This window comes from Exiguobacterium sp. AB2, from assembly GCF_000696055.1.
GTDB lineage: Bacteria > Bacillota > Bacilli > Exiguobacteriales > Exiguobacteriaceae > Exiguobacterium > Exiguobacterium alkaliphilum.
This window is the reverse complement of the sequence record NZ_JNAA01000018.1, coordinates 57672-115342: the sequence shown is the minus strand read 5'-3', so window position 1 is coordinate 115342 and position 57671 is coordinate 57672. Positions and strand designations below refer to the sequence as shown.

Here is a 57671-nt window from a genome sequence, read left to right as displayed (position 1 = left end):
GTCGCTGGAAAGACAACGTCCGTCAAGTCGAGGACACGCTCATGAAAAAGTTCCCGCGTGAGGAGTGGTCGCAGCTGCATCATCAGTTCATCTTCTTTGGACGGTATCACTGTAAGGCGCAACGCCCGGCTTGTGAGACGTGCCCGCTCCTGCACATGTGCCGGGAAGGGAAAAAGCGGATGAAGTCGATAAAAGCGACGTAAAAACTGCCCCGTAGCTAACGCTACGAGGCAGTTTTTTAGTGGTTCCACGGATGGTCGCTCCATTCGCGGCGCTTTTTCGTGATCGGGACTTTTTTGAAGCCCCAGTTTCGGAAGTCTTGGTCTGGACTTTCTTTACGGATGTAAATCTTGTCCTTGATTGCTTTAAAGATGCGATTCTCATCCCCATAATGGACGAACCGCGGTTTGACTTCGATGACCCCGCGGCGGACGCGCGAGAGCGGCAGACAGACGAGGTCTGCGATTTCGAGCCCGGACTGATAAATCGTGTTTTGTTTCTCGGAGAAGATGAAGCCTTTGATTTTTTGTCGACTCTTTTCGACATCGAGGTGGACCGTCCCTGAGTTGAAAATGTCAAAAAACGCCTTTTGAATGAGTAGATTCTGGTAATCGTCACGCGATTCGAGCACGACGCGGGCACTGACCGCTTCGGTCTCTTCAAGAAATGCGTAAAACGACTTCATCAAATGCGCGAACGCGACGACGTAAGGGTCTTTCGGTGTCGAGTAGAAGTCTTGTAACTTCTGTTTATCGACTTCGACGCTGACGATTGTACAGTCGATGTCACGCAAGAAGTCCGGTAACTTGTTCCAAAAGTCACGGAGCATATCGATCGTGATCCCATCCTCTTTTCCGTAAGGATGCTCGGCCTTTAAAATCTCTTTTAGGTGAAGCGGGATGTTTTCCGTTTTGAACACGTCTCGCTTGAACGCGTGAAGACGACGTTTCAGCTCGCACGGTATTCCGGCCTCGTCGGCGTCAATCGCATACTTGTATTCCATGAGGACACCCGTCAAATTAAATTGCGTATTTCCCTTCGGTGTACCCGTCTCATCGACGAACATCACGTACTTCTTTCCGTTATCCATCGTACCCCTCCAACACAGCTTTATCTCTTTCATCTCAAGCGCCTCTATTTTTTTAAAAGTTTCATCAATCTCGTTTATCGGATTGATGAAAGGGTTAACTAGTAGAAGACTTATTGTAGAAAAGTATTTAGTAGCATGATAACAAGCTTGTGTCAATTTGACTACACAATACACTACATACTAGTTTAACATACAAGAGTTTGGTACGATATGCATTGCGGAAAATCCACGAGACAGTCGAGCGACAGAACTCGACAATCAGACCTTAGACGGAAGGAACGAGTGGGCCAAGCTGCTAAAATGAGTTGTAGGGGTGACGACATGTTCCACTATCCGAACGGAAAGAAAGCAACGACGAACAGTCAGGCACCGATTCGATCCGAGCGTCCAACGTATTCGAACCGAGGCATGAACTTAGAGACGCTGCTCAACGAGACGAACGAGTATTATCGAATCCACGGCAAGGCGGTCATCCATAAGAAACCGACACCGCTTCAAATCGTCAAAGTCGACTATCCGAAACGGAGCGCCGCGAAAGTGACGGAAGCGTATTTCAAACAAGCGTCGACGACCGACTATAACGGGGTGTATCGCGGCAAATATATCGATTTCGAAGCGAAAGAGACGAACAATAAGACGTCGTTCCCACTCGGTAACTTTCATGACCATCAAATCACACACATGCGTGATTGTATGAAACATGGAGGGATTTGCTTTGTCATCATCCGGTTTAGCCGCTATAATACGCAATATGTGCTGTCAGCAGACCAGTTGTTAGACTGGTGGGCACAACGTGAGACGGGACGAAAATCAATCCCGCTCAGCTTCATTGAACAACATGCAATCGAAGTTCCAACCCGGGCGATGCCGGCCGTCGATTATTTGGCGGCACTGGAAGCATGGCTCGATTGAAATAGAAGGAGTGAATCGTGAATGGAACGAAGTCGAGTGGCACGTCGGCAAGACACGACGACCAATAAACGTAAACAGACGACGAAACAGTCAAAACCGAAAACGAAGAAGCCGATCTGGCGCCGTATTCTTTTACTCGCAACATTACTATTCATTATCGGCGTTGTCGCGGCGGGCGCGTATACCGCCTATGCAATCGCGACCGCACCACCGCTCGACGAAGAGAAGTTGGTGAAGACGTATCCGATTCAACTGATCTCATCGAACGGGGAACCGCTCGAAAGCGGCCAAGTTCGCGAATACGTGTCAATCAATGATATCTCTGAAGTGATGCAACAAGCGGTCGTCTCGATTGAAGACCGTCGTTTCTACGAACATAACGGAATCGACATCCGCCGAATCGGCGGGGCGGTCCTCGCCAACTTGACGAGCGGGTTCGGGTCCGAGGGTGGCTCGACGATCACGCAACAACTGATCAAACAATCGATGCTCACGAGTGAGAAGAGTATGAAGCGGAAGATTCAAGAGCAATGGCTCGCCATCAAACTCGAACGTGAATATTCAAAAGAGCAGATTCTCGAAATGTACTTGAACATCAACTATTACGGTTCAGGCGGATACGGGGTACAGTCGGCTTCAAAGGCTTACTTCAACAAGCCTGTATCGGAAGTGAACTATCAGGAAGCGGCAATCCTCGCCGGTCTGCCACAGCGTCCGAGCGCATATGACCCAATCAGTGGTGACCAAGAACTGACGCGTTATCGTCAAGAGCAAGTGCTCGCCGCGATGAAGCGTGACGGTCATATCACGGAAGAGCAATACAATGAAGCGCTCAACGTCGAGATCGCGGACGTCATCTCGCCGGCACCACAGACGGACGGCGAGTCGTACACGCGTGCGATTTATGCGCGCGTCCAAGCCGAGCTCGAGGAAGACTATGGCCTCGAACAGGCAGACATTTATGGCACAGGGCTCAAAGTGTATACGTCAATCGATAAAGACTTGCATACGAAGTTCAACAACGACATCAAATCGAACAACGTCGATTTCATGAACGTCGAAAACGTCTTCCCGGAAGACCTACGGATGGGGGCGACCGTCCTCAACACGAAGACAGGTGAAATCGTCGCCTTGATTGACAGCCAACAGGCGGAGCAAGGCGATAAGAACTATCGTGACTTCTCACGCGAAAAGCGCCAAATCGGGTCGACGGCGAAACCGTTCTTCGACTACGGCCCTGGGATTGAGAACGGCCAATGGTCGACGGGGAAAGTACTCCGTGACGCCGCATTTGAAGAAGGCGAATGGAACCCTGGGAACTATTATCAAGGATTCCGTGGCAACAACACGATGCGTTATTTCTTGACAATCTCAGCGAACACACCGGCCGTCCGCGCCTTTTATGAAGTACGGGACGAGTTCGGTCAAGATGCAATCAAATCGTTCGTCGAAAACGTCGGAATCGAACCGTCGATGTCTGGCGACGAGATGAACGCCTCGAACGCACTCGGTACGGCCGAGGCGAACACGACGCAGATGGCGGCCGCCTACGCCGCACTCGGGACGAACGGGATGTATACGAAGCCGCACTTGATTCAAAAAATCGAGTTCAATGACGGCTCGACGATCAACTCGCCGGTGAAAGCGAAACAGGCGATGGAAGACTATACGGCGTACATGCTCACAGACATGCTCCGTGACGTCGTCAGCACCTCAATCGGGACGTATGAACCAGGTGCCTTCCCGTATGACGTCGCCGGTAAGACCGGTACGACGAACAAAGATATGGATAAATGGTTCGCCGGCTATACGACCGACTACTCGATTGCCGTCTGGACTGGTCGTTCAAATGGAACACCGGCAACACTCATGAGACCGAACTACGCGCAGTACTACTTCGAGTATATGATGCAAGAAGTGACGAACGCGAACGGTCGTCCGGCAGCGTTCCAGCAACCGGAGTCGGTATTGTCGCTCGGGAACGAGCTGTACGTCAAAGGGACGAAACCGAAAGACCTCGAGCCGGACAAGCTTCCGGCACCGACCGGCGCGTCGATCAATTACGATATCCCGGCGGATCGCGGCACGTTGACATGGTCGTATAATACGGAAGCGGTGCAAGCGGACGGGTATCAAAACCTTTCGTTCACCGTGACGGAGAAACGACCGGACGGAAGTGAGCGCGTCGTCGCCACGACGTCAGACACGAGTGTCGACATCTCTGGTCTGACGAACGGGACGACCACGTTTACGATTGTCGCGACGGCGACGAATCCGCTCGTCGGCGAGCAACAGTCGAGCCCGCTTCAAACCCAGTATACGGTTCAACGTAATCAAGAACCGGCTGAAGAAGAAGAGGAACCGGAAACGGAACAGCCGGCTGAAGAGCCGACCGAAGAGGAACAGTCGAACGACAATAACGGGAACGGTAACAACGGCAATAATAACGGCAACAATGGCAATAACGGCAACAACAGCGACTCGGGAGAGACGACGGAAGAACCGGCAACGGAGGAAGAACCGGCAACGGAGGAAGAACCTCCAGCGGAAGAAGAGTCGGGAACAGACCTTGAACGGCAGTCCAACTCAGAATCGTCTGACTCAAACGAGAACCGCGGCAATGGGAACGGTGGACGTGAGAACGGAAACAGTGACCGCAACAATGAATAACACGCACAGGGCGATTGAAATCGCCCTGTTTTTCTGTTCCGTTTGCTATAATGAAAAGAAAGCGAATAGGATGGTGACAAATGGTACAACTCTCTCTTAAACGTAAGATGAAAGTGTTATTTGTAATCGATCGACTGCAAGAGGATGACGAAGGTCTCCCGCTTCACGGTGTCAACGGTTTGAAGATGGGACGCCTCCTCCTCGGGGAGTCCATCCCGTTTGGACGTTTGTTGGATGATCGAGACGTCGCGCTCGCGGCGGGCCATTCGCATTTAAAACGAATCGGGATCGAGACGATGTTTCTCGGTGACGAACGATTTTATCCTGAACTATTGCGCGGAAAACGTCGTGCGCTCGTGGCGCACGATGACTACTATAAAGCGGTGCAACGCTACACGAAACATTTACAGGCGGTCCATTCGAAATGCACGAAGCTACATACCATCGTCCTGTTCGGCCGATCGACGCATCTGTTATATGACGATGCGATCAAGCGCCTCGAGGAAGAGAACGAACATGTGGCGGCCGCATTCAACACGATGGAAGTGCTCCGGTTGCCGGCCGTTCATCGCCTCGTTCGCGACGAGCGGATCGGGCAAGTGAAAGACATCGTGGAGCGTCTTGCACCTTCGAATTCTTGATAGGAGAAGGTGAGTTTATGCGAAAGAAGCGTTCCGTCGAAGAGATGATTGAAACGCTCAAGACCGACCCGGGCTTCAATAGTCATGTCACGAACTGGCATACGGTCGACGCCCGTCCCGCAAAGTTCGCGGACATTCCGGCAAGCGTTCCACGCGACCTCGTGCGCGTCTTGAACGAGCGCGGCATCGACAAGTTGTACACACACCAAGCCGAAGCGATTAAACAGACGGCACGCGGCCATTCCACGGTCGTCGTCACCCCGACCGCTTCGGGGAAAACGCTCTGTTACAATTTGCCGGTGCTCTCAAAAATGATTGAGAAGCCGACGGCCCGGGCGCTTTATTTATATCCGACCAAAGCGCTCGCTCAAGATCAAAACACCGACCTCATGTCGATGGTCGAGGCGCTCGAAGGCGACTTGCGCTGCTTCACCTATGACGGGGATACGGCACCGGCAGCTCGGACGAAAGTACGTGATGCCGGTAACATTGTCATCACAAATCCAGACATGCTCCATTCGGGCATCTTGCCGCACCATACGAAGTGGATTCGCTTGTTCGAGAACTTGGAGTATATCGTCGTCGATGAGCTTCATACGTACCGCGGCGTATTCGGCAGTCACGTCGCGAACGTCTTCCGACGGCTGAAGCGGATTTGCGCCTATTACGGGAGCCATCCGAAGTGGATCATGACGTCGGCGACGATTGCGAACCCGGTCGAGTTGGCCGAACGGTTGACCGAGGAAGATGTCGTCCTCGTCGACCAAAACGGTGCGCCACAAGGAAAGAAGCATTTAATTTTCTATAACCCGCCTGTCGTCAATGAGGCGCTCGGCATCCGCCGTAGCGCCACGCTCGAGACGAAGCGGATCGCGTCAAAGCTCGTCGAGGCCGACATTCAAACGATCGTTTTCGCCCGCTCCCGCGTCCGCGTCGAGGTGCTGTTGACGTATCTCCAAGAGTTGACACGGCGTGAGCTCGGACCGAAGTCGATTGTCGGATATCGCGGCGGCTATTTGCCGTCCGAACGCCGTGAAATCGAACGCCGGCTCCGCGACGGGGAGATTCGAGCGGTCGTCTCGACGAACGCGCTCGAACTCGGCGTCGATATCGGGCAATTGGAAGCGTGTGTCTTGAACGGGTATCCCGGTACCGTCGCCTCGCTTTGGCAACAAGCCGGACGGGCCGGCCGACGCCATTCGGAGTCGCTCGTCATCTTCGTCGCCTCGTCGTCCTCGCTCGACCAGCTCGTCGTCGAGCAACCCGATTTGATTTTGGATCGTTCACCGGAGGCGGCGCGACTCGACCCGAACAATCTCATCATCCTCGTCGATCATTTGAAGTGTGCGGCGTTCGAGTTGCCGTTCCATAAAGGAGAACGGTTCGGGACGGTCGACACGGAAGACATCCTCGATTTCTTGACGGACGCCCAAGTCCTCCATGAGCGGGCCGATAAGTACTACTGGATGACGGATTCGTTCCCGGCCCACGAGATTTCACTCCGTACGTCGGATCAGGAAAACGTCGTCATCGTCGACCAGACGGCCAAACACGCCGTCATCGGCGAGATGGATACGTTCAGCGCGATGACGTTGTTGCATGACGAAGCCATTTATTTGCATGGTGCCGAACAATATCAAGTCGAAAAGCTCGACTTCGAAGAGAAGAAGGCGTACGTGCGGCAAGTCGATGTCGATTATTACACCGACGCGAACTTGGCTGTCGAACTGAAAGTGCTAGAAGAGAACAAATCGGACGGAGTGAAGACGTTTGGCGAGGTTTCGGTCATCGCGATGGCCACGTTGTTCAAAAAAATCAAGTTCGGGACGCATGAGAATATCGGATCTGGCCCGATTCATCTGCCGGAACGCGAGCTACACACGACGGCGACTTGGTTCACGCTCGATGAGCGCTACGCATACTCGGAAGCTGATATGGAAGACCAGCTCGAGGCGGTGAGTGACTTGTTACGCCGTCTCGCCCCGTTATATCTCATGTGTGACAGCCATGACTTGTTCACGACGCTTCAAATGAAGGCGACCCATACGTCGAAACCGACCGTCTTCCTGTATGACCGTTATCCGGGCGGAATCGGGTTGAGCGAGGCGCTCTATCGTGACGCCGACGCTGTCCTTGAGGCGGCAGTGCGCACCGTCGAGGATTGCCCTTGTGCGAGCGGCTGTCCGAGTTGTGTCGGGATGGTCGGCTACGGGGACTTCAAACAGCAGGTCGTCAATCAGTTGCATGCCTTGAAAGGAACGATATGAAAGCAAAATTAGCACGTTTGATTAAAACGACAGAACCGAAACAACAAATCGAAACGCCTGATGATGTCGAACAAGCGAAATGGAAGGCGCTCGGTGGGGAGATTTTGACGTTCGAAAAAGAATGGTGCGTCCGCTTGAAAGAGATGTATCCGCTCGAGTCGATGTATCACGACTTCACATATGGAGAAGCCCGACGAGCCGTCCGTGAGGCGACGCATCCGTTTTTTGCGGTGGACGTCCCGACCGATCGCGTGCTGTTCATGGATACGGAGACGACCGGGCTACGAGGGTCGGGGACGTCCATCTTTTTAATCGGGTTTGCCCGCATCCATGAAGGGCATCTCGAGATGGTGCAGTATGTGTTGCCCCACCCGGCGTTTGAGACGGCGTTTTATTATCATTTCTTGAACGATATCGGTGATGAGGTCCGCTTCGTCACCTATAACGGAAAGTCGTTTGACTGGCCGCAAATCAAGACACGCCATACGTTCGTGAAGTCGAAAGTGAAGGAACTCCCAGCAGTCGGACACGTCGATTTGTTGCACGCATCGAGACGGCTGTTAAAACCGACGCTCGAATCTGTTTCGTTGAAGGCGGTCGAAGCCCACTTCGGGCATGAACGCGTTGACGACTTACCGGGCTTTTTGGCCCCGATGCATTATTTTCAATACGTGAAAGAACGAGAACCGGACATTTTACGTCCGGTCATCGAACACCATCATGCCGACTGTTTGAGCCTCGTTTCGCTCTACACCCGCCTCACGCATCTCGTCGAAGGCGATGGGTTAATGTTCGGGGAAGAGCGGGCGCACTGGTTGAGCGACCTCGGAAATGAGGATGCGGCCTTGAAGACGTACGCGCAACTCGATAACCCGTCGAAACTGGCGAAAATGCGTCAGGCGATGCTTTTAAAGCGCACCGGTAAAATCGACGAGGCGTTGCCGTTGTTTGAACAAGTCGGTTCCATCGAATCGCTAACGGAACTCGCCAAGCATGCTGAGCATCAGACAAAAGACATCGACCGCGCCATCGTCTATACGAATCGTGCCCTCGAACTCGTCGAAGCAAGGCGGACGGTGTTGAAGCAGACGGCATTCCGTGCCCAACGTGAATTACAACACCGGCTCGCCCGGTTAGAAAGGAAGCGCTTATGAAAGTCGTCGCGATTACCGGTTATCGCCCGCATGAGCTAGGAATCTTCAAAGCCGACCATCCAGGGATCGAAATCATTCAGGAGGCGTATCGCCGCAAAATCGTAGAGGCGATTGAGCTTGGTGGGGAATGGTTCATCTTTAGTGGGACAAACGGTTGTGAATTGTGGGCTGGACAAGTATTGTTAGAGTTAAGAAAAACGTATCCAATCAAGATTGCCGTATTTCCTCCATTTTTGGAAATGGAGGAGCGGTATAAGCCGTATGAGCAGGAGCTGTTCATCCAACTTCAGCTCGAAGCGGATTTCTTTGAGCCGTTGACCCAACGTCCGTATGAGGACCCGAGCCAACTTCGGGCAAAAACTGCATTCTTTTTGGATAAAGCAGCAGGACTCATCAGCTTGTTTGACGAAGAGACGGGGGGAAGCCCTCGATTTCTCGTCGAAGGGGCAAAACGGAAACAGCATATGGAGCTATTCTTGATTACACCTGAGGACTTACGGGTCATTGAAGAAGAAAAACAATGGGAACAACAATGGGAGTGAAGACGATGCAAACGGAATTAACAGCAGAAGCGATTTATAAACAAGAATTCAAGACAGCCCTCCGTGGGTATTCGCAAGAAGAGGTCGACCAATTTCTCGACGTCGTCATCCGTGACTATGAGAAGATGGCGAAAGAAATCGAACGCTTACGTCAAGAGAATGAGTCGCTCCGCCGCGGATCGAGCGATCAAGCCGAACCGGTGAAAGCGTCACAACCGGTCGCCTCGAACTATGATATGCTGCGACGTATTTCAAACTTGGAAAAAGCCGTCTTCGGCAAGCAAGTCGGACCGAGCGAATAAGGAAAGGAGGTGGATGCGATGTTGCACGTGTTGACGGCCGCACCGAAAGAACCGGAAAAACGACAGACGAAAGGATTGTTCCGCACGAAAGTGGAAGTGATTGAACCGGCTAAATCGTACACTGAGGAGCTTGTCGAGATTTTACGGCAAACGTGCCGGTTTGATTGGATGATGATTGAGCATGTCGAGATGGATGCAACGTTGTTCGACTACGTCCTCGTCGGGCCAAAAGGTGTGTTTTTGGTTCAAGTCAATCGGACGACTTCGGCCGTTCACATGTCGAATCGGGAATGCCGTCACGAGACGTCGCTCGGTTGGAAGACCATCCACCCACATCCGATTCAAGAGCTCGATGGTATCACGAAACAAATCCGTGGTCGTTTGAAAAGACAGTGCGGACAAGCCGTGCCGGTCACGTCGTTCCTGATTTTCCCCGAGACGAGCCGACTGAAGGTCGAACGACTTCGCGCGAACTGCGCATCGTCGTTCGAAATCGTCGACGACGTCATCTCTAAGACGAAGCTCGAACTGTTGACGGAGCCGACCATCAAACAAATCGCGTACTATTGTTCAGAGCGACAAGTACATAAATAAACACCCTATCGCAACCGGGCCTCTTGAGCCCGCTGCGATAGGGTGTTGTTTTATTTGAGCAATTTCCGCGCCGCGGCCTCATCTTTTCGATGTACGAAAAGCGCGACCCGGTCGTCTAAGTTTTTAGCGAGCGGTCGAAACAACCGTCCCGTCGGCAAGCCTTGTTCGACCCGACACTCGATGCCTTTCTCGGTCAAGTACGCATAATCCTCGAGCAATGCCTCGCCTTGTTTCCCGAACGCCTCGCCAAAACGGACCCAACGTATGTTCCGAATCGTGCGAACCGCTACGAGAATGACAAATAACGTACCGAGCACGACAATCATTAAAGTCCTAACATCAGTCCAAACCATATCCACAGCTTCCACCCCTTCTTTACAATAGTTTATCGAGGTCGACGGTTGAAAGCAACCGACTTTCCCCGGTATACTCAAAGAAGAAGAGGGGGATTTTGTGAAAACGTCTATTCAATCACGCCGCGAGGCGGTTCAACTGCTCGAGAAGGAACATGTGCTCTATATCCGAATCCATAACGGTCAGACCGGGATGATCAAGTCGACGGCGGAAGGGATTATCGTCGCCATCCCAAACAGCGAGACGAATAAGGTCGATTTCCGAAAACTTGAAGACATCGAGGCGTTCGAGGCGTTTTATGATTTGACGCTCTCTGCCCCGGGCATCTTGTATTACAACAAAGAAACGCTCGACTCCAATTGAGAGTCGAGCGTTTCTGCGTCATGCGAACGGGAGCCAGTCGCTCATCTTCTCTTGGAGCGGAGCGAGACGTAAATGCCGTTGCTTATGGAGGAGATAGCCGTCCGGGCGGATGACGAGGACGCCTCGTCGCATGAAGAACGACTTGGCGAGTTCGTTGCCCTGGTCGAAGAAGGGACGGCTCGTCTTCGACAGCGTGATGATTTGGAAAAAGGATTGATGCTCATTCAAATAGTCGTACAGTGCTGCCGAATCGCGGGACCCATCATCGAGGACGAGTACTTGGAACCGTCCGTCCGCGACTTCTGAAATCTTCTGGCGCATCCCGTCATCCGTTCGAATCATTTCGATTTCAGGGAAGATTTTCCCTTCCGCGACTCGTTGAAACGGGATTCGGGAGTGGGACGGATACGAGAGATGGAGCTGGGCAATTCGTTCCGTGATCTTTTGGTTGATTAAGTTGACGCGGGTGAAGACGTCCGCAACGAGCGCTTGAAACGGCAAAAGCATCGGTAACGTCGTCTGCAACACTTCGGTCGCGACGTTCGTCGTCTGCAGGACGTTCCGCGCGACGTGTTCCCGTTCGTCCCGATACGTCGAAACGACACCAAAAGAGGCACCGGCCTTCAGGTGGAGCCATAGTCTCCAACCGAGGTTGAACGAGTCGGCAATCCCGGTGTTCATCCCTTGCCCGCCGACAGGTGAGTTGATGTGTGCCGCATCCCCCATCAAGATGACCCGGTTATGAATGAACGCGTCCACCATCCGGTTGTGAACCCGGAACAAGGAGAACCATTCGACTTCATCGATTTCGACGGGCATATGGCTCCGTTGTTCGACCAATTCACGTAATTTTGACTCGTCGAACGATTCGTCGTTTGCGAGGTTCCCGGTGATTCGAATCGTATCGTCTGTCAACGGGAACACTTCTAGCACCCCACGGTTTGAAAAGAAGATATGCACTTCCTCACGTGAGATATTCCATCTCGCCTTCATGTCCGCGAGCACCCAAGACTCTTTGAACGATTTGCCGCTGAACGGCAAGGCGAGCATCCGACGAATCGAGCTGTTCGCACCGTCGGCCGCGACGACGTACTTCGCTTCAATCGTCCGCGGGGTGTCGCCCTCGAGATGGGCGAGTACACGTGACGGATAATGGGTGAGCGAGATGAGCGACTCACCTCGTCGCACGAAGTGGCCGTGACGATTGAGCGCTTGTTCAAGAATCGCTTCCGTTTCATTCTGACGAAGCAGCGTCACGAACGGGTAAGGGGTGACAAGCCTTGAAAACTCTAGCTTGGCCGTCCACTGCCCGGAAAAGTAAAGGTTTCCTTTCTCGATCGTGCGAGCGCGATCGAGCACCTCTTTAGCGACGTCGAGCCGTGAGAACACCTCAATCGTCCGCGGTTGAATCCCGATTGCCCGCGAATTGTTCGACGGGGTCGTCTTGCGGTCGATAATCTCGAACGAGATCCCATAACGAGCAAGGGTCAAAGCGAGGGTGAGGCCGGTCGGGCCCGCACCGACAATCAATACGTCTACTTGTTGGTCCACATCTACCATCTCCTATCGTTAATATTGATATTTCCGACATTGGGCACGTTTAAACGAGGAGACAACGGTGGAAGTGTAGAAAACATAAGGAGTGAGGAGACTCGGAATGAAGGATTCGTCAATTAATGAAACTCAGCTGCGTGACAGCTTCTCAATGGAAGAGAATTATGAACAGACGGCGGCGGTCTTAATTCCGTTAACCGAAGTCGATGGGGTGTGGCACGTCGTCTTTGAAGTCCGTGCTCATACGATGCGGCGACAACCAGGAGAAATCGCGTTCCCGGGCGGGCGGTTGGACCAAGGGGAGACGCCGCTTGAAGCCGCCATCCGTGAAACGAGCGAAGAGTTGACGCTCCCGCAGGCAGACATCGAAGTCATCGGCCGTCTGCAACCGCTTGCGACGCCGCATCGTCAATTGATTTATCCGTTCGTCGGGATCATCCCTGTCGTGCCGGACGTCAAGCTGACAGATGAAGTCGACCATCTCTTCACGGTCCCGGTCGAAACGTTGCTTTACATCGACCCGTTCCACGGCGAGATGGAGTGGACGATGAATCCGGATCAAAATATTCCGTTTGACCGGATGGCGAATGCTAAAGCGTACGAAAAACGGGTAATTAAAATGAGAGAACCTTTTTATGAACATGAGGACTACATTATTTGGGGACTTACTGGAAAAATATTGTCACAATTCATTAAACACATAAAAGAAAACGTATTCAAACGGATATAATTTCGTTATAATGATAGAAACAAATTTAAGATTGGAAGTGAATGGGTGTGTCTGTAGAATTCGTTGTGGGTGATATCGTAAAATCAACGCGTGAAGGATGGGTCGCGGAAGTGACTGCCGTACTGACCAATACAGTCATCGGGGACGTTTCCATCATGGAAGAATTTCAACAGTTAGGACTTGAATTTGAAAAACAAGTTTTACTCAAATCAGAATTGGAATTGATTGAACGCGCTAGCTGACCTTTGATCCGAAAGGGATGATTCCGGTGTCCATTGACAAAAAAGTACGTGAATGGAAAGAGGCTGGGTTGTTGGATGAAGCGACGGGGCAACGGCTCGTCGATTATGAACATGAACGGTTGGCGGTACGTGACAAGCGAGAACACAACCCGCCAATCCTCGTGATCATCGGTTCGATTTTACTTGCGCTCAGTCTGTTCAGTTTTGTCGCTGCGAATTGGCAGGCCATCCCGGACCTTCTAAAAGTGGCGATTTTTCTCGTCATCATGGTCGGCATGTATGTGGCGGCCGAACAAGTGAAGACACGGGCACAGCGCTTTGTGACATTGTTCCTTGTCCTCGGCATCGTCTTCTTCGTTGCGACAATGATCGTCATCTTCACGACGTATAACTTGTCCTCGCAACTCCCGCTCTTGTTTTGGCTCATGTTCGGTGTCGCCGTGTTGCATCGGCTCATCTATCAACATCCGATTTTCACGTTCATCGCGGCACTCGGAGGGTTTATGGCGATTACGAACAGCTTTCAAGGCATCGGCTTGACGCTCATCTTGCTCGGTCTCATCATCACGTGGGTTTGGTTCCACTACACCAATCATGAGCTTGACCGCATCTTCGCGTGGTTTGGTTTCTACGGCCTTCTCATCATAATCGGACAATACGCGAACTATGAGGGTCGCTTTTGGCCGTTATGGGCGCTCGTCATCATGCATGTGCTGTTTCTCATCTATCGTGAACGTGCGCAATGGAACTATTTGTACTTGTTCGTCGCAGCAATCCTCTCGATTGGCTATCTCATCAATGCGACGGAAGGATGGCTGTCCCAGCGTCCACCGTCCGTCATTGAAGCGACGGTCCTATCGGCCGCTCTCGTCGGGATTTATTTGTTGCACCGACGCCCTGAACTGATGTGGGTGAGTCTGCTTGCTGTCATCCCGTTCTCATTATTCAACGATTCAGGTATTCTGCTCGCCGTCCTACTCGAAGTCGTCGCGCTCGGTTACCTCGTCTGGCAAGACCATCAACGTAAACCGATTGTGCTCGCTTTCATCTATTTTTTAATCGTTCAAATGACGATTTACTTCATTTACGTGTGGGATCGTCTCGACATCTCGCTCTTCTTCTTGATCGGGGCGCTCATCGTATTCGGATTGTCGCTCGCTCTGTGGTGGCGTAACCGGACGAGAGGGGATGTACGGACATGAAACGCATGACACCTTGGCTCTTACCGATTATACAAGTGCTCATCGCCGTCGGATTCGTCTTGCTCGTCTATGCGGTCTCGTGGTTCGGTCAGACGTATACGTTCAAGGCGACTTCTTATGAGCCGTATGACCCGTTTTTCGGGGACTCGATTTATTTAGAGTATGACGCGTTCGAAGGACGTCAAGACGTCGAATCTGGTACCGTCTATGTGACGTTCAAAGCCGGAGAGGACGGATATGCGACGGTTGACCGCGTCAGTTCGAGACCGTTCTTCGGCGGGATTCGAGCGAACTATTTCGATCGCCGAGTTTATGTCGACGATTTGAGCTCTTATCGAGTGACGGACGATGAAGCCGACTTGATCCGAGGCGCGAAAACGTTCGAAGTCGACGTCGATATCGCTCCTTGGGGGATGGTCCGAGCTCATGAGTTGCGGCCAATCGAAGCCGAATAAGTTTTGCAAACAGATTACAGATTCGTTACACGCCTTGTTGTAACGGTTCTGTATTTTTTTAATGCGATGGCTTCGCGACGCCGTTTTATATAAATATTACAATCTGTAACGATTTTAAAAGTCATATGTCAGGAATATTTCACTTCGGTATGAATCATACACGTGTGCGACCAATCATGGTAAATTAACATCTGTTCGTTACATAATGCGAAAGGTGCTAATCAACCATGAATCAATTCATTAAATATATGATCGTCCTTTTCATCTCCATGACAGGCGTATTCGCCGTCGCGTCCGCAACTGAAGCCGCGCAAATCGGAATCGGCACGGAACAAAAGATTGTCCAAAACCCGCTGGAACTAGAACGCCAAGCGATGGAACGTGAAGCGGAACAGAAGCGACAGCGTGAGGCGCAGCTCGCAGAAGAGAAACGTCGCGCAGCGGAGCAAGCGAAACGTGAGGCTGAACGAGCGAAGCGAGTAGCTGAAGAGGAAGCTGAGCGTGAGGCGAAACAGGCTGCAGAAAAAGCGGCGAAAGAAGCCGAAGCTGCACGTGCTGAGAAAGAAGAAGCAAAAGCGGAGGCGGCTCCAAGCGCGCGGCCGGTCTCGATGAAAGTCGCAACGAACGTCCTGCAAGTCGAATCGACCGCCTACACGAACGATGCCGCTGACAACGGTACTTACAGCGGCCGTGTCTTGACGGCAACGGGCCATGACGTGACCGACTCGATTTACTACAACGGTATGCGGATCATCGCTGTCGACCCTTCGGTCATCCCACTCGGCTCAGTCGTACACCTTGAAGGGATCGGAGATGCGATCGCGCTCGATACGGGCGGTCGAATCAAAGGAAACATTGTCGATTTGCTCGTCGATACGAAAGATGAAGCCATCCAATGGGGTCGTCGTCATATCCAAGTCACCATCAACTAAATCGACCAAGACAGGTTCTTCCATCCGGGAGAACCTTTTGTTGTTTAAAAGAGCCGTTATTCGGGCAAACTAATATTTGACTTTCCATAACAGGAATGAGCCGAGGAGGGATTGTGTTGATAGAATTTCAAAATGTTTCCAAGCGTTACGACGATGGGACATTGGCCGTGAAAGACTTGGATTTGACGGTACAAAAAGGGGAGATCTTCGTATTGATCGGGCCGTCAGGATGTGGCAAGACGACGACGATGAAAATGGTGAATCGTCTCATCGATCATACGGATGGTAAAATCCTGATTGACGGGAAAGAGATTTATCAGTTCGATATTTACGAACTGCGTCGCAATATCGGCTATGTGCTCCAGCAGATTGCCTTATTCCCTCATTTAACGGTAGAAGAAAACATCTCGGTCGTTCCCGACTTATTGAAATGGCCGAAACAAAAAACGAAAGATCGCGTCACGGAACTGATGAATATCGCCGGACTCGACCCGGTGCTCCGTGATAAAAAACCGACCGAACTATCCGGTGGTCAACAACAACGTGTCGGTGTACTGCGGGCGCTTGCGGCTGACCCTGAAGTCATTCTCATGGATGAGCCGTTCTCGGCGCTTGACCCGATCAGTCGGGGGCAGCTTCAAGATGACGTCAAACGGTTGAACGATGAACTCGGAAAGACGATCTTGTTCGTCACCCACGACATCGAAGAAGCGATGAAACTCGGTGACCGGATCGCGCTCATGCGGGACGGACAACTCGTCGTCGTCGGAACACCGGCTGAGATTCGTGCTAGCGACGACCCGTTCGTGCTTGAATTTACTCAACGAAGAAGAGGTGAGGTCGATGCTTGAAACGTTTCAAAATCGACGTGGAGAACTGATTGAAGCGCTCGTCGAGCATTTACAACTATCGGTCGTCTCGCTTTTGATTGCTGTTTTGATTGCTGTTCCACTCGGGATTTGGCTGACGCGGCGCAAAAAAGTCGCGGAGACGGCAATCGGCGTCACAGCCGTCATCCAGACGATTCCATCCTTGGCGTTACTCGGTCTCATGATTCCACTCGTCGGCATCGGGGCGTTACCAGCCACGATCGCCCTCGTGTTGTATGCGCTACTGCCGATTCTTCGCAATACGTTCACCGGGTTGAATGAAGTGGATAAATCCCTCCTCGAGGCGGCCCGCGCCTGCGGGATGAAGCCGAACCAAAGTTTGATGAAAGTGGAACTCCCGCTCGCCCTCCCCGTCATCATGGCCGGGATTCGGACGGCGATGGTCCTCATCGTCGGGACGGCCACACTCGCGGCGCTCGTCGGGGCGGGTGGGCTCGGGACGCTCATCTTGCTCGGGATCAACCGAAATGATAATTACTTGATTTTGCTCGGGGCAATCCCCGCTGCAATCCTCGCGCTCTTGTTTGATTTCTTACTACGTCAGATGGAAGGTGCGACGGCGACACGTAATCGGACGAAACTGATTGCCGTCTCGGCGGTTCTCGCGCTCATCATCGCGGCACCACTCGCGTTCGGACGCACCCAGCAGACCGACCTCGTCGTGGCTGGGAAGCTAGGCCCTGAGCCGGAGATTTTGATGAATATGTACAAGTTGCTCATTGAGGAAGAGACGGACCTGAGCGTCTCGGTCCGCCCGAACTTTGGTGAGACGACGTTCGTCTGGGGCGCTCTTCGAAGTGGAGATGTCGATATCTATCCTGAATTCACGGGAACGGTACTCGCGAGCCTCGTCAATGAGACACCGAACTCGAACGACGCACAAGAAGTGTATGAACAAGCACGCGACGCCCTCGCCGATGACGGGTACGTGTTACTCGAACCGATGCAGTTCAACAATACGTATGCCATCGCGATTCCTCGTGACTATGCAGAGTCGGAAAGCATCAATACGATTTCAGATTTGCGTAACGTCCAAAATGACATCCGTGCCGGTTTCACCCTCGAATTCACGGATCGAGAAGACGGCTATCCGGGCTTACAACAAGCGTACGGCCTTGACTTCCCATCGGTCACATCAATGGAACAAAAACTGCGTTACCGGGCGATTTCGCGAGGGGACGTCAATTTAGTCGATGCGTATGCGACCGACCCGGATATCGCGGAGAACGACCTCGTCGTTTTAGAAGACGATCAACAGTTCTTCCCGCCGTATCAAGGGGCACCTCTTATGAAGGCGGAGACGCTCGAAGAACATCCAGAAATCGAGGATGCGCTTAATCAGCTTGCCGGGCTCATTTCGGATGAGGAGATGTCTGAACTTAACCGACGCGTCGCCTATGGAAACGAGCGCGCCTATGATGTCGCCAAAGATTTCTTAGAACAAGCGGGGCTCTTATGAATGCGCTCGTCATCTCAAACCCGACATCCGGTACGCATGAGACGATGCTCGGCGAAGTCATTGCCACGGTGGAGTCGCTCTATTCAGAGATTCAGATTTTAAAAACAGCTTCGGAAGGGGATGCGTATCGCTTCGCCAAAGCGAGCGGTGGTTACGACCACTTGCTCGTCATTGGTGGCGACGGGACGCTCCATGAGGTCGTCAATGGCTTGATGCAGGTCGATTACGAAGATCGACCGAAAATCGGATTAATTCCAGGAGGCACGTGCAACGATTTCGCACGTGCCCTCGATTTACCGGTCGAACCCGTCGAAGCCGCACGGATTTTGAAGATGAGTCACGCCGAGCCGGTCGACGTCATGCGTGTGAATGACCGGTACGGACTTAATTTTATCGGCGTCGGTTTAATTGCAGATGCATCACGCCAAATCGATCCGTTACAAAAAGAATCGCTCGGGTCCATCGGCTACTTTTTAGCGACGATTCGCCAGTTTCGAGAAGCCGACCCGTTCGACCTTCAAATCGAACAGGATGGGAAGATCGTTCATGAGGGTCCGGTCAGTTTTCTCTACATCGGCAATGGCGCCTATCTCGGTACCGTTCCGACAAAGCTGCAGACGCAGTCGTTCAATGACGGCTTCGTCGAGGTCGTCCATAGTTCTGCCATCGGTTTTCCGATGATTCGGCAGTTATTGGCGCAACAGTTCGGTCTCGAACAGGCATCGGATGAATGGGTACACCTTCAAATGAATAACTTGATCGTGCGCCTGCATGACGAGCAAATCATCGATGTCGATGGAGAACATTTCGAGGCGACCGAACTTAAAATCGAGGTGCTCGAGAAAGAATTGACGTTTCTCGTTGCCGGTCAGGAATAAGAGGAAAGAGAAAAGAATTCAGACTTTTCTCTTTTTTTGTTGTCCTCGATTCTGAACCGTGTTAGTATTTCACTATTATTATGAAAATGAAATGAAAACAGGAAGTAGGGATAGGAATGGCGCAAAACTCGTTCGCCTCAAAAATTGGATTCATCTTAGCGGCCGCAGGGTCGGCAATCGGTCTCGGAGCGATATGGAAGTTTCCATACGTAACCGGCACAAGTGGAGGCGGCGCCTTTTTGCTCATGTTTTTAGCATTTACGCTCTTGCTCGGACTGCCACTTTTAATCGGTGAGTTCATCGTCGGACGCTCGACACAACGCACAGCGTTGCTCGCCTTCAAAAAACTCGGCCACGGCCGTTGGACGTTGATCGGTTACCTTGGCGTCATCGCATGTTTCTTATTGCTCTCATTCTACAGTGTCATCGGTGGTTGGGTCCTGATTTATGTCGGTCTCGGTTTGAGCGGGACGCTAAGCGGTCGTTCGCCTGACGAGTTTGGTGCCGTCTTCGGGGACGTCGTCTCCTCACCAGGCATTGCGGTCTTCGGACAATTTTTATTCTTATTCATCACGCTGTTAATCGTCTTAAAAGGTGTCGAAGCTGGAATCGAGCGCATGAGCAAGATTTTGATGCCGCTTCTCTTCGTCAGCTTTATCGTGCTCGTCATCCGTTCGTTGACGCTTGACGGGGCGATGGAAGGGGTCCGCTTCTTCTTGCAGCCGGACTTCTCGGCCCTGACAGGAGATTCGGTATTGTTTGCCCTCGGTCAAGCGTTCTTCTCGCTCTCGCTCGGTGTGGCGGCGATGTTGACGTATGCCTCTTACATCCAGACGAAAGGCACACTTAATCGCTCGGCTAATATGATCGTCCTGTTGAATATTATGGTCTCGTTGCTTGCTGGTCTTGCAATCTTCCCAGCGGTGTTCGCATCAGGACTTGATCCGGCTGAAGGCCCAGCGTTGTTGTTCGTCGTCTTGCCGGCCGTCTTCAATCAAGTGCCGCTCGGCGGATTCTTCATGGTCTTGTTCTTCCTCTTGTTCACGTTTGCTTCGATCACGTCGTCGATTGCGATGCTCGAAGTCGTCGTTGCAGGGGTGACGGACCGCCTGAATGAGAAGAAAGAGATTATTTCGAAACGAAACGTGACGCTTTTAGCTGCAGCCAGCGTCTTCGCCGTCGGTATTCCGTCTGCACTCTCGTTCGGTGTGATGAGCGAGTTACAATTCTTTGATGGAATGACGTTCTTCGATGTGATGGATTACGTTGTCAGCTACATTTTAATGCCAACAGGTGCGTTACTCACATCCATTTTCGTTGGTTATATCGTCGACCAACGCATTTTACAAGAAGAGATTCAAACGTCAGACACAGGCAAAAAACTCTATCCGGTATGGCGTTTCTTGATTCGTTATGTCATTCCAGTCACGGTCGCCATCGTCATGGTGTCGACGTGGTTTAACATGTAAGCAAGGGGATTTCCCTTGCTTTTTTTCGTCCTTGCGACCGAGGAAGGTGAAAAGTGTATTATGGTAAGCTTATAAAGATGACGAAACTTTTTTTGAATGGTGACGTAAGGTACAATAGAAGTATCACGAGATGAGGTGAAACGAATGAAGACATGGATGAAATGGGCCCTGACCGGGGCAGTTTTATATTTTGCCATCAGTGTATTCGATTTTTCTTGGCTATTCATCATTGTCGGAGCGCTCGTTTTGAACGAAGTATGGTCGACGAATAAGCGACGGAACCGAAATCCAGCGCCGATAGCCAAACGAGCGAAAAAGAAACTACTACTTGACGAAGAAGAGACATTCGTCGGATCACGTATTTTAAAGCCGATCGAAGAGCCAGCACCAGTCCGTCAATTCGAAGCGACGGACGACTTAGAGTTACAGTTCTTACAGCGCACCATCGAACAAGGGTACGAGAAGTTGCAACAGATCGACCGCGTGCTCCCAGACATAAAAGACCTTGAGGTGCGTCGTGAAATGAAGGCGGTCTCGAAAGAAGCGCACGAGTTGTTTGCCGAGCTATTCGAAAACCCACAAGACGCCAAACACGTACGCGACTTGTTCACGTTCTACTTGGACTCGCTCGTGTCTGTCGTCTTAAAGTTTAAAGAACTAGAAGGAAAACGTGTCGTCATTCAAGAAGAGACACGAGAGCAATTGATCACGAATATGCGCCTCATCGTCGACAAGTTCAAAGAACAGCGCGGTCGTCTGCTTGAAGATGACGCTGTCGATTTCGAACGCGAGTTGATTATGATGGAACGCGTGTTGGCCGATCAACCTGAAGGGAGAAAAAAGCATGACTTCATCGAATGAAACGAACTGGCAGTCATGGCCAGAAGAAGAACTCACGTCAGAGACGAAGACAAAGACGGAGACAGAATCATTTTCTGACCCATCGATGGACTGGTCGGCAATGACCGCGAAACACGAGGTGCCTACCATCCAAGCGAAACCGGACGTGCCGGATCAGCACCGTGAGCGAATCACACGCCTCGCCGAGTCGATTGATATAAAGAAGACGGACTCTGTCATGTTGTTCGGCTCGAACGTCCAGCGTGAGCTGTCTCAATTCTCAGACCAAATCTTGACCGAGGTCCGCATGAAGGATGGCGGCGACGCCGGGAAGCTATTGTCCGACTTGATGCAAAACGTCCGCAAGATGGACCCGGATATGCTTCAGCCGGAGAAGAAGAGCTTTGTCGACAACTTGCCGCTCATCGGTCGTGCCAAAAAGAAAGCGGAGAACTATAAGCTCCAGTTCGAGAAGATGAACGTCTATCTCGAAGAAGTCATCCATAACTTGGACCGCGCCAAATTTGGGTTGATGAAAGATATCACGATGCTCGATCAGATGTATGATAAGAACAAGCGATACTTCGAAGAACTGAACGTCTACATCGCGGCAGGGGAGACGAAACTCGATCACGTCCGTGAGTACGAAATCGCACCGCTCCGTCATGAAGTCGAAGTGTCGAAAGATCAAGTGAAGTTGCAACAGTTGAACGACATGATTCAACTCGCCGACCGTTTCGAGAAGAAACTACACGACTTGAAACTGAGCCGTACGATCAGTCTACAGATGGCGCCGCAAATCCGTGTCATTCAACAAAACAACCAAATCCTAGCTGAAAAAATCGAGTCGGCCGTCGTCAACACGATTCCGCTCTGGAAGAACCAAGTCGTCCTCGCGCTCAGCTTGACGCGTCAGAAGACGGCGCTCCGGATGCAACAAGATGTGACGAAGACGACGAACCAGTTGCTCGAACAGAACTCGAAGATGTTAAAAGATTCTTCGATTGAAATCGCTCAAGAGAACGAGAAGGGGATCGTCTCCGTTGAGTCGCTTAAAGTGGCCCACGAGAACCTCTTGTCGACACTTGACGAGACGCTCCGCATCCAGCAAGAAGGAAAGCAGAAGCGTCGTGACGCCGAGCGTGAACTCGATCGGATGGAACATGAGTTGAAAGAGAAAGTCATCGAGATTGCCGCGAAAAACAAAGAGTTACCGAAAAACACAGGATATTGACCCGGGAAAGTCTGAGCAATCGGACTTTCCTTTTCCTTAAGGAGGATACATATGGAGAAACAACGATTGTGGGATGAGACGTGGTTACAGTTTGCTGACATGATGGCTGAAAGGCATTCAAAATGTGCCTCTAAAAGTGTCGCCTGTGTCATCGTGAAGGCGGAGAAGCCGATTTCGATTGGGTTGAACGGGACACCGCCTGGTCACACGAACTGTAACGAGATCTTTTTAAAACGAGCGGACGGTTTTTACAAGCGAGCGGAGTATGTACATGACGATGCCGTCGATTTTATGGAGCCGGCAATCCAGCTCGTACATGACGGTGTGACATTTGTTAAATGCGCGGACCCGTATGAGCACCACAATTGGTCGAAGCAACATGAGATTCATGCCGAGATCAATGCGATCGGAAAACTCGCTGCCGATTCGACGAACGCGTTCGGGGCGACGGCATACGTCACACACTCGCCCTGCCATGCCTGTTCGCTCGCCTTGATTGCGGCCCGCGTCGCCCGTGTTGTCTACGCCGTTGGATACGAGCATGGGGACGGGCTCGATTTAATGCGAGAGAGCGGGATCGAGGTCGTTCATCTGCCGCTTGAAAAAAGTTATAAAAACACATTGTAAACGTTTACATTCGGTGTTATATTATTAATGTACTGCCAATGGTGTTTTACTCTTCCATTATTCGCCCCTCCTCGGAGGGGCCTTTTTTTGGCCTGTAGCCATTTGTGTCCGTCAAGTGAGACAAAGTTTACACATAATGTTCAATATTTCACAATCTATTCCTGACATCATCTTTTATAATGAAAGTAGATTAACGAGAGGGGATATGGAACATGGAAAAACTAGTTCGTTTCACAGATGGTGCCTATGAAGTGGAAGCGTTAATCACACTCGAAGAAGTGTGGGAAGATAAATTCGCGATCGGGACGCATAAGGAATTGGCGGTCAAGGCGCTCAAAATTAACGGGAACGACATCTCGGAGATGAAGCACGTCCGCGCGCTACTCCGTTACTATCCGACACTCGGTGTATCGGGCATCTTGCTCGCACTTGACGATGCGGCAGCCGAAATCGTACGCATGTCAGGCGACACAGACCTGGCCTTACAATTCGTCGAACTTGTGGCGTTGCAGATGGACGAGGTGGCAACGGAAGAGTTGAAAGGCTTGTATGCGGCGATGACGGTATAAAGATGGCCTCTGTGCCATCTTTTTTTATTTTTACTTGCATCACGAATTCAGTATGTTACTATTATCAATAGATGAAGAAATGGAACGCCATATCGTTATCGACAACCAAACATGGGGATCTAGATAGCTAGATTGCTGTTAAAGAAGCCACGTTCAACGGAACGTGGCTTTTTTTGTATATCTTCAAAATCACGGCCGACATCCATCGCGACGTGGGCGTCAGAACCGAGGACGAATGGAATGCCGAGCGCAATCGCGTCGACGGCGACGGCTTCCGCATAGACTTTCCCACAATCTACTTTCCGAAGACCGGCTGTGTTCAAATCGAGACCGAATCCGCGGACTTGAATCGTCCGTAACAGACGCGTCTCGATGTCTTTGACATGTTCACGTTCCCAATCATATTGTTTTTCGTATTTGATTGGCAAATCCAAGTGTCCGATTCGTCGCACGTTCAATCGTTCCCATTCAAATCTAAGCCCGGCCTCTAGCGATTCGTAATAAGCGCGTACGACCGCCTCGAACGAGCCGAGACGTTTCACGAGCACATCAAACGTCTCGAGCGAGAAGTCGACCGGGAAGTACTCGTCTTCTATGAGAAGGAAATGTTGCGATAAGATCGTTTCGTCTAGGGCTGCGGCATACGGCTCTAATAAGGAAATCGTCTCTTCAGCGAATCCGGGAACATAGTCAATCTCTAGGCCGACACGGATATCGAGCTCACCGGCATACGACTGTTTGAGTTGTTGAATCGCGTCAAGATAACGAGGGAGGACATCGAGTGCCATCGCTGAATCCTGATCCGGGACCGGGTCGGTGAACCGTTTCGGGAACGGGGCGTGCTCCGTGAACGTGATCGTCTTTAGACCGCGCGTGCGGGCGGCTTTTACATATGCCTCTAACGCGTCCGTCGAGCCGTGCGGACAAAATGGGGTATGGATGTGGCCATCATGGGTAAAGTCAATCATCGAGTAACAAATCCTTTCCGCTTCACCGGTTGACAGCACCGGCTTCGTTTGATAAATTTAACACATTACTTTAGTTTGGTAAAGTGATAATAAGATAAAGGGTGATACAGATGATTTGGTTCAATACGAAAGGTTCCATCCCGGAAGGATGGCATGAATTAGAAGACGTGGACGTCGTACGTCCGAAACAATGGATGCTCTCTTTCCTCGAACAAGCGACGACGAACGGATATCGCGTCATCGAGCCGCCGCTCGTCGAGTACTATTCGCATTACCAAGATCTCGCCTTATTCGATGAATCGGCCTATTATCGGTTGTTCGGCAACGATGGGGAGTTGCTCGTCATGCGACCAGACTATACGCTTCAAATCGCACGGAAACTGGCAGATGGGAACGAACCGATGCGCGTCGCCTATGCCGGTGCCGTATACCGCCGGACCCCGAAACATTCGGGCCAGCCGCACGAACGGCAACAACTCGGGCTCGAATGGATTGACGGTGAGGCGGCCGACACGGAATTGATTGAATCGTTCTTGTCGATGACAAAAGACATCATGCCTCGCCGAGGATTGCGCATTCAAGTCGGTTCGGCCGCACTCGTCGCATCAATCGCCGAGGCGGCCGGCATACCGGAACGGACGCTCAGACAGTATTTGGCGCTCCGAAACCTCGAGTCGCTCCGCGAGCTTGCCGTGACATACGACTATCCACTCATCGCCAAGTTGCCATTTTTAATTGGCGACTCGGCCGTTGAGGAATTGAAACAAGAAGCCGATTCGAGCCTGACGGGTAACATTGAAGACGTCGAGCGTGCCGTCGAGCATTTACGGGCCATCGGTTTGAACGCTTCCTACGATTTCGGACAGACGGGCGACTTCGATTACTATTCGGGACTGACCGTCACCGGAACGATGGACGGTCGTCGTGTCTTGTCTGGCGGACGCTATGACTCGCTTTACGGTCACTTTGGCCAATCGCGTCGAGCGTTCGGATTATCACTCGATTTAGAACAGTTAGGTGAGGTGATCTCATGAAAGTGGCAATCGCGAAAGGTCGCATCGAAAAAGCGGCACGAGACTATTTCGAACAAGTCGGATTGACCGTCTGGCCGGAGAAACGCGGCCGTGAGTTGACGGTCGAAGTCGACGGGCACGAGTTCATCTTCGTCAAAGGCGACGACGTCTATAAATACGTCATGCACGGCGCGGCAGACGTCGGCGTCGTCGGCGGCGACATTTTACGTGAGAAGACACCTGGTGTCCTCGAAGTCGTCGACTTGCCGTTCGGTCGCTGCCGAATGGCGGTGTGTGGCCCGAAACAACGGAAAAACGGGACGAAGAAGTTGAAAGTCGCGAGCAAATATCCGAACATCGCCATCTCGCACTTCGCATCGAAGCGACAAAACGTCGAAGTGATCGCTTTGAACGGGTCCGTCGAACTCGCTCCATTGACCGGCCTTGCCGACTGCATCGTCGACATCGTCGAGACGGGGGCGACGCTTCGGGCGAACGACCTTGAAGAATACGAGACGATTTTTGATATTAACGCCAAGTTCATCACGAGTGAGACGGCGCTCGCGAACGATCCGGACGAATTGAAGGCATGGATTCGTCGTCTTAGCAAGGAGGAAGGCGCATGAGCTCACAAAACCGGACACGACGTGAAACTTGGGCTGAAGCGGTCAAACCGATTCTTGAGGCCATCGAGACGAGAGGAGACGAAGCACTCCTCGAATACACGGTTAAGTTTGATGGCGTCAACCAAATCGAAGCTGTCGATTTGACTACGTTCACACCACCGCCGGCTTATGACGAGCTGACGGACGCGCTGACGCTCGCCGCAGAGCGGATCCGTGCGTTTCACGAACGCCAACGCCGAGACGACGACGTCTTCGAAGACGAGATGTTCCGACTGGGCCGCCGTTACATGCCGCTCGACTCGGTCGGTGTGTACGTTCCGGGCGGGACGGCCGTCTATCCGTCTAGCGTCCTCATGAACGTCATCCCGGCAAAAGTGGCCGGCGTGAAACGTGTCGTCATGGTGACACCGCCAAAACCGGACGGGATTGACGTCTCCTTATTGATTGCCGCTAAAATCGCCGGGGCCGATGAATGCTATCTCGTCGGTGGCGCCCAAGCGGTCGCGGCGCTCGCGTTCGGCACGGAGACGATTCGGCCGGTCGATAAAATCGTCGGCCCGGGGAACGCCTACGTCGCCACCGCGAAAGCGCTCGTCTCTCACATCGTCGGCATCGATTCGGTGGCAGGACCTTCCGAAGTGCTCATCATCGCCGACGAGACGGCCAATCCGAAATGGGTCGCGGCCGATCTCCTCGCCCAAGCCGAGCACGACGTCGAGGCGACGGCGCTCGCGCTCGTCTCGACGGACCGGATGGCTCGCGCCGTCAAGGAAGAGCTCGCACGTCAACTGAGCGACCTCCCCCGACGAGACATCGCCATCGAGGCGCTCGAACGCGGTGGTGTGGTCGTGAAGTCAAAAGATGAGGCGATTCGCCAGGCGAATGAGATGGCGGCTGAACACGTCCAACTCGCCGTCGAGAACCCGGACGATTATATGAAACAAATTCGTCACGGTGGTTCATTCTTCCTTGGTCACGAGGCGGCCGAAGCGTTCGGTGACTATATCGCTGGACCGAACCATGTCTTGCCGACGAGCGGGACGGCTCGATTCTCGAGCGGGCTGTCGGTCGATGACTTCTATCGGCGTCAGACGTTCCTGCAAATGACGGAACTCGACGAGACGGTGACACGGGCTGCCATCCGAATCGCCAAACAAGAACAGTTAGAAGGGCACGCTCGAGCGATGGCGGCCCGATTGGAGGACGTATGAGACAACGATACGAAACGATTCCGCGTTACGTCCCACATGCGGTCAAGGGACATGCGTTAAATCAAAACGAGAGCCAATACGAACTTCCCGAGCGAATCCAAGACAAGATTCGTTCAATCGACTTGACCGGTTTAAGCCGTTATCCGGTCGACGAGTTGATTCGCCTGAAACAACGTTATGCCGAGTATGCGGGTGTCGACGTGAAGCAACTGATGGTCGGTAGCGGCAGCGATGAGTTGCTCGCCATCCTTTGCCAAGCACTCCTCGACGTCGAAGACCTCGTCGTCGCACCGCTCCCGGACTTCTCGATGTATGGCATTTACACACAAATCGCCCGGGGGCAGTTCGTTCAACCGGATGAAGACGGATTGTCGTTTGACTCGCTCATCCGGACGATCGAGGCGAACGAGCCGAAGCTTGTCCTCGTCTCGAACCCGAACAATCCGACCGGGAAAATGTGGACGCATGACGAGCTCGAGACGCTCGCGTCGCGCGTGCCGTATCTCGTCGTCGATGAGGCGTATATCGACTTCACGATGATGGATGCCTTCACATTAAAACTCGAGACATATTCGAACGTCATCATCCTGCGGACGCTCTCGAAAGCGTTCGGTTTGGCGAACTTACGAATCGGATTCATGATCGCAGACGAGACGTTAATCGCGAACATCGATCGCTTCCGTTCGCCGTTCAACGTGAGCGGCTTGAGTGCCGCCGTCGCCGCCGTCGTGTTAGAGGACTCGGCATACATCCGAGACGCCGTGGCGTTCCATAACGAGCAACGTGAAAAGTTGGTACGGCTCTTACGACCGGTCGGGACAATCCTTCCGAGCCGCGCCAATTTCCTATACGTCCAAACACTGGACAGTGAGATGTGGGCGGAGCGATTCCTCCAACACGGGGTCCACGTCCGGGCCTTCTCCGACGGCATCCGAGTCAGTGCGGGGACGGATGAGGCGTATCGATTGATTCAACAAACGATAGAAGAGGTGAGTTCACTTGAGAACAGCTGAAACGAAGCGTGAGACGAACGAGACAAAGATTGAACTGAAACTAGATTTGAACGGGACGGGACAGAGCGATATTCAAACGGGTGTCGGGTTCTTCGACCATATGCTGACGTTGTTCGCCTTCCATAGCCAAGTCGATTTATCGGTCCAAGTCGAAGGGGATACGTGGGTCGATGCCCATCATACGGTCGAAGACGTCGGGATCGCCCTCGGCCAGATGATTTTAGAGGCGCTCGGTGACAAAGTCGGGATTCGCCGTTACGGTACAAGCTACCTCCCGATGGATGAGACGCTCGCACGCAGTGTCGTCGACGTGTCGGGCCGGCCGTTCCTCGTGTTTAACGCCGACATCAAAAATCCAAAGCTTGGCGACTTTGATACAGAGCTTGCCGAAGAGTTTTTCCGCGCGGTCGCGATGAACGCCCGTTTGACGCTCCATCTTGAGGTGCTCTACGGTTCGAACTCGCACCATATGGTCGAAGGATTATTCAAGGCGTTCGGTCGCTCACTCGCCGAGGCGATTGGACAAGACGGGTCGAACCGTCTGCCTTCAACGAAAGGACGGATCGAAGGATGAACGTCGCGGTCATTGATTATGGGATGGGGAATGTCTTCAATGTCGAGCGGGCATTAAAGGCGATCGGTTGTCACGTTGTCATTACGAACGATCCAATTGAGATTGAGGCGGCGGATGCCATCTTGCTACCAGGTGTCGGTGCTTTCCCACAAGCGATGGCATCGCTCCATGCGACGGGGCTCGTGCCATTGCTGAAACAGATGGCGACGGAGAAACCGTTCCTCGGCATTTGCCTCGGGATGCAGTTATTGTTCGACTCGAGTACGGAAGGCATGTTGACTAAAGGACTCGGGCTCATCGAAGGACGGGTCGAACGGATGCGGGCGAAGCGGTTGCCACACGTCGGATGGAACTCGATTTTACGCGATGAGGACGTGTATTTCGTCCATTCGTATCACGTCGTGACGGATGAGGCGAATATCGTTGCGTCAGCCGACTATATGGGCGAGCGCGTCCCGGCCATCGTCCAAGACGGTCTCGTCACGGGGATGCAGTTTCACCCGGAGAAGAGCGGGACGTTCGGATTACGTTTATTACAAGAATGGAAGGAGTCGGTCGAACGTGAGATTACTACCGGCAATTGATTTAATCGATGGTAAAATCGTCCGCCTGACAGAAGGGGATTTCAATACGGAAGAACAGTACGGGGACCCTTATGAAAAGTTGAAGGAATGGCGAGGGCGCGTCCTGATGCTCCACTTGATCGATCTCGAGGGAGCGAAAGCGGGCGAGCCGAGACACCTTGACGTCGTCCGTTTCGCGAAAGAATGTGGCTTTTTCGTCCAGACGGGCGGGGGCATCCGTTCAGTCGAAGCACTCGATGCTGTCATGGAGACCGGGGCCGACCGCGTCCTGATCGGGACGAAGGCGTTCACGGATCCAGATTTCTTGGATGCGGCGCTCGTCAAATACGGTGACCGCATCGCCGTCGCGCTTGACGCGTACGACGGGATGGTCGCCGTCAACGGCTGGCAAGAGGCGACGACGTTACGCGATATCGATGCCGCGAACGATTTGGTCGCTCGTGGCGTGAAGACGATTCTCTACACAGATATCGGGTCGGACGGAAAGTTAAACGGCCCGAACCTCGAGCGGATGCGTGCGCTCCGTGCAGCCGTCTCGGTCACACTCATCGCTTCAGGCGGCGTGACGACAGAGGCAGACGTCCAGGCACTAAGCGACGCACAGATTGACGAGGCCGTCGTCGGAAAGGCGTTGCTTTCAGGGAAAGTCAGTCTCGACCAATTAATTGAGTGGGAGGCGCGTCATGCTTAAACGACGAATCATCCCATGTCTCGATGTAAAAGAAGGCCGTGTCGTCAAAGGCGTCGAATTCGTGGCGCTACGTGACATCGGCGATCCTGTCGAAATCGCGAAATATTATGATGCGTCTGGTGCCGACGAACTCGTCTTTTTGGATATCACGGCGAGCACCGAGCGCCGCCAGACGATGCTCGATGTCGTCAGTGCCGTCGCCCGGAAAGTATTCATCCCGCTCACGGTCGGCGGCGGCATCCGTTCGCTTGAAGACATCTCTTCGCTTTTAAAAGCAGGGGCGGACAAAGTGTCGCTGAATACGCTCGCCGTCGAGTCACCGGATTTGATTAAACAGGCGGCCGAACGTTTCGGGTCACAATGTATCGTCGTTGCCATCGACGTTCGCTTCGAGGACGGGGAGTACTTCGTCTACACGTATGGCGGCAAACAGAAGACGGAACTGCGCGCGATTGATTGGGCGAAACGAGTCGCCGAACTCGGGGCAGGGGAACTGCTCGTCACGTCGATGAACCAAGACGGGAAGCAGAGCGGATATGATTTAGCGATTCTCGAGCTTCTGCGCCATGCGGTCGATATTCCGATCATCGCGTCAGGAGGGGCCGGTAACGCAAATCACGTCGTCGACGCGCTCGAACGTGTCGATGCGGCGCTACTCGCTTCGATTCTACATGACCGAAAAACGACAGTGGAAGAGGTGAAGCACGTATGCAGCGATCACAACTTGCCGATGCGGTTCGTTACGATGACAACGGACTGATTCCAGCGATCATCGTCTCGACGGAAGACAACGCCGTGCTCATGCTTGGCTATATGAACGATGAGGCGATTCAACAGACGCTTGAGACGAACACGGTCACATTCTGGTCGCGCTCGAAAGGCCGACTTTGGATGAAAGGCGAGTCGAGCGGGAATACGCTCGAACTGGAGAGCATTCACGTCGACTGCGACCAAGACGCGCTCCTCGTCCGCGCCCGGGCCAATGGGCCGACGTGTCATACGGGCAATCGAAGTTGCTTTTTCACGGAGGTGGAAGGATGATTCATGAACTAGAGAAGTTGATTCAAGAACGGAAGACGACACCGAAAGACGGATCGTATACGACGTATTTGTTCGAGTCAGGCGTCGACAAAATCGCCAAGAAGTTCGGTGAGGAGTCGTTCGAGGTCGTGATTGCAGCATTACAGGACGAGAACGTCGTCGAAGAGGCGGCCGACGTGATCTATCACTTGCTCGTCTTGCTCGCAGCGAAAGGCGTCTCGCTTGAAGACGTCGAGACGCTCCTCAGTGAGCGGCACGGCACGACGACACCAGCGAAACCACGTCGGGACGTCGAAGACTGGTAAAAACGAAAAGGAACGAAGCCACGAGGCTCCGTTCCTTTTTTAGCGATTGACCGAGGCGGCCATACGGATGTACGTATGACGTCGGCCACGGATGGCAATCGATAACGCTTGAATATTTTCCGGCGTGGCGATGCCAGACAGTCCGGCGTCCCCGATGTGAAACACGTCCGTCCCGCCACGTTTCGAGGATAAGGCGATTTCCCGAACCGTCGCCTCGTCGGCCCCTTCTTGCGAAGTCCCGATGGCGGCGACGACGAGCTTATTGAGCGCTTGAATATCGCGGGTGACTTCGAAAAACTCGTCCTCACGAACACCAGGCACGGTTCCTGGTGCTGGAATGAGGATGATGTCCGCTCCAGCCTCGGCGAAGCGCGTATAGGCTTCACGGTCAAGGACCCGACCGACCCCGGCTTGATGCATCTTTCCGGCGATGATGACGCCAGCGAACTCTTGCCGGGCACTGATAATGGCTTGTTCAATGGCCTCGTTCGTCACACCGGTGTTCGGATTGCCGGTCAGGCAGATGAAGTCGATGCCAAGTTCAGACGCTTTCGCGAACGCTTCCCGTGTCGCGAGCCGTCCTTGTTTCACATCATACATATCCGTCGACTTCTCAGAAAAGTCGACCGGCTCCAAATTGACACCGATCGGTAGGCCGACGAGCCGTTTCAATTCGAGAATCGGATTGTCGGACATCGACTCCCCGGGAACGTTCCCGAATAAAGCGTGACTTTCTAGTCCTTTAATATACGGGTGAAACACGTCGAGCATGTTCAACAGAATTATGTCGGCACCGAACGCCCGGGCGAGTTCCGCGTTCGTCACTTCCGGGTAGAGCGGTTGGACCGTTGGGATGACCTCGGCGAGGACGGTCCGTCCTTCTGCTTTTTGAATCGAGGCAAGTAAGTCGTGACGGTTGAACGTTAAAAAATCACTGGCTTTGCAATCAAGAATCCGTTTCATGTCGCTTCCTCCTCTATGTCGTCATCACTCTATTCCCCGTTTTTTCATAAATTCCTCTATACTGGAATGGAAATGGGGGAGATCATATTGACGGAAAAAGAGAAGATGATTCGTGGCGAACGATACTTAGCAGGCGACAAGGAACTCGTGGCGGACCGGAAACACGCGAGACGCCTGACAGAACGCTTCAATGCGGCCGGGATTGACGAATTGGAGACACGTAAAGCCGCACTGAAAGAATTGCTCGGTACGACGGGGGAATCGTATTATGTCGAACCGACGTTTAAATGTGACTACGGCTACAACATTCATCTCGGGGAGCGCTTTTTTGCGAATTTTGACTGCGTCTTTTTAGATATTTGTCCGATTCGTTTCGGCGATGATTGTATGCTCGGACCGGGTGTACACGTGTATACGGCGACCCATCCACTCGACCCGACCGAGCGCATCTCCGGCGTCGAGTTCGGGAAACCGGTGACAGTCGGGCATCGGGTCTGGATTGGTGGAGGCGCCATCCTCAATCCAGGTGTGACGGTCGGCGACGACGCGGTCATCGCATCCGGCGCGGTTGTCACGAAGGATGTTCCGGCTAAAGCGGTCGTCGGGGGTAACCCGGCACGCGTCATCAAGACGATATCTTAAGACACCACAACAAAACACGCCCGAACGCGTCGATTGGATTCCGACGGTTCTGGGCGTGTTTTTATGAAGGAATGATGACGTTCCATTTCGTCAATGCTCCTCGAGTCGCCTCGAGTGCACCACTGTTACCGAGTGTGACCCGAATCCCGGTCGCTTGGCGCGAGACGTGAATCCCATGTGAAGCGAGATGTTGCCACAACGCTTCAGGCTCGTCGACCGTCACATAGAGGAAGTTCGACTCAGACGGATAGACGTCGCCCACTTTCGAGAGCAATTCAAACCATTGCTCGCGTAGGTGGTGATGCCACGCGATTGCCTCTTGCACGTATGAAGCGTCCGCTAGAAACAGGTTCGCGATTTTCGCGCTAAAGCCACTCACGTTGAATGGTGGCACGAACTGCCGGAAGTAACTCGCCAGGTCGCTGTTTGTCACCATGAAACCAAGACGGATGTTGGCGAGACCGAACGCCTTCGATAACGTCCGAAGCACGATCACGTTCGGGAAAGCATCGAGACGTGAAACCATGCTCGCGTCCGGCGTGAAATCGATATACGCCTCGTCGACGACAAGATACGGCACGCGACTAGCGAGTTCGCTCAGCTCGGCAACGGTCCATCGTTTTCCGGTCGGATTGTTCGGGTTTGACAGCAACAGTAGCTTTGGTTCATGCTCCGTCACCGATGCGATGAGACCGTCGAATGACAAATCGTTCGTTTGAAGGTGGCGTCCGTGCGCAATCGTTGTAAAAATCGGATAGAGGGCAAAATCCGGACTTGGAGACAAGACGACGTCTTCAGGCGACAAGAGCGCCTGCGTGACGACATGAATCATCTCGTCACTACCACATCCGACGAGCAGCTGATTCGGTTCGACCCCGGCATAGGCGGCGTAACGCGTAAATAGCTCATCAATCGGCTGAACCGGATACTCGTGTAAGTCATCGAACGATATGGAAGACAGTTGCTGTTTGATACGGTCCGGGACCGGGAACTGGCTCTCGTTTTGATTCAAGCGAAACCCGGATGGATAGGTGACCGGATAAATCGGCAATGAGACTTGTCTCATTCCGTCGGCTCCATCGAGAACCATTTCTTCGTCAATTCATCGATTTCACCTGACTCCATCATCTTCTGCAGCTCGTCATTGAACTGGTCACGCAAGTCGTCGTCTAACTTGAAGGCGGCCGCTGACCCTTTCTCGCCATCTTCTTTCAACGCGAATGTGTAGAATCCTTGATCTTGGTCTAAGTATTTCTGGGCGACCGTGTCTTCGATGACCATCGCATCGATTCGACCTGTGTTCAGTTCTTGTACGATTTCAGGAATCTTGTTCAATGAGACGAGCTCTGCGTCTGGTGCTTGTTCTTTAGCGATGTTTTCTTGAATCGAAGCCGTTTGGACGCCAATCTTTTTGCCGGCGAGCGCTTCAATCGACTGGAGCGATTCGTCTTTTGACATAATCAAGTTCGTCGCGGATAGATAGATGTCTGAGAAGGCGGCGTTTTGCTTCCGCTCTTCGGTCGGCGTCATGCCGGCCATGACAAAGTCGACCCGACCGGCGTTAAGTGCACCGAGTAGACTCCCGAAGTCCATGTCCTCAATTTTTAATTCATACCCGAGACGTTCCGAGATGGTTTCGGCAATCTCGATATCAAATCCGACGATGGCGTCCCCGTTGGCCGTGTCGACGAATTCATATGGGAAGTAATCGGCGCTCGTCCCCATGACGAGTGTCTTTTTCTCTTCGCCCGTCGTCTCTTGACTGCAAGCTCCAAGTGCGATGGCACTCATGACGAGTGCTCCTGTTAACAACCATTTCTTCATATAATAATTCCTCCTTCACGATATGAGACTAAGTGTATATGTATGATTATTAATTGTAAAGTATAAAAATACAAAAACAATTAAAAAAATGCATCCAATCTGAAGGCACAGGATGCATCAGGTGGTCAATCAATCGCTTGAAGATAGGCGATAATGTCAGAAAAATATGTCTCGAGCGGGCGATTCGTGTCGATTGTAAGCGTATGCATATGCGCTGGTTTTTTACTACCTGCGACAGTCCGATGAAAATCTTCTGGTGACACGCTTCTGATTTGACTGAGCTTCCGGTTTCGTTCCCGCAGCCGGCGATTGATTTCATCGATGTCATCGACGAGACACTCGACGTATCGATACGTGGCTCCGCTATTTTCTGTAATCGCTAGGCCGCGCTCAATCATCACGTCATATAGACAAGGGCTATCCAAAATGACGTTTCGCCTTAAAGACAAATGGAACTCGACGAGCGCCCAATCGAGATCATAAGCGATTTTTCCGGCCAGCCCGGGGTCGAGCGAGTGTTGTGCGGTTGATTCGAGCAGTGCCGTCTTCGTGACATCGTGATCGACGATGATTGCATCCAGTCGTCTGGCGATTTCGCGAGACAGCGTCGATTTGCCTGACCCGGGGAAACCGGACATTTGAAGAAAAAACATAGGGTATCCTCACGTTTCGTTTGATTTCCCGATGGTGAATCCGCCGAACGGGGAGAGCGTCTCATCGACGTAACGGATGAGTGCGTCGGATTCGTTCGTATGCTCCTACGCCCCCGTCAGCATTGGCACATCATCAGGACGTTTCCATCCGGGTCTTTGAAATGAAACCAATGGTCGTGTTCAATCGGGGTTAAAATGTCAATTTGTCGTTGCACCATATGGGCGTATGCTTGGTGGATATCCGGCGTGTTCAAATGGAAAAGTGGCGTCTGGATGACGTTCGCTTCAGAAAAAATCTTACTATCGAGTACGAGATTTGGTCCGTTCAACGGGACGACATAAAGATGTCCGAACAGGATGTCTCCATCTGTCGCTAAATCAAACAGCTGACAATACCAGTCCCGGGACGTCGCAACGTCGCGGACGGGAATAAAGACGGTCCCGATTTCTGGGAGAATTGGATTCATGGATTCGCCTCCAGTTGATTCGCTACGAAACGACGGACTTCGGCCCGTGAACGCAGAATTATGATGTCTTTTTCGGATTCAAGTTTGTGTAAATGCTGTCGAATCACTGGTCGCTGCGACTTCGGATAATCCCACACCGACTTCAAGAACTTCGGGTCGAACCGTTCCTCACAACCGGAGCCCATGTCCGGACGTGTCTGGCCGTGATCGGACAGCATGCGCTTCAAGACGCGATACGTCCAAACGGTCATCGGCAAGTCGAGAAATATAATCGTGTCGGCAGCGGGAAGGCGCAATGAGGAATCTTCTTTGCATTAGAAATTACCTCTCGCATGTTGAATATCATGATTCTTCTGATTCTAGGATACGCCAATTTTCAATGACACCGTCCACTTCGTATAAGACCCGCACTTCCATTTGATTCAACACGAGCCGTTGCTCCGTTGCGAATAGGATGATCGGATAACCGGTCGACAGCGGCTCGTCCGCCTCGAAGACAGGGCTATGCGCCTGCATGGCGTAATAGCCGTCCGAGCGCGTATTGGCTGCCCCAGCATCGACTTGAATGACCGTCTCAAACCCCTGTAGTCTCAGCACGTAACTATACGTCGTACGGGCCCCACGTTCGAGCCGCCATTCTTCAATCTTCGCTTCACGTCCGTCATTCGTTTTCTCCAGTAACACTTGTTGCGCCGTGTACTCGCGTTCATAAGGGATCATCTCTTGAATGTTGACGGCCGTCATCGTGGCGACTTTTTGTGATTCTTCCGATGCCGGTGTGATGAGAATACCGATAAAAATCAAGATAGGAATCAATAAGTAAATGATGACCCGACTTCGCATATGCCTTCACCTGTCCTTTATCGATTTTTTCGCCATCAATCGAAAGAACCCTGCCTTTAGCCCGAAAAACATCGAGCCGACACGTCGAATCATCTCGATTGAACGTCTGCCATGTATGATGGACGTAGGAGGGGATGGATATGCGTATCGGAGTCATTGGAGGTGGGATTGCCGGGTTGACGGCTGCCGCCCTCGCACAACGGCACGGACATGAGGTGACGGTTTATGAAGCGTCACGGGAATGGGGCGGCTGCGCCGGCAAGTTCGAGCGAGGCGACTACTTGTTTCCGGCCGGGGCGACGCTCGGTATGGGGTTTGAGCCGGGCGGGCTCCATGACCGCGTATTGCGCCATTTAGAAGAGACGGTCCCGGTTCGGCCGTTACAGGAAGTCATGGCGGTTCACTTGCTCGACCGGACCGTCGTCTATGATCAGGACCGCGATCGTTTCTTACGTGAACTCGAAAATAAGTTTCCGAGTGAGGCGAACCATGTCCGCGCGTTCATGAAAGAGATGTGGCGAGACTTTGAGACGCTCCGGCCATTATTTGAACGGTTGCCGGCCTTGCCGCTTCGTAGTCGACAAGACGTCTTCGTCGCGGTGGAGGGACTAAATCCACAGCTTGTCGCCGTCGCGCCGAAGCTCTATCGTCCGTTGCAGAAGACGCTTGCCCGTCATCAGCTGAGCGGGACGATGTTCGAACAGTTTATTGATGGGATCTTGCTCGACAGTCTGCAGACAGGGGCGAAAGACGCGAGCCATCTGCTCGCCGCGGTCGCCTTGTCGATTTACCACGAAGGCGCGTTTTACGTCGAGGGGGGACTGTATCAACTTGCCCACGCGCTCGAACGCGCACTTCGTCGAGACGACGGGACAGCACTACTTGGTCGTCACATCACCTCGATCGAACCGGTGAGTGACGGTTGGTTGCTGACGGATCGGCGCGGTCGGCTCGACATCGTCGATACGGTCGTATCGGCCATCCCGCTCGAGGCGACGAGTCAACTACTGACCGGGAAGGACGCGAAATCGTTCAAGCGCCAATATCGGCGTCACTTGAGCCGTTCGCAGTGGGGCACGTTTAGTCTATATATTACGCTCCCAGAACACGTCTGTTTGAACCGGCCGTTGTTCCAACAAGTGTATACGGAGCATTTACCGAGCGGCCATGCGTTTTTGTCGATGTCAGCAGGCGGCGACGTGTTGCGTACCGACAAGCCCGAGCGGACGGTGACGGTGTCGACCCACGTCGACCTTTCGGAATGGAAGGATTGGAAACAGCGCGCCGTCTATGAGAAACTGGAACATGAATGGACCGAGCGTTTGATTGAGGCTGTGCGCATCGGATTCCCAGATTGGTCGGGGCACACGAATCTCATGCTTCCAGGAGGACCGGGCGCCTGGGTGAAGTATACGAAACGCCCGAACGGTGCCGTCGGCGGCTATGCACAGACGCCGCGTCAATCATTGTTTCATGCCGCGAGTTATCGGACGAATCTTCCGGACTTTTTTGTCTGCGGGGACACGGTGTTTCCAGGCGCAGGGACGATTGGCGCGATGACGAGCGGGTTGCACGTGGCCCGGGCGCTCGGCGTGACGTTATAAGGAGACGATGGAAGATGATGAAAAAGCGATTTGATGAACTGACGACGCGTGAGCTGTACGCGCTCCTTGCCCTACGGACGGAAGTGTTCGTCGTTGAACAAGAATGTGCATATCAGGAGGTTGACGGGAAAGACCTCGATGCCGTCCATTATTGGGTGGAAGAAGGGGGCGAAGTCGTCGCGGCCTTGCGGGTTTTAGTTCACGCTTCACCCATTGCGATCGGCCGGGTCGTGACGAGACCGGGGCATCGGGGCAACGGCCATTCGCGTCAATTGATGCAGGCCGCGGTCAACGATTACGGGGGAGAAACCCTCTACTTGCAAGCGCAGACGTATGTCGAACCGTTTTATGCGAGTTTCGGGTTCGAGCGGACGAGCGATGAATACGATGAGGACGGGATTCCCCACGTCGACATGGTACGAAAAAGCAACGCTTGAACTGAATCCATGATGTACCTTTCCGAATTCGTTCATGGTAGAATGATGGAGAACACTCGCGCACGTTTCGTGCGATCACATTATAGACAGCAAAGGGGTTTACGAACGTGACTGACCAACAAGTGATTGAAAAAGCAAAAGAATTGGCCGAACTTCTCGCGAAGACGCCAGAAGTGGCGCGTTTCAAAGAAGCAGAGACGAAAGTGAACGAAAGCGAACGCGTGCAAACGCTCATCAAACGCATCAAGTTTTTGCAAAAAGAAGCGGTCAACTGTCAACACTACGGGAAGACAGAGGCCCTCGCGAAAGTCGAACAGAAAATCGACAAAGCAATGGACGAGCTTGACACGATCCCGGTCGTCCAAGCGTTCCAAGAGACGCAAGTTGAGGTGAACGACCTGCTTCAATATGTGACGGTGACGCTTGCGAACTCCGTGACCGACCGCATCATCGAATCGACAGACGGCGACGTACTCGCTGGTAAAACAGGAAGTGGCATGGCGGCCGAGAAATCACGCGGCGGCTGCGGATACTAACAAACAGCTGGCCTCTGGTCAGCTGTTCTAATTTCTAGAGGTGAAAAAAATGGAAATCATACATCAAACCCCGATGATGAAACAATACTTCTCAATCAAGGCGGACCATCCAGACGCCTTTTTGTTCTATCGACTTGGCGATTTTTATGAGCTGTTCTTTGAAGACGCGCAAATCGTAGCGAAAGAACTCGAATTGACGCTCACATCGAAGAACGGGAAGAACGCGGAACATCCTATTCCAATGTGTGGGGTTCCTCATCACTCGGCCGCTATCTACATTGAGCAATTGATTGAGAAAGGTTTTAACGTCGCCATCTGCGAGCAGATGGAAGATCCAAAAGCGACGAAAGGGCTCGTCAAACGGGAAGTCATCCAAGTGATCACACCTGGGACGTATATGGCCGCCCTCGGTGACAAGGAGAACCGCTATCTTGTCGCGGTGACGAACCATCCACTCGGCTACGGGGTGGCACGTGGCGATGTGACGACAGGTGAATCTTGGCTCACGACCTTGCCGACGCGAGAAGCCGTTCGCCGCGAGATGGAAGGACTACTCCCGAACGAGGTGCTCGTCTCGGACGAACGTTTGAAGGACGTGTTGGCACCGCTCGGCATCCCGCTCTCGGTTCAAACCGACCGGATCGATAGCGACTTGGCCGTTGACGCTAGAGACGAGGCGCAACGAGACGCGTTCGCCTTGCTATACGCGTATTTGACACGAACACAAAAACGTTCGCTCGACCACTTGCAACCTGCCGTTGCCTATGAAGTCGAGCAGCACATGCAGCTTGACGCCAACACGGCCCGAAACTTGGAATTGTTCCGCTCGGCCCGTTCCGGGGAACGGAAAGGGTCGCTCCTCGCCCTGTTAGATGAGACGACGACCGCGATGGGAGGGCGACTATTAAAACGTTGGCTCGAACAACCGCTCTATACGGAAGGGGCGATAGAAGCGCGACTCGATGCGGTCGAAAACTTGTTAGACGACTTCATGTTACGTGACCAACTCCGCGAACAGTTGAAGTACGTATACGATATCGAGCGTCTCGTCGCCAAGGTCGGCTACGGGACGGCGAACGCCCGCGACCTCGTGCAGTTGCGCGATACGTTATCCCGCATCCCGGACGTGCGCGCCCTGTTACAAGCGGTGACGGCGTCAAGGCTTCGTCAAATCGATGGGGAACTCGATTCGTTTGAGGAATTAGCGGAATTGCTTCACCGAGCGCTCGTCGACGCACCGCCCATCTCGACGAAGGAAGGCGGCATGATTCGAGAAGGGTATTCGAGCGAGCTCGACGAACTGCTCGAAGCGAAAGCGAACGGGAAGACGTGGATTGCCAACCTTGAACAACAAGAGCGTCTTGCGACCGGAATCAAGTCGCTCAAAATCGGTTATAACCGTGTGTTCGGTTACTATCTTGAAGTCACGAAAGCGAACGCGAAGCTGCTCGAGGAAGGGCGGTATGAACGGAAACAGACCCTAACGAACGCCGAGCGTTACGTCACACCGGAATTAAAAGAAAAAGAGGCGCTCATTCTTGGGGCCGAAGAGAAGAGTTGCACGCTCGAGTATGACTTGTTCGTGGCACTTCGAGACGAGGTCAAGCGCGAGACGAAACCGTTGCAGCGGCTTGCCCGTTCGCTCAGTGAACTCGACGTCTTGCTCAGTCTCGCCATCGTCGCCGAAAAACGGGATTACGTTCGCCCGACGACGGCGAAACATGTTCAAATCGACCGCGGCCGCCATCCCGTCATCGAGACGGTGCTCGGGCGCGGCGAGTACGTCGCGAACGACTTGACGCTTGACGACTCACGGCGGATGCTCCTCATCACGGGACCGAACATGTCCGGTAAGTCGACGTACATGCGTCAATTCGCACTCATCGCCATCATGCATCAGATCGGTTCGTTCGTCCCGGCCGAAGCGGCCGAGCTCCCATTGTTCGACCGTATCTTCACGCGAATCGGGGCAGCCGACGATTTAGTCAGCGGCCAGTCGACGTTCATGGTCGAGATGACCGAGACACGTCAAGCCGTCACGGAAGCGACGGAACATAGCCTCATCTTGCTCGATGAGATTGGACGCGGGACGTCGACGTATGATGGGATGGCGCTCGCGCAAGCGATCGTGGAATATATCGCGGCCACGATTGGCGCGAAGACGCTCTTCTCGACCCACTATCACGAGTTGACCGTGTTGGAACAGACGATCTCGACGCTAGAGAACGTGCACGTCCGCGCAGTCGAACGTGATGGTCGCGTCGTTTTCTTGCACGAGGTCCACCCAGGCAAGGCGGATAAATCGTATGGGATTCACGTCGCCGAGTTGGCCGACTTGCCGGCAGATTTGATTGACCGGGCCCGGTCCATTTTAGAGCACCTCGAAGCCGAACCGGCGCCGGATGAAGCGAAGCGAGAAACACGCCCGACAAGTGAGACGGATGTGGCCCAGCTGTCCTTGTTCGAGAAATCGGACAGTTTAACAGACGAACTGCTCGCGCTCGATTTACTCGCCATGAATCCGATTGAGGCGATGCAGGCGCTCTATGCGCTACAACAAGCTGCGAAGAAAGGATGAGACGATGGGAATCATTCAAGAACTCCCTGAACAGTTAGCCAACCGAATCGCGGCGGGTGAGGTCGTCGAGCGACCCGCCTCGGTCGTCAAAGAACTCGTTGAGAATGCGATTGACGCCGGCGCGACGAAGATTGAGGTCGAGCTCGTCGAGGCCGGGATTCGGCTCATCAAAGTCCGGGATAACGGACACGGATTTTATGAAGATGACGCACCGCGCGCTTTTCTCCGTCACGCGACGAGCAAGATTCGCGACGAGCATGACTTGTTCCGCATCCGAACGCTCGGTTTCCGAGGCGAGGCCCTCGCGTCGATCGCCTCGGTTAGCCACGTCACGCTCAAGTCACGCCGCGCTGAAGAGGTCGGATTTGAGATGACGCTCGAGGGAGGGGTCTTGACCGAGACGAAGCCTGCTGCGACGAACGTCGGAACGGAGATCACGGTCAGCCAGCTGTTTTACAATACGCCGGCCCGGTTGAAATATTTGAAGACATCGGCGACCGAACTCGCGAGCATCACGGATACGTTGAATCGTATCGCCCTGTCTCATCCAGAGGTTCGTCTTGCAGCCTATCATGAAGACAAGGAGTTGTTGCGGACGAACGGAAACGGTGACCTTAAACAAGTGATGCTCGCCATCTATGGACGCCAAGTCGCCTCTCAAATCGTGACGGCGTCGAGCAAGACGAACGACTATAGTTTGAGCGCGTATCTCGTCCGTCCGGAAGTGACCCGTTCGAATAAACAATACGTGACGCTCATCTTGAACGGACGCAGCATCAAAAACTTCGCCCTCACCCAAAGCGTCCTCGAAGGCTATCACACGCTACTCCCGATCGGCCGTTACCCCATCGCTGTGCTCGAAGTGAACATGGACCCGATGTTGATCGATGTCAACGTTCACCCGACGAAGCGCGAAGTCCGGCTCTCAAAAGAAAAAGAGTTATGTCAATTGATTCGAGACACGGTCCAACTGACGCTTCGTGAGCAACGCCTCATCCCGACGGTCCAACCGAAACCGAAAGTGGAACGCGCCCAGACGGAACAAGCGCGACTCGACTTTACCGTCGAGCGCTCGCCTGAAGTGAAAGAAGAGCCGGCATGGAACTACCCGATACCACGCGAACCGATCACGTCGCCGAGCCAGTGGGCGCCAACGCCTTTGAACAAGGAAGTCTCGCCGAGGCACGAGCCTGATTCGGAGGCCACCCCGATGAAACAGAAGACGGAGCGGCTCCCCGAGCTCGACATCATCGGGCAATTACACGCGAGTTATATCGTCTGTGGCGGCGAGGACGGCATGTACGTCATCGACCAGCACGCCGCGCAAGAACGGATCAAGTATGAACTGTTCTATGAACAACTCGGGAACCCGGAGAAAGAGTACCAGCTACTCCTGTTACCGCTCACGCTCGAATTCACCCAGCAAGAAGCGCTCGCCATCGAAGAAGTGCTGCCGCTCTTAGAAGAGGCCGGGATTCAACTCGAGCCGTTCGGAGGGAACACGTTCCTCGTCCGAGAGATTCCGACGTGGTATCCGCAACACGACCTTGAAGGAACGGTTCGGGATTTAGTCGAGATGGCGATTCGCGATCGTTCGATTGACCTTGCCAAATATCGCGAGGAGGCGTCCATTTTGATGGCATGCAAACGTTCGATCAAAGCGAACCATCCGTTGAACGTCGAGATGATGCGCCAACTGATTCACGACTTGTCGGAGACAGCGTCGCCTTACACGTGTCCGCACGGTCGCCCAATCCTTGTCAAATGGAGTACGTACGAACTTGAGAAACTGTTCAAGCGTGTCATGTGACAACGTTGTAATCTTTTTTAACGGTCTGTAACGTTTACCCGATGCGTGACGTGGGAACATTATACACATGTCGCTCAACGCATCGAGGTTGAGAGGTGGCTCTTTCACTGCCTCACCCTCAAGATGTAGACATGATCAACCAGTAGGGGGAAAAGATTATGGCAGACAAGCTTAATGTAACGAAACGAGAATTACGACCACGTTCGGTCCGTGCAAACTTACGTAAAGAAGGCAAAGTGTTAGGTGTCGTGTACGGCTATAAAGTCGAGAGCACACCAGTCGCGTTTGAAGAGATGGCACTTCGTAAAATCCTTCGTGAGCATGGTGATAACGCCTTGATCGAACTCAACATCGACGGCAAGAAAGTGAACACGCTCGTTCACGGGACGGAAGTTGACCCGTTCACAAACGAGTATAAGCACGTCGAGTTCATGGCCGTGAAGATGGACGAAGCAACAGAAGTCGAAGCGGACGTCACGCTCGTTGGCGACGCGAAAGGTGTCAAAGAAGGCGGCTTCTTGGCACAAACGCTCTATAAAGTCACGGTATCGGCCACACCTGCCAACATCCCACAGCGCATCGAACTCGATGTATCTGAACTTGGCATCGGTGACTCGGTGACGGTAGCGGACATTCCAGAAAACAAAGACTACGAGGTTGTCTCGGATGGCGAACTTCAAATCGCATCGGTCAATGAGCCGGTATCACTTGAAGAGCTTGAAGCAGACACAGACACTACGCAAGAAGGTGAAATTGAAGCATCTTCGGAAGAGTCTGAAGAGAAGTCTGAAGACAAAGAATAAGCTCGATCGAACGACCCTTTGCGAAGGGTCGTTTTTTTCGTCACAAATCCGACATATGTAAACGATTACGATGTGAAAAATGTGTCAACATGGTCCAAGGTCGATTGCAATTTATTGGATTTGGGCTTATATTGTTAATGATTTCACATGTTCGTTCTTATTATAAAGGTTCATTCAAACAGAAAGAAGGGTTTGTGACATGGCATCAATGGAAATCCATGCACTTGAATCATTACGGAAGAAAGCTCAGGCGTCATCGCACATGATTCATTATCGGCCAATGGAATACTTTTTACGGGCGATGCTCGCCGGGATCTTTATCGGGTTCGCCGCCATCTTCACACTAAAAGTCGTCAACGGCATGTATCTGCTTGATTCGCCGTTCACGACGCTCATTGGCGGCTTTTCGTTCGGGATTGCACTCGTCATGATCATTTATGGGGGAGCTGAGCTGTTCACGGGGAATACGATGTACTTCACGACGTCGACGTTGCGCGGATATACGACGCTCAGTGATACGATGCTCGTCTGGTTATTGTGCTTTGTTGGGAATGCAGTCGGCGGAATTTTATTCGCCTTATTGCTCGCCCCGACCGGAATCATTCAAGAACTTGGGATGAACAACTGGTTGTTCGCCGTCGTCGAGAGCAAGATGCACCATACGACGGTCGAGATTTTCTTCCGTGCCATCTTCTGCAACTGGATGGTTTGCCTCGCGATTTTCTTGCCGAAACAAATGAAAAATGAATTTGCGCAAATCTTCTCGATGATCTTCCTAGTCGCGGTCTTCTTCGCTTCAGGATTCGATCATGTCATCGCGAACTTCGTCTTGTTCGCGCTCACGCTCGTCGTCCCGCACCCAGAGACAATTAGTTTCGCCGGGGCGATTCACAACTTGGTTCCGGCGACGTTCGGAAACATCATCGGAGGTGCCTTGTTCATGGGGGCCATCTATACGTGGTTGAACGCGAAAGGATTGCGGGAAGCCCAAGAGTCAGAAGAAGTCGAGTTAACGATCGTCAAACCTGCTAAAGAAGTATGACTTATATCACGAATCGTAACAGTCGAGTCCCTGCCTAGGGTTCGGCTGTTTTTTGTCATGTTTGCCCTATAAAGATGTCACAAAGTCGTCCCGCATAAATGCCTGCAAACGTGACATAATCTATATATAGATGATTGGTTCGCTGTTTACAGCGAATGGATTCAATATATAGTGAGGTGTTGCAGGGTGAATTTAATTCGATTGTATGAAGATGTCTGTGTCCTCCCTGACCAGGATTTGGTCCAAGAAAACGCGAACGTGGACGGCAAGTCGCCGCTCGGGAAGCTGGCTCGCTTGTCCTCGGAAGTGTCAAAAGAACTCGCGACGACGTACTTGTTGTCCGAACGCTCGCGACGTGCGGTCGCCGATAATTTTTTATACATTCACGATGCAGACTATTACGTGACGGGCTCGACGACGTGTTGTCAAATCCCGCTCGGGGACTTGCTCTCGAACGGTTTCCACACCGGGCATGGGACGATTCGGCCCCCGAAAGACATTCGGTCGGCGATGGCGCTCGCGTCGATTATCCTTCAGGCGAACCAGAACATGCAACACGGCGGACAGGCGTTCCCGATGTTTGACGTCGATTTGGCGCCGTACGTAGAGAAGACGTATGTGCGTCATCTTGAGCGACTCGAGAAACTTCCGGTCGAGTTATCGAGTGAACAGAAGCACAGGATTGCGAAAGATGAGACGATTACAGCGACCTATCAAGCGTGCGAGGCGTTCATCCACAACGCCAACTCGATGCATTCACGTGGTGGCGGTCAAGTTCCGTTCGTATCGATCAATTACGGGACGGATACATCACCGTGGGGGCGGGTGTTCATCCGTCAACTGTTACGGGCGACGGAGCAAGGGCTCGGTAACGGGGAGACGCCAATCTTTCCGATTCAAATCTTCAAAGTAAAAGAAGGGGTCAACTTTCATGAGGGCGACCCGAACGTCGACCTGTTCAAACTCGCCTGTCAAGTGACGGGAAAACGGCTGTTTCCGAACTTTTCGTTCATCGACGCACCGTTCAACGCCCGATATGATGACGGTACGCCGGCGTCAGAAGTCGCCTATATGGGCTGTCGGACGCGAGTGATGGGCAATCGACACGGCGCCGAGACGTCGATCGGTCGGGGAAACTTGTCGTTCTCGACGCTGAACTTAGTGAAGATGGCACTCGTCTCAACCGACTTAAAAACGTTCTATGCCGTGCTCGATCAATACGTCGACATCGCGATTGAACAGTTGCGCGATCGGTTCGAGTATCAATGCAAGCGCCGTGCCGATGAGTTTCGTTTCCTCTACGGGCAACATGTTTGGCGAGGCGGCGAGAAGCTCGGCCCGGATGACGAGGTCCGTGACGTGTTGAAGCAAGGTACGCTCTCGGTCGGGTTTATCGGTCTGGCCGAGACGCTGCGGGTTTTAATCGGGTCGACACATGCGGAGTCAAGAGAAGCCGAGCGACTCGGGCTCGATATCGTGACCCATATGGCTGAACGGGTGAAAGAGGCGGCGAATCGGTACGATTTAAACTTCTCGCTCCTCGCGACCCCGGCGGAAGGGCTGTCCGGAAAGTTCGTCCTGAGAGACCAGCAGGCGTTCGGGATGGTCGAAGGGGTGACCGACCGCGCCTTTTATACGAATTCCTTTCACGTACCGGTCTATCAGTCGGTCACAATTCGGGATAAGATTCGAATCGAAGCGCCTTACCATGCGCTTTGCGACGCGGGTCATATCACGTACGTTGAGGTCGACGGCTCTCTTGCCCATAATCCAGAAGCCGTCGAAGCGATTGTCCGCTTGATGCGCGAACATGACATCGGCTACGGCTCCATCAATCATCCAGTCGATCGGTGCGCGAGTTGCGGGCTTGAAGGCATCATCGACGCGTCGTGCCCGACGTGTGGGGAGACCGAACAGATTGAGCGAATCCGACGCATCACCGGATATTTGGTCGGGACGATGGACCGATGGAACTCGGCGAAACGAGAAGAAGAAAAAGCGAGGGTGAAGCACGATGCGCGTCCTATCCGTAGTTGAAGAGTCGGTCGTTGACGGACCGGGAATCCGTACCGTCGTCTTTACAGCGGGTTGTCCACATCGCTGTCCGGGTTGCCACAATCCGGAATCATGGAATCCGAACGGCGGGGAAAACATGTCGGTCGAGACGCTTCTGGCCCAGATACAACATTCCGGATGGGATGGGGTCACGGTCTCCGGGGGCGAGCCGTTTCTCCAACCGAGAGAACTGGCAGCGCTCGTCCGGGGATGCAAGCGGATCGGGAAGAACGTCTGGGTGTATACGGGCTACACGCTTGAGTATCTCGAACAGTTGAGCGACGAACATGTGACAGACGTCCTTAATCAAGCCGATGTGCTCGTCGACGGGCGGTTTGTCGAGTCAATGAAAGACAGGTCGCTCCGATTCCGGGGTTCGCGCAATCAGCGCATCATTTTTTTGAACAAAGTGTGATCGGGGCGAATCGCCTCGATTTTTTGTATACTCATAAAAAAGGGGGAATTTATATGAAATGGTGTACATATGAACGTGACGGGGAAGTAGCGATTGGAATCGTCGAAGGGACGAACGTGTATGACGTCAGTAATCAATTACATACGAACGCATTGTTAGAAGTCATCGCCCGTGAGTTCGAGCCAGACGTCGACCTAGACGTCGCACCGCGCTATCCGCTCGAATCGGTCAAACTGCTCGCACCGTACCGTCCGCTCAAAAACGTCATCTGTATCGGAAAGAATTACGAAGAACACGTGAAAGAGATGGACACGGCAGGGGCCGGGAAGCTCGTCATCTTCACGAAGGCGCCGACATCGGTCGTCGGTCCAGACGCAGTCGTCGAACGACATCCGGAGCTGACCGACCAGCTCGATTATGAAGGGGAGCTTGCCGTCATTATCGGCAAGTCGGGCCGCGATATCGAACACGTCGAGGAACACATCTTCGGCTACACGGTCTTAAACGACATTACGGCGCGAGACGTGCAAAAACAACACGTCCAATTCTTCCGCGGCAAGTCGTTTGATACGTTCTGTCCGATTGGCCCTTACGTCGTCACACCGGACGAGCTCTCATTCCCGCTCACGATCGAGACGACCGTGAACGGGGAACTTCGACAAGCCGGCACGACCGCCGACATGATTCGGCCGATTGAAGAATTGATTCGGACGCTGTCAAAAGGAATGACGCTCGAAGCCGGGGACATCATCGCGACCGGAACGCCTGCTGGTGTCGGCCATGGGATGAAGCCACCTGTCTATTTACAGACAGGCGACACGGTCGAGGTATCCATCACGGGGATTGGTTCGCTACGAAATATCATCGTCTAACACATTGACGCAAATTTTGAAGAATCTTGTAAACGCTCCGTCAATTCTTGATGAGCGGATTGGTTCCGGTTATAATCAGAGGAAACATCATTGAGGAGATGAATCAACATGGAACGAAATGATCACACACCTGAAGATAAACGACGCGACGAATGGCTCGACACGGAAATCGGGTCATCGACACGTTCGCCCGAACCACCGCGAGTGGAACGGCCGGCGAGACCGTCCTTCCTCGGACGGATGTTCCCGGGATTTGTCGGAGGGGTCATCGGGGCGCTCGTGACCGGGGCGGTCGCGTTCCCGTTTCTCGACCAACCGGTGTCGAACGTGAACGATACGGCCGTCACCTCGGAAGGGACACCGCTTCAGACGTCCTCGAACGTCGGGGACACGTCGGTGACGGATGCCGTCGCTGCCGCGCAACCGGCCGTCGTGACCGTGAACAATTTCGCGACGCAAGGTTTCTCAAGCCAGTCGGTCGAGGCCGGTGTCGGCTCTGGGGTCATCTATAAAAAAGAAGGCGACGCTGCATATATCGTCACGAACCATCACGTCGTCAACGGGGCTGACCGGTTGACGGTCACGTTTAACGATGGGAAGACGGCGGATGCGACGCTCATGGGCAGCGATGCGACGTATGACTTGGCCGTCTTGAAAGTCGATGCGGCCGACGTGCCGGCCGTCATCAATATCGGTAAGTCCGGCGAGTTGAAGCCAGGACAGACCGTCATCGCCATCGGCAACCCACTCGGTCAGTTCGAAAACTCGGTGACGCGTGGTGTCGTCTCGTCGACGTCCCGACTTGTACCGGTCGACACGGATGAGAACGGACAAGCCGATTTCCACGCCGAGGTCATTCAGACCGATGCGGCCATCAACCCTGGTAACTCAGGCGGCGCCCTCATCAATGAGGCGGGTCAATTGATTGGCATCAACTCGATGAAAATCGCGACAGATGCCGTGGAAGGAGTCGGCTTCTCGATTCCAATCGATATCGCCTTGCCGCTCATCAACCAAATCGAGCAGACGGGCGAGGTGAACCATCCGTCGCTCGGGGTCTCGCTCCGCGACGTGTCGGAGTTTCCGCCTGGATACTTGACCGAACAGATCAACTTACCGGAATCGGTGACGAACGGTACGATTATCATCGATGTGCAGGCGAACAGTTCAGCAGCACGAGCCGGACTTCAAGCCCGTGACGTCATCGTCAAAATCAACGACCAGGACGTCTCGTCGTTCATCGACCTCCGGAGCGAACTCGTTCGCGATGCGGACGGGACGGTGTCGATCGAGTACATTCGTGACGGTCAGACCGAGGCGGTGGACGTCGAGATTCAAAATGCGAACGGTTCAGCACTCTAAAAGGTGGGCATCTTGCCCGCCTTTTTTGATATGCTTAGAAAAAAGGAGAGATTCATTTGCTTCGTATCTTCTATGGCATATTATTTTTAGGCGCCGGCGTCATGCATTTCGTCAACGAGCGTGCCTTCATGTCCATCATCCCGAAGGCTTGGCCGTTCAAACGGTTCATGGTCCAAGTGAGCGGCGTGATTGAGATTGTGTACGGGACGTTGCTGCTGCTGAATCGGGGCACACGGTTCGTCAAGCGGACGGGACCGGCCTTCTTGCTCGCCGTCTTCCCGGCGAACATCAACATGGCGCTGAAACCGTCGCGAATCGGCGGAAAGACGATCCCGAACTGGGTAACGTGGCTCCGTTTACCGCTGCAATGGGTGCTCATTAAAGGAATTAAAAAAATTTAGTACATACGGAGGGGGAAAGTCATGGCTACGAACGTATTGACGTGGTTCGACCACTTTCACACGCATCCGGAAGTGAGCTGGAAAGAAGTCGAGACGACGAAGACGATTGCAACGATCTTGACCTCGCTCGGCGTATCGCACGACACGTTCGATGACGTCACGGGCGTGTTGGCAGAGATTGGGGACGGCGAAGACGTCATCGCCGTCCGGGCCGATATCGATGCGTTATGGCAACAAGTCGATGGGACGTTTCAGGCAAACCATTCGTGTGGTCACGACGCGAACATGAGCATGGTGCTCGGCGCGCTCGATCTTTTGAAAGATGAGCCGTTACAAAAACGGATCCGCTTTATCTTCCAACCGGCAGAAGAGCAAGGCAACGGGTCGCTCGCGATGATTGAGAAAGGCGCCTTGATCGATGTGACGGAACTATACGGGATCCATCTGCGTCCAATCGAGGAGCTCGCGCTCGGTCAGTTCGCGGCGACGATTCAACACGGGGCCGCCGTCTTTTTAAGAGGCAAGGTCATCGGCGACGACGCGCACGGGGCACGTCCGCACCAAGGACAAAACGCGCTCGACGTCATGTTCACGATTCATCAACAGTTGAAAAACATCTATCTGTCGCCGTTCGAACCTCATTCTGTGAAGTTGACCGGGGTGCAGGCCGGCAGCGACAACGTGAACATCATCCCTGGGAACGCCACGTTCTCGATTGACGTACGGGCCCAATCGAACGAGGAATTGCTCGCCTTGCGTGACCGGGTCGAGACAATGCTGCATCAGATTGAATCGCTTCACGGGGTGACGCTCGAGTGGGAGTGGCAAGACTTCACACCTGGAGCCGTCGTCGGCAAACGCTCGAGCCGGCATGCGACGGATGCGATCACGAGTCGGTACGGAAAAGAGGCACTCGTCGAACGGATCGTGACGTCCGGTAGTGATGATTTTCATTTTTATACGGTGAAAAAACCGGAACTCGACGCAACGATGATTGGCATCGGCGCCAACTTGACGCCGGGGTTGCATCATCCGCACATGACGTTCGATCGGTCGGTTCTACAGGAAGGGGCAGTCTTGTTGGCGGATACGTTGCGCCGGGCTGCCACGGAAAAATGAGACGGAAGCGAATCGCTTTCGTCTTTTTGTTATTGCCAACGCCTAATGTAAGCGTTATCATAATCCTATTAGCGACAATATAACGACAATTCTGAATTATTCGCTAACGGGGAGGGAATTGGATGGAACAGGGGAACAAGCAAGAAATGAAACTCGGATGGGCGCTCTTGCCGCTACTTGTCATGATCGGGGTCATGCTCGTGGCGATTGTATTGCTCGAGCAAGGACCACACATCCCGCTCATCATCGGGACGGCGGTGGCATCGATGGTCGCCTACAAGCATGGCTTTAAGTGGAAAGAGATTGAAGAGATGATGTACAAAGGGATCCGGCTCGCCTTGCCGGCGGTCGTCATCATCATTCTCGTCGGTTTGACGATTGGGGCATGGATTGGGGGTGGCATCGTCGCGACGATGATTTATTACGGCTTGACGATTATCTCGCCGGCTTATTTTCTCGTCACGATCTGTTTGATTTGTGCGGTCGTCGCATTATCGATTGGAAGCTCATGGTCGACGATGGGGACGATTGGTGTCGCTGGCATGGGGATTGGACTCAGCATGGGGATTCCGGCAGCGATGGTCGCGGGGGCGGTCATTTCCGGTGCCTATTTCGGGGATAAAATGTCACCGCTGTCGGATACGACGAACTTGGCTGCCGGCTTGACGCATACAAACTTGTTCGAACACATCCGTCATATGCTCTATACGACGGTTCCGGGCCTGTTCATCGCGCTCGGTGTCTACTTTTGGCTCGGCAGACGGTTTAGCGAGTCGGGGACCGATTCATCAGACATCACTCAGACGCTCGCGATCTTGCAAGACAGCTTCTTCATTTCACCATGGCTCTTGTTGATCCCGCTCGCGGTCATTGTACTCGTTGCGAAAAAAGTGCCGGCGATTCCGGCCCTCGTCGTCGGGATCGCGCTCGGGTTTCTCGCTCAATATGTCATTCAAGGCGGGACGCTCGCGGACAGTGTCGGGGCGTTGCAGAGCGGGTACGTCATCAAAACGGGGAACGAACTCGTCGACAACTTGTTCAGTCGAGGCGGGTTAGACGCGATGATGTATACCGTGTCGATGACGATTGTCGCGATGACGTTCGGCGGAATCTTGGAATATTCGGGTATGCTCCAGTCGATTATGAATCAAATCGTGAAGCTTGCGAAGACGGCCGGTTCGATGATTGCGTCGACGATTTTGGCAGGGTTCGCGACGAATGCCACATGTTCCGAGCAATACATATCGATTGTCGTACCGGCTCGCATGTTCGCCGGTGCTTATGAGAAGATGGGGCTTCAATCGAAGAACTTGTCGCGTGCGCTCGAGGACGGGGGGACGCTCACGTCCGTCTTTATCCCATGGAACACATGTGGCGTGTTCATCCTCGGAACGCTCGGCGTCGGGGCGTTCGAGTACGCGCCATACGCTGTGTTGAACTTCATCGTCCCAGTCATCTCGGTCATCTATGCGTTTACTGGCTTCACAATCGCGAAGCTCCATGTGTTACAGACTGTCCCACCGGATGATCAGCGACAAGCGCAATAAACAAGGACGCGTCGTCTGACGCGTCCTTTACGTTGGTAGCTTGAATTTATAAACGGAACGAGGCCTTCCTTGCGCATAACTCATCTCTTCGCCAATCACCTCGACGTAGCCGGCATCAAACAGCTTTTTGATGAGCCGTTCCGTCGTCCGGCGCGACACGTGAAGGTAAGCGGTCATCTCTTTGGCGGTAAACTCATGTGTCTGTTTGGCGAAGCCGATAAGTTTACTCACGTTCGCCGGACTGATTCCGAGTCGTTTCATCAAGTCGAACGCCCGGTCTTCTGTCACGCGGTACGCGATTGTTTCGTCTGTTCCGGGGAACGACAACTTTTTCGACACGTCGATGATTCGGATCGGATGATGCGTCGAGGCTGAGATGGCGATTGTCGCGTGATCATGGGCCGTCTGATAGTCAGGCCCATACCCGATTCCGATTTTTGTCTCCTCATCGGAAGGGGCGAGTGTCTCGATTTGTAACGCCCGTTCAATCACACCTTTTGTGGTGAGCAGAGAGGTCGTGTCGGAATGGACCTCGACATGCCCGTGATGTGGCAACGCGGCAAGGTAGGTTTGAAGCCCAGGTGTCGTGGAGGCATAGAGCACGACGGCGAATTGGGCCGCATCGGCCTGGGCGTGCCGGACCCGCTCCATCAGCTTTTCAACGTGAACGACAATCGTACGTATCGGTTCGATCATGAGCTGGCTGTTATATCCGGCATCAAGCAACTCGTGATGGACGCGCTCGATGCTCGTCACGGCAAGCGAGGCGTCATGAGGTTGCTTCGACGCATGAAACGTGAACACGTCCGTAAAGGAGACGTCGGGATCGATTTTCATGACGTTCGGTCGAGCCATGTCCGGTAAAGAGGCGAAGATTGACGCCAATCGTTCCGGATCGTTCACATCCATCGTCAAGCGATCGAGCGGGACGTGCTGCGTAACGCTCGCATGTAAAAGTGTCGTCAAAAGCACCGTCTCGTCTTGAACGACGTGATGCGCGAGTGTTTCCTTCAAATAGGGAAGGGCGTATGCATACGGGAACGAACCGGAGAAGAAGACGGCGTCGAACGATCCGAGCTGTTGTGCGATGGTGGCCGCTTCTTTCGGATGGTGATAGATGAACGGACTGAACCGGACGTCATCGAACGAGACGGCGCGCATGACGGTCGAGACGAACGTGTCGGACCCGACGAGCGCGAGATGGATGGCCATGAAAACTCCTCCTTGCAATTTAACGACTATTTAACGACAATATAACTAACGATACGACAGAAGTAAAGGAGCTTATGTATGAAAATTGAGAAGATTGAAGTGTTTGCCGTCCGTTTCCCACTAAAAGTCCCATTCGTCGTCAGCTATCACCGCTATGAGGATATGCCGTCCGTCATCGTCAAATTGACGAGTGCTTGCGGTCATGTCGGATACGGCGAAGCGGTCGCCGATGAGCATGTTACCGGTGAGTCGCTAGAGAGCACGATTTCAATCATCCATCGCTTGCTCGGACCACAGTTGATTGGGGAGAACCCGATGCATATGGAACGGATTCACGATGTGATGGACCGGTCCATCCGGGACGTGCCCGCCGCGAAAGCGGCACTCGACATCGCGTGCCACGACCTCGTCGGGAAGAAGCTTGGTCTTCCGGTATACGACTTGATCGGTGGGCGTTATCATGACGCCTTCCCCGTGACGCATGTCCTCAGTATCGGTGACCCAGATGCGATGGCCGAGGAAGCGAAGCAGCAACTCGATGCCGGTTACACGTCCATCAAGATGAAAGTCGGGGTCGACGTCGCCTCTGACGTCGCGCGCGTCGCCGCGGTCCGACGCGCGGTCGGACCGGACGTCCCGATTCGCGTCGACGTGAACCAAGGCTGGGAGAATGCCGGGAAGACGCTACAGGCGATGCAGCAGCTCATCCCGTATGCGCTCGACTGGATCGAACAGCCGGTTCGGGCCGACGATTTCGAGGGGATGGCCGAAGTGAAAGCGAAGAGTGTCGTCCCGATCATGATTGATGAAGGAGTGCGCGGCATGCCTGAGATGCGCCGGTTGACGCTCATGCAGGCGGCACACAAAGTGAACATCAAACTGATGAAGTGCGGTGGGATCTATCCGGCGAAAAAGCTCGTCCATATCGCGGAAATGTCAGGAATCGAGTGTCAAATCGGGTCGATGGTCGAGTCGTCCATCGCCTCGAGTGCGGGCTTCCATGTCGCCTTCTCAAGTAAAATCGTACGTTCCGTCGAATTGACGGGCCCGCTCCGGTTCGCACAAGATGTCGGGAACTTGCAGTACGATTTGCCGTTCATCCGCTTGAACGAACAGCCCGGACTCGGGATCGAAGTCGATGAGGCCGTCCTCGAGCAGTTGGCGACGGCGCGGTATGAGGTGACGGGCTGATGTGGTCTGGGGTTTGGAACGGTCTCACGTTATACGTTCGCCATTTGACGGAACAGGATTTGCCCGCCATCGAGTCCGTCCAACGAGCGGTCATTGACGAATTGACCGAGTCCGCTCACTATCAAGCGCTCACGACTGGCGAGTTTCAAAAACTATTGGCAGACCGAACCATCATCGGGGCATATCGGGACGAAGATTTAATCGCGTTTCGCGCGCTCCTCATCCCGCCAATCGATGCAGAGCATCTCGGCCGGGACATCGGGTACCCGGAACACTCGCTCGAGCGCATCATCTATCAGGAAGTGACGAACGTCCATCCGTCGTTTCGGGGTTATCGCCTGCAACAACATCTCGGCCACCTCTTGATGGAGGCGTTTAGCCAAGACGTCCGATTCGACCTCGTCTGTGCGACGGTCGCCCCGTTCAATATTCCGAGCTTGAAAGATAAGTTCGCCCTTGGACTTCGGATTGGCGCGCTGAAGCCGAAATATGGGGGGAAATGGCGCTACATCTTCATGAGAGAGCTACACACCGGTTGGCATGGGGATGGACTCGTCACGTCCGTCGAGATGGCTGACACGGCGCGACAAGTGCGACTGTTACAGGACGGCTGGTATGGGACGGGTATGCGTGAAATAGATGGGACATGGTATATCGACTACGAAAAACAAGCCTGATCGTCATGATCAGGCTTGTTTCAATCGAGTAGGAACAAGACATCGTCCGCGAACTTCTCATACGTCCGGTCGCTCGGATGGAATTGATCGGTCGCAAGGTCCCGTGACACGTCGGAAACGTAGGCGAACGGGTCAATGACGTCGATGCGTTGCGCGTTCGCGAACTGTGCGGCCGACGCATTCCAATCGAGGATGAGTTGATTGAACGCTTCCCCGTTCTCATTGTCTTGGAACGGATTGTATAGCGCGATGTAAATGATTTGAGCGGAATCGTTCAGGTTGCGGATTTCGGTGAAAATCGTATTCAAGTTCGTCTTCGCATCGGCAACGACTTGGGTGATGTCGACCGAGTCGAAATTATCGACGTTCTCGCCGCGGTTGAACAAGTCGTTTCCACCGATCGTCAACGTGATGTATCGAGCGTTCTCGATTGTCCGTCGTACTTCGGGCTGCTCGAGCTGAGCGAGTAAGTCCTCGGTGCGAGCTCCCGAGACGGCTAGGTTCTGTGACCGGATCCCGTCTTCTTGTAATGCCCGGCTGACGGGTTGCACGTATCCGGCGCCCGACGTCGAGCCGACACCGCGTGTGAGCGAGTCACCGAGGGCGACGAACACGTCACCTT

General features: G+C 53.2%; 62 protein-coding genes and 1 pseudogene (2 of these 63 cut by a window edge). 50 read left to right on the top strand and 13 right to left on the bottom strand.

Translation table 11 applies throughout. The features are described 5' to 3' along the window. Positions 1-203, top strand: partial view of an endonuclease III gene (nth, locus tag DI14_RS02820; RefSeq protein ID WP_034804942.1) — the 3' end only. It extends 454 nt beyond the left edge of the window; the window shows 203 of its 657 coding nt (coding positions 455-657); its start codon lies beyond the left edge, outside the window; the stop codon is at positions 201-203. Positions 204-238: 35 nt separating this feature from the next. On the opposite strand, the gene DI14_RS02815 is transcribed toward nth, so the two are convergent. Next, positions 239-1090 carry a DUF3800 domain-containing protein gene (locus DI14_RS02815; RefSeq protein ID WP_034804940.1) on the bottom strand — a complete coding sequence of 284 codons (852 nt, stop codon included), beginning with the start codon at positions 1088-1090 and terminating at the stop codon, positions 239-241. A gap of 321 nt (positions 1091-1411) precedes the next feature. On the opposite strand from DI14_RS02815, the gene recU reads away from it, so the two are divergent. The 8 genes from recU to DI14_RS02775 all read left to right on the top strand — a co-directional run bounded on the left by recU (position 1412) and on the right by DI14_RS02775 (position 10172). Next, positions 1412-2002, top strand: coding sequence for a Holliday junction resolvase RecU (gene recU, locus DI14_RS02810; RefSeq protein WP_034804937.1), 591 nt, complete (start codon positions 1412-1414; stop codon positions 2000-2002). Positions 2003-2023: 21 nt separating this feature from the next. Further along, a complete protein-coding gene (locus DI14_RS02805; RefSeq protein WP_034804934.1) occupies positions 2024-4672 on the top strand; it encodes a transglycosylase domain-containing protein in 2649 nt (882 codons plus the stop codon). 80 nt (positions 4673-4752) lie between these two features. Then, positions 4753-5313 carry a hypothetical protein gene (locus DI14_RS02800; RefSeq protein WP_235193374.1) on the top strand — a complete coding sequence of 187 codons (561 nt, stop codon included), beginning with the start codon at positions 4753-4755 and terminating at the stop codon, positions 5311-5313. A gap of 17 nt (positions 5314-5330) precedes the next feature. Beyond that, positions 5331-7580: a DEAD/DEAH box helicase gene (locus tag DI14_RS02795; RefSeq protein WP_034804932.1), complete on the top strand. Its 2250-nt coding sequence runs from the start codon at positions 5331-5333 to the stop codon at positions 7578-7580. Next, positions 7577-8734, top strand: a complete 1158-nt coding sequence (locus DI14_RS02790) for a ribonuclease H-like domain-containing protein (RefSeq protein ID WP_034804930.1) — start codon at positions 7577-7579, stop codon at positions 8732-8734. Before DI14_RS02795 ends, DI14_RS02790 begins: the two co-directional genes overlap by 4 nt. After that, positions 8731-9276 (top strand): SLOG family protein, encoded by a 546-nt coding sequence (locus DI14_RS02785; protein WP_034804928.1) that lies wholly within the window; start codon positions 8731-8733, stop codon positions 9274-9276. The genes DI14_RS02790 and DI14_RS02785 overlap by 4 nt, the downstream gene beginning before the upstream one ends. A 5-nt stretch (positions 9277-9281) precedes the next feature. After that, positions 9282-9578, top strand: coding sequence for a cell division regulator GpsB (gene gpsB, locus DI14_RS02780; protein ID WP_235193373.1), 297 nt, complete (start codon positions 9282-9284; stop codon positions 9576-9578). A gap of 18 nt (positions 9579-9596) precedes the next feature. After that, entirely contained in the window at positions 9597-10172 is a 576-nt protein-coding gene (locus tag DI14_RS02775) for an NERD domain-containing protein (protein WP_034804925.1), read from the top strand. 50 nt (positions 10173-10222) lie between these two features. Here DI14_RS02775 and DI14_RS02770 read toward each other — a convergent pair whose 3' ends face one another. Further along, complete coding sequence (locus DI14_RS02770; RefSeq protein WP_034804923.1) at positions 10223-10525, bottom strand: hypothetical protein; 303 nt, start codon at positions 10523-10525, stop codon at positions 10223-10225. Positions 10526-10625: 100 nt separating this feature from the next. Here DI14_RS02770 and DI14_RS02765 point away from each other — a divergent pair, with 100 nt between their 5' ends. Further along, on the top strand, positions 10626-10889 hold the full coding sequence (locus DI14_RS02765) for a hypothetical protein (protein ID WP_034804921.1): 264 nt from the start codon (positions 10626-10628) through the stop codon (positions 10887-10889). 18 nt (positions 10890-10907) lie between these two features. Here DI14_RS02765 and DI14_RS02760 read toward each other — a convergent pair whose 3' ends face one another. Beyond that, the gene (locus DI14_RS02760; RefSeq protein WP_051622513.1) at positions 10908-12449 is read right to left on the bottom strand and encodes an FAD-dependent monooxygenase; all 1542 of its coding nucleotides are present in this window, start codon (positions 12447-12449) and stop codon (positions 10908-10910) included. Positions 12450-12546: 97 nt separating this feature from the next. On the opposite strand from DI14_RS02760, the gene DI14_RS02755 reads away from it, so the two are divergent. The 13 genes and pseudogenes from DI14_RS02755 (at position 12547) to DI14_RS02695 (ending at position 23970) form a co-directional block, all read left to right on the top strand. Then, a complete protein-coding gene (locus DI14_RS02755; protein WP_051622512.1) occupies positions 12547-13173 on the top strand; it encodes a CoA pyrophosphatase in 627 nt (208 codons plus the stop codon). Between the two features lie 41 nt (positions 13174-13214). After that, on the top strand, positions 13215-13415 hold the full coding sequence (locus tag DI14_RS02750; protein ID WP_034804917.1) for a DUF2187 family protein: 201 nt from the start codon (positions 13215-13217) through the stop codon (positions 13413-13415). 17 nt (positions 13416-13432) lie between these two features. After that, positions 13433-14617 (top strand): DUF2157 domain-containing protein, encoded by a 1185-nt coding sequence (locus tag DI14_RS02745; RefSeq protein WP_034804914.1) that lies wholly within the window; start codon positions 13433-13435, stop codon positions 14615-14617. Continuing rightward, a complete protein-coding gene (locus DI14_RS02740; protein ID WP_034804911.1) occupies positions 14614-15072 on the top strand; it encodes a GDYXXLXY domain-containing protein in 459 nt (152 codons plus the stop codon). The genes DI14_RS02745 and DI14_RS02740 overlap by 4 nt, the downstream gene beginning before the upstream one ends. Positions 15073-15299: 227 nt before the next feature. Then, positions 15300-16004 (top strand): 3D domain-containing protein, encoded by a 705-nt coding sequence (locus DI14_RS02735; protein ID WP_152545856.1) that lies wholly within the window; start codon positions 15300-15302, stop codon positions 16002-16004. Between the two features lie 116 nt (positions 16005-16120). Then, a pseudogene (locus DI14_RS02730) lies at positions 16121-16834 on the top strand (ABC transporter ATP-binding protein); the annotation flags it as partial. Between the two features lie 13 nt (positions 16835-16847). Continuing rightward, positions 16848-18353: an ABC transporter permease/substrate-binding protein gene (locus DI14_RS02725; RefSeq protein WP_034804905.1), complete on the top strand. Its 1506-nt coding sequence runs from the start codon at positions 16848-16850 to the stop codon at positions 18351-18353. Continuing rightward, entirely contained in the window at positions 18350-19231 is an 882-nt protein-coding gene (locus tag DI14_RS02720; protein ID WP_034804902.1) for a diacylglycerol kinase family protein, read from the top strand. The genes DI14_RS02725 and DI14_RS02720 overlap by 4 nt, the downstream gene beginning before the upstream one ends. A 116-nt stretch (positions 19232-19347) precedes the next feature. Further along, positions 19348-20700, top strand: a complete 1353-nt coding sequence (locus DI14_RS02715; RefSeq protein ID WP_034804899.1) for a sodium-dependent transporter — start codon at positions 19348-19350, stop codon at positions 20698-20700. A gap of 144 nt (positions 20701-20844) precedes the next feature. Further along, complete coding sequence (locus DI14_RS02710) at positions 20845-21561, top strand: 5-bromo-4-chloroindolyl phosphate hydrolysis family protein (protein ID WP_034804896.1); 717 nt, start codon at positions 20845-20847, stop codon at positions 21559-21561. Further along, positions 21545-22774 carry a toxic anion resistance protein gene (locus DI14_RS02705; RefSeq protein WP_034804894.1) on the top strand — a complete coding sequence of 410 codons (1230 nt, stop codon included), beginning with the start codon at positions 21545-21547 and terminating at the stop codon, positions 22772-22774. Before DI14_RS02710 ends, DI14_RS02705 begins: the two co-directional genes overlap by 17 nt. 51 nt (positions 22775-22825) lie before the next feature. Further along, complete coding sequence (locus DI14_RS02700) at positions 22826-23401, top strand: deaminase (RefSeq protein WP_034804892.1); 576 nt, start codon at positions 22826-22828, stop codon at positions 23399-23401. Between the two features lie 212 nt (positions 23402-23613). Then, entirely contained in the window at positions 23614-23970 is a 357-nt protein-coding gene (locus DI14_RS02695; protein ID WP_034804890.1) for a hypothetical protein, read from the top strand. Between the two features lie 119 nt (positions 23971-24089). Here the strand turns inward: DI14_RS02695 and hisJ are convergent, their stop codons facing one another. Beyond that, on the bottom strand, positions 24090-24938 hold the full coding sequence (hisJ, locus tag DI14_RS02690; protein WP_034804888.1) for a histidinol-phosphatase HisJ: 849 nt from the start codon (positions 24936-24938) through the stop codon (positions 24090-24092). A gap of 110 nt (positions 24939-25048) precedes the next feature. Here hisJ and DI14_RS02685 point away from each other — a divergent pair, with 110 nt between their 5' ends. The 10 genes from DI14_RS02685 to hisE are packed head-to-tail and all read left to right on the top strand — an operon-like array spanning position 25049 to position 31996. Continuing rightward, on the top strand, positions 25049-25972 hold the full coding sequence (locus DI14_RS02685) for an ATP phosphoribosyltransferase regulatory subunit (RefSeq protein ID WP_034804886.1): 924 nt from the start codon (positions 25049-25051) through the stop codon (positions 25970-25972). Continuing rightward, a complete protein-coding gene (hisG, locus tag DI14_RS02680) occupies positions 25969-26577 on the top strand; it encodes an ATP phosphoribosyltransferase (protein WP_034804884.1) in 609 nt (202 codons plus the stop codon). Before DI14_RS02685 ends, hisG begins: the two co-directional genes overlap by 4 nt. Continuing rightward, positions 26574-27788 carry a histidinol dehydrogenase gene (gene hisD, locus DI14_RS02675; protein WP_034804882.1) on the top strand — a complete coding sequence of 405 codons (1215 nt, stop codon included), beginning with the start codon at positions 26574-26576 and terminating at the stop codon, positions 27786-27788. The genes hisG and hisD overlap by 4 nt, the downstream gene beginning before the upstream one ends. Next, positions 27785-28801 (top strand): histidinol-phosphate transaminase, encoded by a 1017-nt coding sequence (locus DI14_RS02670; protein ID WP_034804878.1) that lies wholly within the window; start codon positions 27785-27787, stop codon positions 28799-28801. Before hisD ends, DI14_RS02670 begins: the two co-directional genes overlap by 4 nt. Then, on the top strand, positions 28788-29375 hold the full coding sequence (gene hisB / locus DI14_RS02665) for an imidazoleglycerol-phosphate dehydratase HisB (RefSeq protein ID WP_034804875.1): 588 nt from the start codon (positions 28788-28790) through the stop codon (positions 29373-29375). Before DI14_RS02670 ends, hisB begins: the two co-directional genes overlap by 14 nt. Continuing rightward, positions 29372-29959 carry an imidazole glycerol phosphate synthase subunit HisH gene (gene hisH / locus DI14_RS02660; protein WP_034804871.1) on the top strand — a complete coding sequence of 196 codons (588 nt, stop codon included), beginning with the start codon at positions 29372-29374 and terminating at the stop codon, positions 29957-29959. The genes hisB and hisH overlap by 4 nt, the downstream gene beginning before the upstream one ends. Next, on the top strand, positions 29937-30650 hold the full coding sequence (locus tag DI14_RS02655; RefSeq protein ID WP_034804868.1) for a HisA/HisF-related TIM barrel protein: 714 nt from the start codon (positions 29937-29939) through the stop codon (positions 30648-30650). The genes hisH and DI14_RS02655 overlap by 23 nt, the downstream gene beginning before the upstream one ends. Continuing rightward, positions 30643-31410 carry an imidazole glycerol phosphate synthase subunit HisF gene (gene hisF, locus DI14_RS02650; protein WP_034804865.1) on the top strand — a complete coding sequence of 256 codons (768 nt, stop codon included), beginning with the start codon at positions 30643-30645 and terminating at the stop codon, positions 31408-31410. The genes DI14_RS02655 and hisF overlap by 8 nt, the downstream gene beginning before the upstream one ends. Then, on the top strand, positions 31359-31691 hold the full coding sequence (hisI, locus tag DI14_RS02645) for a phosphoribosyl-AMP cyclohydrolase (RefSeq protein ID WP_034804863.1): 333 nt from the start codon (positions 31359-31361) through the stop codon (positions 31689-31691). Before hisF ends, hisI begins: the two co-directional genes overlap by 52 nt. Further along, a complete protein-coding gene (hisE, locus tag DI14_RS02640) occupies positions 31688-31996 on the top strand; it encodes a phosphoribosyl-ATP diphosphatase (RefSeq protein WP_029335255.1) in 309 nt (102 codons plus the stop codon). The genes hisI and hisE overlap by 4 nt, the downstream gene beginning before the upstream one ends. 39 nt (positions 31997-32035) lie before the next feature. Here hisE and DI14_RS02635 read toward each other — a convergent pair whose 3' ends face one another. Continuing rightward, on the bottom strand, positions 32036-32959 hold the full coding sequence (locus tag DI14_RS02635; RefSeq protein WP_034804859.1) for a hypothetical protein: 924 nt from the start codon (positions 32957-32959) through the stop codon (positions 32036-32038). A gap of 84 nt (positions 32960-33043) precedes the next feature. Between DI14_RS02635 and DI14_RS02630 the strand changes: the two genes are divergently transcribed. After that, the gene (locus DI14_RS02630) at positions 33044-33601 is read left to right on the top strand and encodes a maltose acetyltransferase domain-containing protein (RefSeq protein ID WP_034804959.1); all 558 of its coding nucleotides are present in this window, start codon (positions 33044-33046) and stop codon (positions 33599-33601) included. Between the two features lie 61 nt (positions 33602-33662). On the opposite strand, the gene DI14_RS02625 is transcribed toward DI14_RS02630, so the two are convergent. From DI14_RS02625 to DI14_RS02600, 6 genes are all read right to left on the bottom strand, one after another. Then, positions 33663-34667 carry a histidinol-phosphate transaminase gene (locus DI14_RS02625; RefSeq protein ID WP_034804856.1) on the bottom strand — a complete coding sequence of 335 codons (1005 nt, stop codon included), beginning with the start codon at positions 34665-34667 and terminating at the stop codon, positions 33663-33665. After that, positions 34664-35425, bottom strand: a complete 762-nt coding sequence (locus tag DI14_RS02620; protein ID WP_034804853.1) for a transporter substrate-binding domain-containing protein — start codon at positions 35423-35425, stop codon at positions 34664-34666. The genes DI14_RS02625 and DI14_RS02620 overlap by 4 nt, the downstream gene beginning before the upstream one ends. Positions 35426-35550: 125 nt before the next feature. Continuing rightward, positions 35551-36078 (bottom strand): AAA family ATPase, encoded by a 528-nt coding sequence (locus DI14_RS02615; protein ID WP_034804850.1) that lies wholly within the window; start codon positions 36076-36078, stop codon positions 35551-35553. A 116-nt stretch (positions 36079-36194) separates the two neighbouring features. Further along, entirely contained in the window at positions 36195-36545 is a 351-nt protein-coding gene (locus DI14_RS02610; RefSeq protein ID WP_034804848.1) for a VOC family protein, read from the bottom strand. Further along, positions 36542-36841, bottom strand: a complete 300-nt coding sequence (locus tag DI14_RS02605) for a hypothetical protein (RefSeq protein WP_051622511.1) — start codon at positions 36839-36841, stop codon at positions 36542-36544. The genes DI14_RS02610 and DI14_RS02605 overlap by 4 nt, the downstream gene beginning before the upstream one ends. 46 nt (positions 36842-36887) lie before the next feature. Continuing rightward, positions 36888-37388, bottom strand: a complete 501-nt coding sequence (locus DI14_RS02600) for a hypothetical protein (protein WP_034804839.1) — start codon at positions 37386-37388, stop codon at positions 36888-36890. 140 nt (positions 37389-37528) lie between these two features. On the opposite strand from DI14_RS02600, the gene DI14_RS02595 reads away from it, so the two are divergent. From DI14_RS02595 to nhaC, 14 genes are all read left to right on the top strand, one after another. Further along, positions 37529-38992: an NAD(P)/FAD-dependent oxidoreductase gene (locus DI14_RS02595; protein ID WP_034804836.1), complete on the top strand. Its 1464-nt coding sequence runs from the start codon at positions 37529-37531 to the stop codon at positions 38990-38992. A gap of 14 nt (positions 38993-39006) precedes the next feature. After that, a complete protein-coding gene (locus DI14_RS02590; protein ID WP_034804833.1) occupies positions 39007-39429 on the top strand; it encodes a GNAT family N-acetyltransferase in 423 nt (140 codons plus the stop codon). 107 nt (positions 39430-39536) lie between these two features. Next, the gene (locus DI14_RS02585) at positions 39537-39965 is read left to right on the top strand and encodes a RicAFT regulatory complex protein RicA family protein (RefSeq protein ID WP_034804829.1); all 429 of its coding nucleotides are present in this window, start codon (positions 39537-39539) and stop codon (positions 39963-39965) included. 49 nt (positions 39966-40014) lie between these two features. Continuing rightward, entirely contained in the window at positions 40015-42543 is a 2529-nt protein-coding gene (gene mutS, locus DI14_RS02580; RefSeq protein ID WP_034804826.1) for a DNA mismatch repair protein MutS, read from the top strand. Positions 42544-42547: 4 nt separating this feature from the next. Continuing rightward, entirely contained in the window at positions 42548-44353 is a 1806-nt protein-coding gene (gene mutL, locus DI14_RS02575) for a DNA mismatch repair endonuclease MutL (protein ID WP_034804823.1), read from the top strand. Between the two features lie 158 nt (positions 44354-44511). Continuing rightward, positions 44512-45156 carry a 50S ribosomal protein L25/general stress protein Ctc gene (locus DI14_RS02570; RefSeq protein ID WP_034804819.1) on the top strand — a complete coding sequence of 215 codons (645 nt, stop codon included), beginning with the start codon at positions 44512-44514 and terminating at the stop codon, positions 45154-45156. A gap of 208 nt (positions 45157-45364) precedes the next feature. Then, positions 45365-46198, top strand: coding sequence for a formate/nitrite transporter family protein (locus DI14_RS02565; protein WP_034804956.1), 834 nt, complete (start codon positions 45365-45367; stop codon positions 46196-46198). A 186-nt stretch (positions 46199-46384) separates the two neighbouring features. Further along, positions 46385-48235: an anaerobic ribonucleoside triphosphate reductase gene (locus DI14_RS02560; protein ID WP_081825805.1), complete on the top strand. Its 1851-nt coding sequence runs from the start codon at positions 46385-46387 to the stop codon at positions 48233-48235. Further along, positions 48213-48668 carry an anaerobic ribonucleoside-triphosphate reductase activating protein gene (gene nrdG, locus DI14_RS02555; RefSeq protein ID WP_034804814.1) on the top strand — a complete coding sequence of 152 codons (456 nt, stop codon included), beginning with the start codon at positions 48213-48215 and terminating at the stop codon, positions 48666-48668. Before DI14_RS02560 ends, nrdG begins: the two co-directional genes overlap by 23 nt. 53 nt (positions 48669-48721) lie before the next feature. Then, complete coding sequence (locus tag DI14_RS02550; RefSeq protein WP_034804811.1) at positions 48722-49540, top strand: fumarylacetoacetate hydrolase family protein; 819 nt, start codon at positions 48722-48724, stop codon at positions 49538-49540. A gap of 108 nt (positions 49541-49648) precedes the next feature. Further along, the gene (locus tag DI14_RS02545; RefSeq protein ID WP_034804808.1) at positions 49649-50902 is read left to right on the top strand and encodes a S1C family serine protease; all 1254 of its coding nucleotides are present in this window, start codon (positions 49649-49651) and stop codon (positions 50900-50902) included. Positions 50903-50958: 56 nt separating this feature from the next. Further along, complete coding sequence (locus tag DI14_RS02540; protein WP_081852651.1) at positions 50959-51303, top strand: DoxX family membrane protein; 345 nt, start codon at positions 50959-50961, stop codon at positions 51301-51303. A gap of 21 nt (positions 51304-51324) precedes the next feature. Next, positions 51325-52422, top strand: coding sequence for an amidohydrolase (locus tag DI14_RS02535; RefSeq protein ID WP_034804802.1), 1098 nt, complete (start codon positions 51325-51327; stop codon positions 52420-52422). A 146-nt stretch (positions 52423-52568) separates the two neighbouring features. After that, complete coding sequence (gene nhaC / locus DI14_RS02530; RefSeq protein WP_369792688.1) at positions 52569-53969, top strand: Na+/H+ antiporter NhaC; 1401 nt, start codon at positions 52569-52571, stop codon at positions 53967-53969. 27 nt (positions 53970-53996) lie between these two features. Here the strand turns inward: nhaC and DI14_RS14970 are convergent, their stop codons facing one another. Next, entirely contained in the window at positions 53997-55181 is a 1185-nt protein-coding gene (locus DI14_RS14970; RefSeq protein ID WP_051622510.1) for a hypothetical protein, read from the bottom strand. Between the two features lie 78 nt (positions 55182-55259). On the opposite strand from DI14_RS14970, the gene DI14_RS02520 reads away from it, so the two are divergent. Continuing rightward, a complete protein-coding gene (locus DI14_RS02520) occupies positions 55260-56372 on the top strand; it encodes a mandelate racemase/muconate lactonizing enzyme family protein (RefSeq protein ID WP_034804795.1) in 1113 nt (370 codons plus the stop codon). Next, the gene (locus DI14_RS02515; RefSeq protein ID WP_034804792.1) at positions 56372-57049 is read left to right on the top strand and encodes a hypothetical protein; all 678 of its coding nucleotides are present in this window, start codon (positions 56372-56374) and stop codon (positions 57047-57049) included. The genes DI14_RS02520 and DI14_RS02515 overlap by 1 nt, the downstream gene beginning before the upstream one ends. 20 nt (positions 57050-57069) lie before the next feature. On the opposite strand, the gene DI14_RS02510 is transcribed toward DI14_RS02515, so the two are convergent. Further along, positions 57070-57671, bottom strand: partial view of a GDSL-type esterase/lipase family protein gene (locus DI14_RS02510; RefSeq protein WP_034804789.1) — the 3' portion only. 148 nt of this gene lie beyond the right edge of the window; only the last 602 of its 750 coding nucleotides appear in the window; its start codon lies beyond the right edge, outside the window — the gene reads right to left on this strand; it ends in the stop codon at positions 57070-57072.

Coding starts and splice junctions, on each gene's coding strand:
- DI14_RS02815 (WP_034804940.1), bottom strand. CDS start 1,090: ATGGATAACGGAAAGAAGTACGTGATGTTCGTCGATGAGACGGGTACA.
- recU (WP_034804937.1), top strand. CDS start 1,412: ATGTTCCACTATCCGAACGGAAAGAAAGCAACGACGAACAGTCAGGCA.
- DI14_RS02805 (WP_034804934.1), top strand. CDS start 2,024: ATGGAACGAAGTCGAGTGGCACGTCGGCAAGACACGACGACCAATAAA.
- DI14_RS02800 (WP_235193374.1), top strand. CDS start 4,753: ATGGTACAACTCTCTCTTAAACGTAAGATGAAAGTGTTATTTGTAATC.
- DI14_RS02795 (WP_034804932.1), top strand. CDS start 5,331: ATGCGAAAGAAGCGTTCCGTCGAAGAGATGATTGAAACGCTCAAGACC.
- DI14_RS02790 (WP_034804930.1), top strand. CDS start 7,577: ATGAAAGCAAAATTAGCACGTTTGATTAAAACGACAGAACCGAAACAA.
- DI14_RS02785 (WP_034804928.1), top strand. CDS start 8,731: ATGAAAGTCGTCGCGATTACCGGTTATCGCCCGCATGAGCTAGGAATC.
- gpsB (WP_235193373.1), top strand. CDS start 9,282: ATGCAAACGGAATTAACAGCAGAAGCGATTTATAAACAAGAATTCAAG.
- DI14_RS02775 (WP_034804925.1), top strand. CDS start 9,597: ATGTTGCACGTGTTGACGGCCGCACCGAAAGAACCGGAAAAACGACAG.
- DI14_RS02770 (WP_034804923.1), bottom strand. CDS start 10,525: ATGGTTTGGACTGATGTTAGGACTTTAATGATTGTCGTGCTCGGTACG.
- DI14_RS02760 (WP_051622513.1), bottom strand. CDS start 12,449: ATGGTAGATGTGGACCAACAAGTAGACGTATTGATTGTCGGTGCGGGC.
- DI14_RS02755 (WP_051622512.1), top strand. CDS start 12,547: ATGAAGGATTCGTCAATTAATGAAACTCAGCTGCGTGACAGCTTCTCA.
- DI14_RS02750 (WP_034804917.1), top strand. CDS start 13,215: ATGGGTGTGTCTGTAGAATTCGTTGTGGGTGATATCGTAAAATCAACG.
- DI14_RS02745 (WP_034804914.1), top strand. CDS start 13,433: ATGATTCCGGTGTCCATTGACAAAAAAGTACGTGAATGGAAAGAGGCT.
- DI14_RS02740 (WP_034804911.1), top strand. CDS start 14,614: ATGAAACGCATGACACCTTGGCTCTTACCGATTATACAAGTGCTCATC.
- DI14_RS02735 (WP_152545856.1), top strand. CDS start 15,300: ATGAATCAATTCATTAAATATATGATCGTCCTTTTCATCTCCATGACA.
- DI14_RS02725 (WP_034804905.1), top strand. CDS start 16,848: ATGCTTGAAACGTTTCAAAATCGACGTGGAGAACTGATTGAAGCGCTC.
- DI14_RS02720 (WP_034804902.1), top strand. CDS start 18,350: ATGAATGCGCTCGTCATCTCAAACCCGACATCCGGTACGCATGAGACG.
- DI14_RS02715 (WP_034804899.1), top strand. CDS start 19,348: ATGGCGCAAAACTCGTTCGCCTCAAAAATTGGATTCATCTTAGCGGCC.
- DI14_RS02710 (WP_034804896.1), top strand. CDS start 20,845: ATGAAGACATGGATGAAATGGGCCCTGACCGGGGCAGTTTTATATTTT.
- DI14_RS02705 (WP_034804894.1), top strand. CDS start 21,545: ATGACTTCATCGAATGAAACGAACTGGCAGTCATGGCCAGAAGAAGAA.
- DI14_RS02700 (WP_034804892.1), top strand. CDS start 22,826: ATGGAGAAACAACGATTGTGGGATGAGACGTGGTTACAGTTTGCTGAC.
- DI14_RS02695 (WP_034804890.1), top strand. CDS start 23,614: ATGGAAAAACTAGTTCGTTTCACAGATGGTGCCTATGAAGTGGAAGCG.
- hisJ (WP_034804888.1), bottom strand. CDS start 24,938: ATGATTGACTTTACCCATGATGGCCACATCCATACCCCATTTTGTCCG.
- DI14_RS02685 (WP_034804886.1), top strand. CDS start 25,049: ATGATTTGGTTCAATACGAAAGGTTCCATCCCGGAAGGATGGCATGAA.
- hisG (WP_034804884.1), top strand. CDS start 25,969: ATGAAAGTGGCAATCGCGAAAGGTCGCATCGAAAAAGCGGCACGAGAC.
- hisD (WP_034804882.1), top strand. CDS start 26,574: ATGAGCTCACAAAACCGGACACGACGTGAAACTTGGGCTGAAGCGGTC.
- DI14_RS02670 (WP_034804878.1), top strand. CDS start 27,785: ATGAGACAACGATACGAAACGATTCCGCGTTACGTCCCACATGCGGTC.
- hisH (WP_034804871.1), top strand. CDS start 29,372: ATGAACGTCGCGGTCATTGATTATGGGATGGGGAATGTCTTCAATGTC.
- hisF (WP_034804865.1), top strand. CDS start 30,643: ATGCTTAAACGACGAATCATCCCATGTCTCGATGTAAAAGAAGGCCGT.
- hisI (WP_034804863.1), top strand. CDS start 31,359: ATGCAGCGATCACAACTTGCCGATGCGGTTCGTTACGATGACAACGGA.
- hisE (WP_029335255.1), top strand. CDS start 31,688: ATGATTCATGAACTAGAGAAGTTGATTCAAGAACGGAAGACGACACCG.
- DI14_RS02635 (WP_034804859.1), bottom strand. CDS start 32,959: ATGAAACGGATTCTTGATTGCAAAGCCAGTGATTTTTTAACGTTCAAC.
- DI14_RS02625 (WP_034804856.1), bottom strand. CDS start 34,667: ATGAGACAAGTCTCATTGCCGATTTATCCGGTCACCTATCCATCCGGG.
- DI14_RS02620 (WP_034804853.1), bottom strand. CDS start 35,425: ATGAAGAAATGGTTGTTAACAGGAGCACTCGTCATGAGTGCCATCGCA.
- DI14_RS02615 (WP_034804850.1), bottom strand. CDS start 36,078: ATGTTTTTTCTTCAAATGTCCGGTTTCCCCGGGTCAGGCAAATCGACG.
- DI14_RS02610 (WP_034804848.1), bottom strand. CDS start 36,545: ATGAATCCAATTCTCCCAGAAATCGGGACCGTCTTTATTCCCGTCCGC.
- DI14_RS02600 (WP_034804839.1), bottom strand. CDS start 37,388: ATGCGAAGTCGGGTCATCATTTACTTATTGATTCCTATCTTGATTTTT.
- DI14_RS02595 (WP_034804836.1), top strand. CDS start 37,529: ATGCGTATCGGAGTCATTGGAGGTGGGATTGCCGGGTTGACGGCTGCC.
- DI14_RS02590 (WP_034804833.1), top strand. CDS start 39,007: ATGATGAAAAAGCGATTTGATGAACTGACGACGCGTGAGCTGTACGCG.
- mutS (WP_034804826.1), top strand. CDS start 40,015: ATGGAAATCATACATCAAACCCCGATGATGAAACAATACTTCTCAATC.
- mutL (WP_034804823.1), top strand. CDS start 42,548: ATGGGAATCATTCAAGAACTCCCTGAACAGTTAGCCAACCGAATCGCG.
- DI14_RS02570 (WP_034804819.1), top strand. CDS start 44,512: ATGGCAGACAAGCTTAATGTAACGAAACGAGAATTACGACCACGTTCG.
- DI14_RS02565 (WP_034804956.1), top strand. CDS start 45,365: ATGGAAATCCATGCACTTGAATCATTACGGAAGAAAGCTCAGGCGTCA.
- nrdG (WP_034804814.1), top strand. CDS start 48,213: ATGCGCGTCCTATCCGTAGTTGAAGAGTCGGTCGTTGACGGACCGGGA.
- DI14_RS02550 (WP_034804811.1), top strand. CDS start 48,722: ATGAAATGGTGTACATATGAACGTGACGGGGAAGTAGCGATTGGAATC.
- DI14_RS02545 (WP_034804808.1), top strand. CDS start 49,649: ATGGAACGAAATGATCACACACCTGAAGATAAACGACGCGACGAATGG.
- DI14_RS02535 (WP_034804802.1), top strand. CDS start 51,325: ATGGCTACGAACGTATTGACGTGGTTCGACCACTTTCACACGCATCCG.
- nhaC (WP_369792688.1), top strand. CDS start 52,569: ATGAAACTCGGATGGGCGCTCTTGCCGCTACTTGTCATGATCGGGGTC.
- DI14_RS14970 (WP_051622510.1), bottom strand. CDS start 55,181: ATGGCCATCCATCTCGCGCTCGTCGGGTCCGACACGTTCGTCTCGACC.
- DI14_RS02520 (WP_034804795.1), top strand. CDS start 55,260: ATGAAAATTGAGAAGATTGAAGTGTTTGCCGTCCGTTTCCCACTAAAA.
- DI14_RS02515 (WP_034804792.1), top strand. CDS start 56,372: ATGTGGTCTGGGGTTTGGAACGGTCTCACGTTATACGTTCGCCATTTG.